Consider the following 57,671-nt stretch of genomic DNA (forward strand, 5'->3'; position numbering starts at 1 on the left):
CCAGTTTCATCTGTTTATTTTTTTATTCGCAGTTGCAGCAGGAACCATTATTGGTGGACCGCTTGGTGACAGGATCGGCAGAAAGTATGTTATCTGGATATCTATCCTTGGAGTTGCACCTTTTACATTAGCTCTGCCTTACGCTTCTCTGTACTGGACAAGTATTCTATCAGTGATTATTGGTGTGGTTCTGGCATCTGCATTCTCTGCGATCCTGGTATACGCTCAGGAACTTATTCCAGGTAAAACCGGGATGGTATCCGGCCTGTTTTTCGGGCTGGCTTTTGGTATGGGAGGTATTGGCGCAGCGGTACTTGGTGATATTGCGGACAGAACAAGTATTGAACTGGTTTATCAGATTTGTGCTTTTCTGCCGTTACTTGGCATATTTACCGCTTTATTACCTAATATAGAAGATAAGAACTAGGAAAAGCACCATACAACCCCACATAAAATTTACTTTTTATGTGGGAATAGTGCTTATTTACCTCATAAATATTCAAATAGAGCAACACAAATACCTGTTACGGGTAATTTAATCCTTTCAATCCATATTTTTTGATGTTTTATTCATTTTTTTAGCGAATTTACCTCGAATTATCTATAAAATACAGTTACACCTACCTCTTCACTATGCTATTTACTAGCCTCAGCAAGAAGGAGTCTTAATGGAGCACTCGACACCACTTATCACCACTCTCGTTGGCGGGTTCTTTATCGCTTATCTGCTTGGTATGCTGGCACAACGCCTGAAAATCTCACCGCTGGTTGGTTACCTTACTGCGGGAGTCCTCGCTGGTCCTTTCACTCCTGGTTTTGTCGCTGATGCATCACTGGCCCCCGAACTGGCAGAAATTGGTGTCATCTTATTGATGTTTGGTGTTGGACTGCATTTTTCACTTAAAGATCTGCTAGCCGTAAAATCCATTGCTATCCCCGGCGCTATTGCGCAAATACTGGTCGCGACACTACTCGGAGTAGGGCTATCAGCAATACTGGGTTGGGAATTATTTAGCGGCATCGTCTTTGGTCTCTGTCTATCAACCGCCAGTACCGTTGTTCTGTTACGAGCGCTAGAAGAGCGCCAACTCATCGATAGCCAACGAGGTCAAATAGCTATCGGCTGGCTGATTGTCGAAGATCTGGCGATGGTACTGACTCTGGTATTACTGCCCGCAGCTGCCGGTATTCTTGGTAATAAGGAAGCCAATATCGGGCAGCTAATTATGGAACTTGCCATGACAGTCGGCAAAGTTATCGCTTTTATCTTGCTGATGATTGTTGTTGGCCGCCGTCTAATCCCGTGGGTATTGGCAAAAACCGCGAGTACCGGCTCCAGGGAGCTATTTACCCTTGCCGTACTGGTTATCGCCTTGGGTATCGCTTACGGTGCCGTTGCTCTGTTTGATGCCTCATTCGCACTAGGGGCGTTCTTCGCCGGTATGGTATTAAACGAATCAGAACTAAGCCACCGTGCCGCCCAAGATACGCTGCCACTCAGAGATGCTTTCGCCGTATTGTTCTTCGTTTCTGTTGGTATGCTGTTCGACCCAATGGTCCTCATTCAACAACCACTATCGATACTGGCAACGTTGGCAATCATTATTATTGGTAAGTCCGCGGCTGCAATGTTACTCGTTAAGATGTTCGGCCACTCACGCCGGACCGCATTGACGATTTCAGTCAGTCTGGCACAAATCGGTGAATTTGCCTTTATTCTAGCCGGTCTTGGGGTTGCACTTGGCCTGCTTGATGGAAATGCCCGTAACCTTGTTCTGGCTGGCGCGATTGTTTCTATCATGCTAAACCCAGTTCTATTTAGTCTGTTAGATCGCTATCTGGAAAAAACAGAAACCATTGAGGAGCAGTTACTGGAAGAAACGTTGGAAGAAGAGACGCAGATTCCTGTCGATATCTGCGGCCACACTATTGTTGTCGGCTACGGGCGGGTCGGCAGCTTGCTATGCCAACGCTTGCAGGAAAAAGAGATCCCTCTGGTTGTTATTGAGAACACCCGAGCCAAATTTGAGGAACTCGGTGAACAAGGTATTAGTGCAGTCATGGGTAACGCTGCCAGCAAAGATATTATGTCACTGGCTCGCTTGGATTGCGCCTGCTCCCTCCTACTGACTATTCCTAATGGCTATGAAGCCGGTGAGATTGTCGCCTGTGCAAGAGAAGCACGCCCGGATATTAATATTATCGTCCGAGCCGACTATGACGATGAAGTTACCTATATCACAGAGCGTGGAGCTAGCCACGTCATTATTGGTGAGCATGAAATTGCTAAAACAATGGCAACTGTATTCGCCAACAGTGAGCAAAGCTATTCGATTGAACCCCCTCCAGCATCGCCTTTTTCACCATCACTTTGAGGAAAGCGACTGCTGATGAATCATTCTCTAGTCCCTACCAAGTAAGGATCATGAGCCGTTCTTATCACTTAAGTATCAGTGATAAGAACGGCTCAGAGGGGACAAAATGTTCAGTTGAAGTATCGCTTTACTCAATTCTGTACAACAAAAATCAATCGGATTATCAATTAATCCTTAGCCCATTCAAGACAAGATTCAGCAACCTATTGAGGTAAATATTTTTTTATTAATAGGAAGGGTAAATACCATACATTGAATTTTTAGCGTTACTTAACATGATCATGGTATTTACCCAACTACAACAAGGAAACTCTATACAATCCAAGCTACCTTCAACCACGATTAGCTTAATGAGACTATTAATGAAAAAGCCAATCAGTCGGGAGGGCGCAATATCAAACAATCGATTACGTCAAAGATATAAAACACCTTTCATTGACGTGTAAAACATTGAAACAGAGAAAACACATAACACTAAAGAAGCAAAACGATAAAACAAATCGGGTTTTAAAATTCCTTTTCCCAACTTTCCTACATATAGTATTTTCCCAACCCCCACCCAAATCAGGGAAATGGGTAATAGTGCACAAACAAAAACCGTCATGCATGGAATGTATTCTGACCACAAAGTAAATGCAGTAAGAGGAAATATATATGTAGCAAACACAAAAGCCTTAGGATTCAGCAATGTGGCAAATAATACCGTGATAAAATGGATTTTTGCTACGTTCTTGTCTAATGAGAAATGCCAAACTTTAAAAGCCAGATAAGCAATGTATGTCGAAGCACACATCTTTAAGATGACCAGTGACCATACGAAAACATGAGAGACTGTAGATAAAAATAACCCCCACAAACTAATTGCTGTTATATAACCCAATGCCTCAGCTAATATCAGCCTGAGTGTACTAATAAAACCATGTGAATATCCAGATGATACTAAAAGAGTATTTGTTGGTCCCGGCATAATTAAGACCATACTCACCATACTGGCAATTCTTATATAATCGTAGTAACTATTCATAGTATCCTCAGCGGCTGTTATACATAATAATTAATTATTTGAAATATAATAGGAAATTTTTAATAAAAAATTTCATCATGCTCCTTCCTCTCTTTAAATTAACAATAATAAGTTACGGTCATTAAATACCATTACTTTCACTTAATAGCTATTAGCTTCATCTTTTCTTCAAATGTTAATAATCTCAATAACTCCAATTCAATAATAAAAGATACATAAAACCTGTCCTAATATAGGCCACAAATTGAAATAATTACAGCAAACAAAAACTATTTCGCTAAATGATCCTTCTAAGTTATCAATCATAGCTAAAACTTCGCTATCGGAATTAGCATCAAAAAATACTAATCCACATATCAATACTATACAAAAATATGAAACTCCGTATCAACCCAATGGCTATTTCTAGAATATAGCAGCCCCAATCCATATATAACTAATATCATTTCTATATATAGTCGATATCATTTCAATATATAAAGAATATCATTTCAGTATATTACTAATAAAGGAGTATTCTCTAGCCAATCATCTTGATTATAATTAGTAAAATCAACAATTGAAAAATCAGTTCCAAGATTTTTAAAAATTGTGATTTTAGTCCAAATTCTTCCTTTAGCTAATCCCTATTATAATAAATAGAAAAATTAGGTAAATAATCAAATCAGTATGAATCGGATGGGTGATTTTAGCGGTATCTATACCCGTTATCTTTCAAGTTGCTTCTTTGTTGGCTGCACTCACCCCAGTCACATCGTTATCTATGCTCCCGGGGATTCGTTCCCTTGCCGTCGCGATGCATCTTGAAATCCATAGAGTATAGCTATATTAGAAATGTGCCGATACGCGAAATTTTTATATAAAAAACAACAATATAAGTTAAATACAAAAAATAAATAGAAATTTTTATTTGCATATTATTGCTATCTGAGTGATATAAATATTCTATTCTAGGACATTTTTGAATATTATTTCAATTTATTTAAACAGATATATAAATAAGAATAAAATACTTTTCATTTTATAAATTAGACGAAAAATCATTGCTATTAATAAAATAAACTCTAACTATCATTTACAATCTTAATAAATGATTTTATAGCTAAATTTCGGCACCTTATTAATTTATACGGTGCCGAAATTTTAAAATTACCGTTCCCAGTAAGATTCTTCCAAACTATCTTCTTTTTCGGGTAAACCACGGCTTAATCGTGGGGAATGCTGACTCAATACCTGATAGCTAACTCTGTTGGCATATTTACATACCTGAGCAAGCGATGAATATGTTAGATAAGTACGCATATGTTTACTGGAATTAGGCACATTCATTCTGTGGTGATTGTTGGCCGTTATATCATGCAGCAAAGCAGATAAAGCACCATCACCTGCCCCATTAGTATTCATGATTTTTTCTGGTCCCCCCATATAAGGTTCAATATGGGAATAAACTTTCATCGGAATTTGGCAATCAGATTTACGCATAGCACGGCTAAACTCATAACGGTTAAACTCAGCAATAGCACCCGGTAACAATGGATGGGTTGTCTGACGCATATAATCTTTTTCCGTATAACCTGCCATATATAATCCAGCCGGACCTGCGGTACACAAAACTAAATCGACCCAATCTAGTGCCACATCCGAAGCCAATAGTGGATCACTGAAACCCGTAAGCTCATAAGCTTCATCTTCATTCATTGCCAGAACAGAAATATTCTCAACCAGAAAATCACGCCACCATTGTGGATCATCAGCAATAACATATTTCGTCCCTAGCGTCAGAACCACAGGTACACTATGCTTTTTCGCATATTCGATAGCTTTCATGGTTGCTTCTGGCATTGGTTCTCCCGGTTTACAACGAATCAAGTAAGCAGTTAATACCAAAGCAGAAGCTTCAGCAATAATCTTCTCAGGAATACTTTCCGGTTTAAGTTGATTCATTTGCCCAGGACTAATGGCAAAAGTCCGCTCACCATTTTCCGTTACTAACGTAAAACAGCGACCAATTGCCCCATTCACTCCCTGTAAATAGTTCAGATCAGTACGGCTAGACGTGTTACATAAGTAGCGGTAAGCATAACTGCCAATCTGAATATTACTACACATAGTGCCCAGTAAGACGGAACGATCATCGGCAAGAACTGAGTAATTATGTAAAGTATTACCAATAGTGCCACCAGCAAATTCGTGGCTAATAAGATTATTATCAGTAAGTTCTTTATACAGGGTTTCAGCTACATCATCTTCAATAACTAATGAATGCCCCTGGCTGAGGTTATAGCGCTGGATAAAATCTTCATCTACTTTCGCCTCAATATCCACTAATGTCTGATCGATACCAACGATATAAGCTCGGTTATTCTCACCATCCATCATCTCTTTAATTGGCTGGAGTAAAGGATCACGCAGACTGACGGGAAAATAGTGTTTTGATTTACGTTTACCAGGGAATTTCATTTTTGATTGATGCTATAACGCCAAAAGGTGCAGCATATTAGCACAATAAAAACGGACAGGCAGCAAATGTCACTACGACATTTACTGCCAAGGAAAACTTAAGCCGCTTGCTGACGACTACGTACCATATGACGAATTAGAACAGACACCACAGCCAAGATCAGCCCAAGGAAAGCACTGCCTATTAAGATAAGTAGACGCTTCGGTGAATCTTTCGCTGTCGGCTCATAAGGAGCCTGCATATATCTAAATGGTTGGAAGTTAACTTTATCTACTTTAAGTGCTTTCAGCTCTTTTATATAGAACAAACGGTTACGTAAGTCAGCATCAATCAAAGTGGGATCTTTTATCTCCTCTGTAATCTGCAACTTACGCTGTAATGCATCAGCCCCCAAAGCAATGGAATAATCTGGATCGTCTTTGATCATTGCCCCTTCACTGGAAATAGGCTTTTTAATTCCTGCCGAATTAGCGATAGATAATGCATGTTTCAATCGCTCAACATTAGCTTCCTGTATATTATTCACACGGTTTAAATCAACGCTATACAAACCTTCAGAGTAATTAAGCTTTTGTTTTACCATATCACTTAATTCACTCTTCACCTGTTCATGGACAACAGACGACACATAGTCAATATAGCCATTTAACAGATTATATGCATCTTCTGCGGTTCCAGCACTGAAAGTCAATTTAGTTTCACCATTTTCATCATCTTTTTCCGCTTTTGAAGAAGATGAAATATTATCATTCACAATCTTTTCAATAAGTTTTCTTTTTACAAGTGGTGAATGATCACCTGATTCAGCCACCAGATTTTTAAAATATTCTGTATTAACCAGATATTCTTCACGCAAAACCCGTGAATTAAAATTATTTAAAAAATTATTATACAGTGATGATGAAGTTACTGATGGTTGTAGATTTAAAACCTCTAACTTAGTCAGGATATCTTTAAGTGGTTGTATTTCTTCAAGTTGAGGCTTAACAATAGAAGCCGAACTGCTCCACTTTTGTGGCATCAAAGATGCTGCTACAAAGCCAATAACAGCAAAAAGGATGGTAACAGTAATAATCAATAACTTTGATTGAAATAAAACAGAGAATAACTCAAACAAATCAATTTCATCATCTTGTTTTGAATTGTAATAATTAAAATATTCTTCACTGAAATTAGTGCCTTTAATCGGTTTATTACTCATTATTTATATCCAAATCCAAATATGCTGTTACTAATTGATATACAAAACATCATCCCACTGAGCGAGCCTATAGGTTAATTCCCATTTACTCTGAAACAAGTATGGCAGTTCCACTAGGCTAGCATCCGTGTAGCAATATACCTTAAAAAGCCAATGAACCCTAATGATAGATTAATCCTATCACTATTCATCCCTATTTCTGACAAACCCGTTGACCAACTCTTCAAGTAGTAAAATATGACTAGCATTGTCGTTAAGCGCCGGAATATATTCAAATTTTTCCCCACCAGCATTAAGAAACATCTCTTTATTTAGCTGTTTTATCTCTTCCAGCGTTTCCAGACAATCAGACGAAAAACCAGGGCAAAGTACCTGAATATGTTTTATTCCCTGATTAGGTAGCGTTTTCATCGTTTGATCTACGTATGGTGTCAGCCATTGCTCACGGCCAAAACGTGATTGATAAGCCATCATTACCTGCTCTGTCGGATAATTAATTGCTTGCTTTAGCAATCGTGTTGTTAACTTACACTGCTCAGCATAAATATCACCCGTATCAACAAAACGCTGCGGAATGCCATGATAGGAAAGCAATAATCTGTCTGGTTGACCATGCTTATCGAAACTCTGCTCAATAGTTTCTTTCAGTGCAGAAATATAAGCCGGATGATCAGCATAACTACGAATAAAGTGCATCCCAGGAATAGTGCGGTATTTTTGCAATACCAGACTGACACCATCAAATACAGCCGCAGATGAGGAACCAGAATATTGGGGATAAAGTGGTAAAACAATCAGCTGCTCAACATTCTGCTTAAGTAAGTTGTCAATCGCTTGTTCAAGAGATGGAGAACCGTAATTCATTCCCAGTTCAACAGGGATGCCAGCAAGTCTTTCTGCCAGTAATTTCTGTTGCCGACGGCCATATACTAACAGAGGAGAACCTTCATCAGTCCAAATTTTCTGGTATAACTTTGCTACACGTGAAGAGCGGAAAGGCAAAACAAAACCATATAATATTGGCTTCCAGATAAATCGAGATAAATCTATGACTCTTTTATCGCTAAGAAACTCAGCTAAATAACGTCTTATAGCCGCAGTTGTCGGTTTATCAGGAGTGCCAAGATTAACTAATAAAACACCAAATTTACCGTTGTTCATTATGTCGATCCTTCATTATTTCGCTAGTGAAAACCCTAACATAATAAAATACAGATGAAAATCATGTTTATCTACGAAAACAATGAGGAAAAATCGATTAATTTACCTGATACAGTAAATAAATAATATAGGATAAGGCGACTTATTAGTCGCCTTATAAGAATCACTCAGGCTGATTAATCCAAAATTTTAGATAATTCTTCACTAATCTCAGATACCTTACGAGTACCATCAATTCCAAAATATTTGGTATAATCTGCTTCTGCTTCTTTTTGATAGTAGGATACTAAAGGTGCTGTCTGCTGATGGTATTCAACTAAACGTTTACGCACGATATCTTCGTGATCGTCTTTACGAACTGTCAGCTCTTCACCTGTAACATCATCCTTGTTTTCCACTACCGGTGGATTAAATTTGATGTGATAAACACGGCCGGATGGCGCATGTATACGGCGCCCAATGATACGTTCAATAATCAGTTCATCGGGAACATCGAATTCCAGAACATAATCAACATTAATGCCCGCTTCTTTCATCGCATCAGCTTGGGGAATAGTACGGGGGAACCCATCCAACAAGAAACCATTGCGGCAGTCATCTTGTTTGATGCGCTCTTTGACCAAAGCAATAACCAGTTCATCAGTAACCAGCTTACCATGATCCATCAGCGCTTTTGCTTTTAAACCCAATTCTGTGCCAGCCTTAACCGCAGAACGCAACATATCGCCAGTAGAAATTTGAGGGATCCCATATTTCTCCACGATAAATTGCGCCTGAGTCCCTTTACCGGCGCCCGGAGCGCCCAGCAGAATGATACGCATTGCGTAAATCCCCTTGCTAGTTAGTTTTTATATTTTGAGAAAACGAGTCACCATACCATTTAGCATGGGGTTCGCTCAAGGAAACAGGTAAACGATTTCGTGATATTTTTCTGTAAAAATAAACCACGCCCCATCTCATTATCAGAGGCGTGGTTTCTAATCGTCACCAAAAAATGATTAAATCAAGCTTTCTCAGACAACAATAGCTGATTCATACGGCGAATAAACTGATTTGGGTCTTCCAACGTGCCACGCTCAGCAAACAATGCCTGATCAAGCAACAGTTCAATCCAATCCGCAAATTGAACTTCATCACTGATATCAGCAGCCAGTTTTACCAACTGATGATCAGGATTCAGTTCAAAATTGTACTTAACGTCCGGCACCTGTTGACCAGCCGCAGCAAACAATTTCGCCATCTGCGTGCTCATTTCATCCACATTTGTTGTGACAATTGCTGGAGTATCAGTCAGACGGTGAGTCAATTTAACCTCTTTTACGCGATCACCAAGCAATGTTTTTACACGCTCAACAAACGGCTCTAGCTGCTTTTCAATTTCTTCCTGTTCGGCTTTATTTTCATCTGCCAATTTATCCAGGGATTCATCAGCTTTACTGACTGATTGGAATTTTTTACCATCAAAATCAGTGAGGTATCCCATCATCCATTCATCAATGCGCTCTGACAGTAACAGAACTTCAATACCTTTCTTACGGAACAACTCCAGATGAGGACTGTTTTTCGCCGCAGCATAACTGTCTGCGGTGATGTAGTAAATCTTATCCTGACCTTCCGTCATCCTACTAACATACTCTTCCAGAGAAACGGTTTGTGCCGAGCTGTCATTATGAGTAGAAGCAAAACGTAGCAATTTAGCGATAGCTTCTTTGTTGGTGCTATCCTCTGCCGGACCTTCTTTCATGACCAGACCAAACTGTTGCCAGAATTGCTGGTACTTTTCTGCATCATCTTTCGCCAGTTTATCCAGCATCTGTAATGCACGTTTGGTCAATGCATTACGTAAATTACGGGTAATAGAGTTATCTTGTAAAATTTCACGGGAAACGTTCAGCGGCAAGTCGTTGGAGTCAATCAAGCCACGGACAAAGCGTAAATAGTTCGGCATAAACTGTTCCGCATCATCCATAATAAACACACGCTGGACATACAATTTCAACCCATGCTTATGCTCACGGTTCCACATATCCCACGGAGCCTGAGATGGAATATAGAGCATGCTAGTATATTCCTGCTTACCTTCTACGCGGTTATGGCTCCAGATCAGCGGATCAGTAAAATCATGAGAAATATGTTTATAGAACTCTTTGTACTCTTCATCTGTAATTTCAGATTTACCACGAGTCCACAAAGCTTGGGCTTTATTAATCTTCTCCCAAGTTACTGTATCCTCTTCACCTTCTTCTTCGCTCTTATTTTTGGTTTCAATTTCAACCGGCAAGGCAATATGGTCAGAGTATTTACTGATAACAGAACGCAAACGCCAGTCATTCAGGAATTCATCTTCTCCTTCACGTAAATGAAGGGTGATCTCTGTACCACGGGTTTCTTTTTCAATATCGGCAATCGTGTAATCACCTTCACCAGCAGATTCCCAAAATACGCCCTGATCAATTGAAGCGCCGGCAGCACGAGTACGTACAGTGACTTTATCAGACACAATAAATGCAGAGTAAAACCCAACACCAAACTGACCAATTAACTGGCTGTCTTTAGCCTGATCTGAACCAATAGATTCCAGAAAAGCTTTTGTTCCTGATTTAGCGATTGTTCCAAGATTATCGATGACTTCATCACGAGTCATACCAATGCCATTATCACTAATCGTGATGCATCTCTTCTCTTTATCAAAAGAAAGACGAACGCGTAGTTCACCATCATTTTCATAAAGTTTTGGAACAGATAATGCGCGGAAACGTAATTTGTCAGCAGCATCGGAAGCGTTTGAGATTAGCTCACGAAGGAAAATCTCTTTATTGGAATAGAGTGAATGGATCATTAATTGCAGAAGTTGTTTTACTTCAGATTGAAATCCACGGGTTTCCTGACCTTTCATACTCATTTATTACCTCAATCTAAATCCAGTTCAGACAGACAAAATCAGACGATAATATGCAGATGGGGATAAATAAGTTGAATTTCAAGTTTGATTATCCAAAAGAATGTAAAGTCATTCTTGATCATAGCAGAATGAAGTAACTGCTTCCCTTGCTCCGGTGATGAAAGATATCGCCAGTACCCAAAAAACCACCTTTGCCACCGCTCAGACCGTCTGGTGTTTTCTAAACAATAACTATACCCGTAATCTTTCAAGTTGCCTCGCAGTAACTTTCAATTATCGCCTTTGGACAGCCGGTTATCGTTAATCCACTCATCAACAATATTTTTTATCCGATGGGCCGTAAAACCTCGTTTCTCAGAGTGGAAAGAATATCAGAATTGAAATCATCTCCTCCTTCGTTAGCACGCACACAAAATAATCACTTTTGTTTTTTTTACTGTAGTTATATTTTCATTTGTTTACATTTTCATGCGAAACGTAAATAATATTGATTCTCATATACATTTAGAGAAAAAATAATGGAAAAATTATTCAATATTTACAATCACATAGCAAAACCAAGCTTATATGTAACTTTGATGTCTGTATCTATGCTATCTCACGCAGCTCCAGCAAATACCATCTCTAATGCAAATGATAAGACGATTAAACAAGCAGAAGAGAAAACAGGAGATACTCTTGTTGTGATTGCTAACAACAATGCACAAGATGATGGAAAAATTAGCAGCAATGAAATAAAAGTCAGACAGCCTCAAAGTGTCGGTGAAATATTAAAAAATGTTCCAGGTGTTCAAGCCGGACATCCTAGCGGATTAGGTCAGCGCTTTAAAATTCGTGGTATGGATGACCAATTCATAAACATTACTATCGACGGTGCAAGACAAGAGGGATATCACTTCCACCACGCAGGCAATTACGGAATAGACCCTGAGTTATTAAAACAAGTTGATATCAACATCGGTAGCAACAGTATCACATACGATACAGGTGCAATTGGCGGGGCACTAAAATTTGAGACTATAGACACGGATGACTTATTAACCCCCGGTCAATTATTTGGAGCAAAAAGTAAACTGAGCTATTCAAGTAATGGTTCTGAATTCCAAAAATCACTGGCCGCCTATGGGAAACTAGGTGCTGTTGATTTATTAGGATATGTTAACCATCGTAATATGCACGATTCTGAATCCGGCAGAGATGGACGAGGAAGAGACTCAATTCCTACAGATGGGAAATTACTCAATTATCTATTAAAAACAAAATTCAATCTTACCGATGAACAGTATATTAGCTTATCAAAAGAACATTATAAAAATGATGCAGAAACCAACTTTAGATTAAATTTTGGACATGATATAAATAATGGAAAGAAAGGGAGGTATGAAATAGACCGTGATACCCATAATATCACTTATGGTTACACTCCAACCGATAACGATTTAATTGATCTAAAAATTTCCGCATATCATACTGAACAAACCTTTACCCATATGAAGCCAGTAAGCGGTGATGGGAAAGGCTTCGATACTATTGTAAAAACGCAAGGCATTAAACTTCGCAACACATCCAACTTTGATACACAGAATCTATTCCATTCATTAACCTATGGGTATGAATATTTTGATACCAGAATGGCTTATACCGATGTAGAAGAAAACATAAACAAAAAAGATATAGAAAAAGGAAAAGCATCTTCCTTCTACTTAGAAGATGATGTCCAGCTTGGCAACTTCCATGTAATACCGGGTATCAGATGGGACCACTATAAATATCAAACTGTTAATAAAAAGGAACAACCTTTTGAGAAAAGCTATTCACATATCTCAAAAGCACTCGGTTTAAAATATGAGCTAGGAAAATCAACAACATTATTTACCAACTACACTGAATTATTTAGAGGTCCATTAGGTAAAGAAATTGGTCTGGGATTAACTAATCATAGTAATAATTTAAAAGCAACAACGGGATACAACCTGGAAGCTGGATTGATTGGTTCTTACCCTGCCATTTTTACTGACAACGACACGCTAACTATCTCAGGGAAAGTCTTCCAAACCAATTTCAAAAACCTGTCAACAACTTTAGCCAACAGAGAATTGCATAACATCCCTAAAGCAAGGCTGGAAGGATTTGAGTTATCTACAGGTTATCGTATTAAGGGGCTAGGTTTAAGAGCTAGTTATGCAAAAGTAAATGACAAAATTGTCAAAGGCAACGAGTTATTTAAAGAAGGTCTTGAATTCGAACCATCACTTGGTGATTCAATTACAGTTGGCGGCAGTTATTTGTTTGACAAAACTGATATTGAAGCCGGCTGGAACTCCCGATTTGTATTATCTAAAAACTCCAAAGGCAAAGGTGGTAAAGGTGGTAATAGCGCTGTAGACGTTCATAAATCTGGATATGGTGTAAGTGATATATATATCGCTTGGTCTCCAAAAACAGGAACATTTAAAAATACCGAAATACTGTTGGGCGTAGATAATATCTTTGATAAACGTTACAACGAGCATTCTTACTACCTGAATACTACTCAAGGACAGGAAGAAAAAGGCCGTACGTATAAAGCAACGATTTCTTACAAATTTTAGCAAAATCAAACTAAAATATTCGGAAAATCATTACATTAAAACAACAATATAATTTTCTTAACGGCGGTTAGATAAACCGCCGTCTTCAGATAATACATGTCCAGGATGTCGGTTATGGACAACAAACCAGCCCTATTGGTTGATGACGCCGATCTACTGATAGCTCCTGTGGCACGATAATAATGAGTTCAATTCAGTACTCGATATCTAAGCCTCCTCGGAGCCTCCATTTGGATGCTTTGACGAACACGACTGGCTAGGGTTTACAACATTTTTTGCTATAGCGACACGCGCCACATAAATGTAGCGCCTCAAAGTCTTTACGATTTGATTTACACAGGGTTACAACACCATTCCTTTCCAACCTAAATAAAACCGTAAAACATTAACGTAAAATCAATAAGTAATCTTCTGCCGACCAGCAAGTGAATGGGACAATGTCGTACCATCTACCATCTCAAGTTCACCACCAACCGGCACACCATGAGCAATACGGCTTGCTGTTACACCATACTGAACGCATATCTCTGCGATATAATTGGCAGTGGCCTCTCCCTCCACTGTCGGATTAGTCGCCAGAATCACCTCGGAAATCTCTTCCGTGGCGAGACGATCCTCAAGACGATCTAAACCAATATCCATTGGACCAATGCCATCTAATGGGGATAAATGCCCCATCAATACAAAGTAACGCCCGGCAAACTGCCCGGTTTGTTCAATAGCATGAATATCCGCAGGGCTTTCAACCACACAGATTTGACCATTTTGTTGACGGCGTGGATTAGCACAAATTGTGCACTGTTCTTGTTCGGTAAAAGTCCGGCAATATTTGCAGTGTCCAATTTCTGACATTGCTCTGGTCAATGCCTGTGCCAAACGCATTCCACCACTGCGATTACGCTGTAGCAGATGAAAAGCCATCCGCTGTGCAGACTTAGGGCCAACCCCTGGTAAACAGCGTAATGCTTCCATCAAGGATTCAAGGAGAGGACTGGTTTGCATCAGAATGGCATCTTAAAGCCTGGTGGCAATTGCATACCACTGGAAATGCCTGCCATTTTCTCTTTCTGAGTCTCTTCAATACGACGGGCTGCGTCATTGAATGCGGCAGCAATCAGGTCTTCCAACATCTCTTTGTCATCTTCCATCAGACTTGGATCGATCTCAACACGACGGCAATTATGAGCACCATTGATAGTCACTTTAACCAGACCTGCTCCCGATTCCCCCGTTACTTCCAGACTGGCGATCTCTTCTTGCATTTTCTGCATTTTGTCCTGCATTTGCTGGGCCTGTTTCATCAAATTGCCCAAACCACCTTTACCAAACATAGATTTCTCTCTTCGCTATGGCTACATCGTACAACAAGGTACAGATTGCAGCATGGTTAAACCGGTCGGATACTCTCTTCATCCAATTCAGCATCAAATACCTGCCGCAATGTTTGAATAGTTTTATCCGCAATAATTGATTGGCGAGCTTGTGCCAATTTCTCTTCATAAATGGCTTGTCGCCACTCCAGCGGAGTTTTCTCCGCAGGATTATCATCTTCAATAATACTGAATTCAACCGTTACGCCGTACAACTCACTTAAAGCCCCCGCTAATGACTTTTGTGCGAAAGCAGAATTAAGGTGGCGCTGGCTCGAACGCAAGTGTAAACGGATATTATTTGCGCTAATCTGCTCTTTGAATGCATTTAATGCCAATTGCTGCACCAGTTTAGGAATTTTAAGTTTACCAACTTCTGCGGCCCATGCATCTCTCTGTTTAGATTCTTCCGTTAATTTCTCTGCCAGCTCTGGTGTTTTTTCATGTTCCAAAGCTGTTCTTAAAGCCTTTGGTGTGGCCACATGAGTTTCTGTTTTCTCCTCAATATTCTTGGCACGCCAACGGTAAGCTTCTTTTTTCTCAGGTTTGTTTTCCTGTTTTTTATCTATTGATGACTGAGGTCGCTGTCCTGACACTGCGGCAAGCCGTTCCAATGCTGAAGTTGCTGACTTCATCTTAACAGGCATAGCCGATTCAGGCTTTTTTGTTGGCGTTTGCTCTTGCTGTCGGGATAACACATTCCTTGCTTTCAGCAACTGCGCGGTTGGGCTTGATGCAAGCGCCTGAGGTATCTGGGGTTCCGACTGAGAAGCTCTATCCAATGGTGCCGGTTCATTAATATCATTAGCAGGTGGCACATCTCCCTGAGCACTATGTTTCGGCTGTGCTGTAACTGATGGTATAACCGCAGGATGTACCACCGGTGCCGCAACCTCTTCAATAACTGTTTTCGGATGAAATGCCAAAGCTCTGAACAGAGCCATTTCAACACCCATCCTGCGCTCCGGTGCATACGGCAAGTCCCTACGACCAATCAGCAAAGTTTGATAATAAAGTTGCAAATCTTCCGGTGAAACAGCTTTTGCCACTATCCGCAAACGGCCTTCAATTGATGAAGAATCGCTCTCTGGCTGAGAAGGTAACAATTGGAGCATTGCAATACGATGCAGCAATGCAAGAATTTCTACGAGCAAATCCTCCCAATCAGCCCCCCGTGAAGCGACTTGTTCCACCAATGCCATAACCTGCTGACCGTCAGCTCGAATCAATGCTTCAATGATTGATAATGGCTGTTCATCATCTAACGTTCCTAGCATCAAGCTGACTATTTCAGTTGTCACCAAGCCTTGTCCGATAGCAATAGCCTGATCGGTCAGACTCAAAGCATCACGCATGCTACCATCAGCAGCACGAGCCAATAGTTGACGAGCGCGGTTATCGCTCTCTATATGTTCAGCTTTAAGAATACGCTCAAGCTGATCGCTTATTTGACCTATATCCAGCGATTTGAGATGGAATTGCAAACAACGGGAAAGAATAGTCACTGGCAATTTTTGCGGATCAGTCGTTGCTAGTAGAAATTTCACATGCTCAGGTGGCTCCTCCAACGTTTTCAATAATGCATTGAAACTGTGGCGAGAAAGCATATGTACTTCATCAATCAAGTAGACTTTAAAACGCCCACGAGCCGGAGCATATTGCACGTTATCTAGCAATTCACGCGTATCTTCAACTTTAGTACGGGAAGCCGCATCAATTTCAATTAAATCGACAAATCGCCCCTGTTCAATTTCAAGGCAATTAACACATTTACCACAAGGCTTATCAGTAATACCTGTTTCACAATTTAGCCCCTTAGCAAACAAACGGGCGATCGTTGTTTTCCCGACACCTCTCGTGCCAGAAAATAAATAGGCGTGATGAAGCCGGCCATGGGCAAGACCATTAGCTAACGCGGTCAGGATATATTCCTGACCAATTACATCAGAAAATATTTGTGGGCGCCACTTACGGGCAAGTACCTGATAGCTCATTGATACCGGGAAAATCGAATACAGTTGAGCACCATGCTAACACAGCCTCACTATAGACAGCGAGGCCGATATGTTAGTAATACGAAAATAAGCAGATTAATGATCTGGGAATTCAAGTAGAGTAAAACTACTTACACCTTGTCTTTGCAGACGCTCAACACCACCTAAGCCAAGCAAACCAATAATAAAAGCCGCTTCAGAAACCTCACCACCTAAACGACGGATTAAACGAACAGTGGCTTCAACCGTACCACCCGTTGCCAGCAAATCATCAATAACCAGCACCTTATCGTTTTCTCTTACGCTATCCTTATGCATTTCCAACGTATCAGTGCCATACTCCAGATTGTACGTTTCACTCAATGTTTCCCGAGGTAGTTTGCCCGCTTTACGAACAGGAATAAAACCAACACCAAGGCGTAATGCAACCGGGGCTCCAAACAGAAAACCGCGAGCTTCAGTGCCAACTATTTTTGTGATGCCTTTGCCCTGATATCGCTCTACCAGAAGATCAATTGTTGCCTGGTAGGCAAGAGGGTTATCCAGTAAAGTGGTAATATCACGAAAAAGAACCCCCGGTTTTGGATAATCAGGAATAGTTTCAATACTGTCTTTAATAAATTGCAGTTGCTGCGCATTTGCGGTCATAATCGGTGCCAATGAGTAGAACACGAAGGTGCTAAAATCTATTCAAACTGATAGAAAAAAGCAACTAATGAACACGCACCAGCCTACTTTTTGTCGTCCCAGATTAATTCCGCTTCGCAAGGCATAACCATTTTAAGGTATAAATGAATACGCAGCCGTTATTAAATTTACTCGAAAAACAGGTCGATATACTGGCGGAAGAGATAGCACCATTAGCAGACACACCATTCTCTACTGCCCGGTTTGATCAGGCTTTATTTAACCGACACAGCGATAAACTCCGTGGTTATCTACAAGAAGTCAGGCACAACATGGAACAACTCAAAGAGTGTGTGCAAGATCACCGAACCGAACAGGTCGCATTTCTGACTGAACGCTTAGTTGCCCAAATAGAAGCATTAAGGCGTGAATTGTCTACCCAGTCATTGAGAAAAAAAGAGAGCCGATTTGAGCATAAACAACAAGCTACTGACCTGTATCACAAACTGGCTGAACATCAGGATTATGAACGCCGCCTGCTCGCAATGATCAATGATAGAGAGCTAAAATTGAATCAACAAACTACACTTAGTCATCAACAAAAAATACAGAAAGAAATCGCGGCATTAGCCGGAAGACTAGCACGTTGCCGTCAATCTCTGATGCGTATTGAAAAATCAATCGAATACAAAGAGAACATGGACTAACGATTCAGATGAGGAATGTTTTATGTCCGTCGAACATGCACCACCCGAAGTTCAACTTGCTGTTGATCTGATCTATTTACTGGAATGCAATGAAATCACTCCTGAAATCGCACTCGCCGCACTGGAAATAGTCAAACACGATTATCAAGCAAAATTAGCGAAGCAATCACCATCGGCAAAGGAGTATTGAGCGATTTACTTCAACACCTTAATAGATATCTTGATCGATACTATAAAAGATTCTTATTTGTCTTAAGTATGTGATCATACATTCATATCAATATCAGCCTTTGCTAAATTTCAAACGGCTTTATATCGTCATTCACTCTTTCCACTATTTCGTTTAAGAAGCGTTGAAGAATAATCATCCGCAGCAATTCGAGTGCAAAGCGATTCCCATTCACAGCCTATACAAGCAGATCTTATGATCCCACGATTGAAAGCCCATCGCGCCTGTTTTAAATAGGTCTCATCAAGCCTCAACGTATGACCTATATCAATTGATCGGCCCATAAGAGAACCAACAGCGTCCAAAGCTCGACTATCCCGGACAATGACACTCTCGCCAAAGCAATGAGGTTTGTCTTCTCCAAGCAAAGGAATACATATGTCATCCGGCCCTGCCACAATCAAGATATCCTCGTCCCGAATTCGAGGAATAATCCTATTGTAATTTTCAACAAAACCAGTGGAATATCCGTTGCCAGCGTAGGTAAAAATACACAAAAGGTGATGACCTCTCAGAGATATTGTCATTGTTGCGTTCCTAAATGTGATCAAATGTTGCATTTTTATACAACCAATGCTATATGATGAATACTGACCATCAACAGATCAATTTTTCTAATATAAAGAAAATCGGCTAGGAGTCGACTATTATGTCGTCACGGTGGGTATCAAACGAGCTTGTCAAATTATCATCAGAAAGCTTGCAGGCAATCATAGACAACAAGATTCCAGCTGCGATGATAGATGATTTTGCAACGACAGAAGAAACAGAACAACTTTCGTCTGCAATCCTGAGCATAAAGGCAAAACCCTATGAATTCGGAAGGCCGGGGTTTTATTTGGGAAATACACTCGCTCATTATCGTGATCGACCAAAAGAGCAATATTTTTCTCAAGTTAGCGTAGCTGAACAAGATCGCATCCAAATTATCAATCAAGCTTTTGATCCAGTTGATCGGTTCATGCGATACACCAATCACGATACAAATTTCAGCATTTCAGTCGCAGAAGAGCCGGGGTTCGGTCCCTATTTTGCCGGTATCGTCCGAATTATCTCCGGTGGCTCAGATCTACATGTAGATTACGCACCCACTTTTGCGAAAGGGAATTTAATCATCGGAGATATATCGACTCAACTTGCTTGGAACCTCTATATTTTATCTCCCTCTCAGGGAGGAGAAACCGTGATCTATAATCAACCATTCAAGAGTACTGTGGTTGATAAAACATACAAGCCGTATGACAGTTCTCTATTAGTTGATTGCGAATCTTTCACTTTTCGACCTCAAGTTGGTTCAGTCGTTATTTTCAACACAACTAACCCTCATATTGTCCTGCCTGCAAGTGGCAATCGCATTGCAACAGGCTCCTTCATCGGTGTATTAAATGAGAAGAAGCTGATTTTATGGTCGTAATACATCTCAGCGAAACATTTGGGACCTGAATATTAAGATTGCTTTTTCTTACTCTACCATCATTGTATTTATTGTAACAATTATCTCAGGAGAAGCGTCACAATAGGCACAATGACGCTTAAGAACGCGGTTCAAGAGTGGGGTAAGCCCGACGAACCGTTTTCGCAATCAAAATAACCAGTACGATTTTGATAATATCTCCCGGTATGAACCCAATTGAACCTACGGCTGCTTGCCAAGTGCTGATATTAGCAAATACGGCAATCCACGGGATACCGATTACATAAACAACCATAATTCCGCCAAAGACAAGAAATACAGCTTCTTTAAAGGTATTCAGTTTTGCAAGATTTTTCTCATACAAATAACCGATAACAAAAGCGGCAATCGGCCATGCCAAAATAAAACCACCACTTGGACTGAGAAATACACTCAATCCTCCCCGCCCTCCAGACATTACCGGTAATCCAACGGAAACAAACACACAAAAGAGCAACAATGCCAATCCACCCCGTTTCGCACCAATAATGGCACCAGCAAGCATTGCTCCCATTGACTGCGCTGTTATCGGAACGCCCACAACGGGAAGTGTCAGTGGCGGAAATAAACCCAGTGCTACGGTTAAAGAGGCAAATAGTGCTATATAAACAATATCTTTGGTAGACATTTAATCCCCCTCTCTTTTCAATAAAACCACAGCCTCTGTTTTACTTGCTGCTTGATTTACTTTTGTCAAATTCTGGATCATAAGACCTCGCTTCAATCGCGGCAGAAATATCGTCTGCCATTTTGAGCATCCGCACAATAACAGGAACTGCAATTGCAATGACACTCTTATCAAGACCTCTTGCTTTCTGCGCCTCCCGTACTTCTTCTGTAATTGACGCCAGAACAGGGATAAACCGCAAAGCAAGCGATAAAGCCAAGCTCACCTTTCCAGGATTGATACCAAAATAATACAGCCACCCAAGCCCCTTTTCCAACGCGTCGATCATATCAGAAGAACGAGTAGTGAGAGTGACCAGCGAGGCCAACAATAAAAGAGAGATAAGACGAACTATTACAAGTACACCTGCGGTCCAGTGGTGTAGAAACAATTGGACTATAAAAATAAGCACGAAGATCCATAACGCCGGCCGTAATTGCATCCAAGCCGTTTTTAATGAGATTTTGGCTAACAAGTATAAAAGTACGATGCCCGCCAATGCCGCAGCAGAAAGATCGATACGCGGAACAACGAAAAGCAATGTTCCCAGAATGAGCAAAGAAATAATTTTAAACCCAGGACTCACTCGATGCACAAATGATGAACCAGGATTATATCCAGACAGGCTCATAACATCATCCTTACGTATTCAGGAATAGCAATAGAGGGTATGTCATCAACAACAACACGACCATCATCAAAAACCAGAACACGATCAAATCCCGCCAAAAAATCAAGGTCATGAGACACTACAATTACAGTTTGAGATAAGTTATCGATTGCTGCGGCAACACGGCGCTTGTTTCGTAAATCCAGCAAGGTTGTAGGCTCATCGAAAATAATGTAATCGGGCTCCATCACCAGAACACCGGAAATCGCAAGGAGTTGTTTCTGACCACCACTTAAAAGATGGGCTGGATGCTCCCTAAATTGAAGTAAATCATAGCGTGAAAGCGCCTCTTGAGTTCTTTGTCGAATCGTGTCCTTGGAAAAACCAAGATTTTTCATTCCAAAGGCCAAATCTTCTTCAACAACAGGAAACACGATCTGATTGTCAGGATTCTGAAATACGAAACCAACCTTACGCCGGATCGCTTTACCCTCCGTTCTGGTGTTCAAACCATCCACCAAAACATCACCATTTTTCGGCACCAATAATCCATTAAGAAGACGTGCAAATGTACTTTTACCACAACCGTTGCTACCTATGATGGCAATGCGTTTTTCCTTTAGCTGCAAATTTAATTCTTGCAATATCACTCGCTCGCCATAGGCGTACGTTACATTTCGTATTTCCAGCATAGATGGTTATCCCTTAACAATTGTGGCCCGCAACTTAACACTGCCCCCATTTAGCACGGTGTCTACCTGCAAAATCCGTAGGGAAAATTCAATCAATACACTGATTTCAGCGTTATCAATCAGTTCCAACTTACTGATATTACAAGCCCTTACTCCACACTTGCCGAATTTAATCAGTACATTTTACACAACCAGAATCTTCAACATTTACCTTAGGGTATAGCCTTTCTTTGATCTCTTCTCTAACAAAACCGGCAGCAGTATCTGATATTAGAAATAATTTCAGCTTAGTTTCTCAGTCTAATCCCTTATATAACAGCAGATAAGCAAAGAGCATAAGATAATGACTTTTGGCCATTAACCACATTGTTAGCAATTACCAAAATAGAATTCACCTCTATTATTCTAGTTCTTCATTTTTCAGCAATTTTCATATGCTCACTATATTTAAGCATATCGATAAAACTATCCACTAACGACTCCGCTTCTTTCTGAATATCAAAACTATCTGGTGCAAATAACCAATTTTCCAACAAGCCCGTTATCAATCCTCTTAACATGATAGCCGCTCGCCGCAGATGAAGATTATAAGGAAGCTGGCCTGATGCAATACAACCAGAAAGAGACTCTTCAATACGAACATAGTCTGCAACACACAGTTCCTGACGCACTTCCACCAAGGCAGACATTTCACCAACAAACTCACATTTGTGGAAAAAAATCTCCATTAATAGCCGGTTTTTCGGATCATCAACGACCGACGTCAGGATATGGATGATTAAAGTTCTTAAAATCAGGAGTGGATTATTAGGATATTTTGCTTGATACTCTTTTTCTAATTCGTCAATCTTAGAATCTGTTATTCTACAGGCTTCGGAAAACAGGTCTACTTTATTTTTAAAATGCCAGTAAATTGCCCCACGGGTTACCCCAGCCGTTGTGGCAATATCTGTCAGTGAAGTAGCCGAGACACCGCGCTCAGAAAACTCTTTTATAGCTGCGTCTATAATCTGTTGCCGGGTCTCCTCAGCCTGTTGTTTAGTTTTTCGTGCCATACACTCTATTTTTAACCTAAAATGGATTTACATACATTCACGTATGTTTGTATTATAGCATGCTGTTATTAATGGAGTAATGGTTTTACGGATTGAAGGGTCAACATCTAAAAATATTGAGGTTTACTTATGCGAATAAACAGGGGAGTTTTGCCTCTGGCTACAGTACTGGTACTCTCAGGCAGCTTAGCTCTTTCAGGATGTAACGACAAAGACTCTCAGCAAGTTGCTGGGAACCAACAGGCTCCTGAAGTCGGTATCGTGACGCTGAAAACTGAACCTCTGATGGTCACGACGGAACTTCCAGGCCGAACATCAGCCTTCCGCATTGCAGAAGTTCGTCCACAAGTAAGTGGTATAATTCTGAAACGAAATTATAAAGAAGGTAGCGATGTAAAAGCAGGCGCTTCTTTATATCAGATAGATCCAGCAACTTACCAGGCTGCCTATGACAGTGCTAAAGCTGATTTGGCAAAAGCTCAGGCTCATGCAGAGATCACACGCTTGACAGCGAACCGATATAAATCACTGTTAGGTACAAACTATGTTAGTCAACAGGAATTTGATAAAGCCAGCGCCGACTACGCACAAGCGGATGCTATAGTACAGGCAGCAAAAGCGGTCGTAGAGACCAACCGTATCAATTTGGCATATACCAAAGTTACAGCGCCGATTAGTGGTCGTTCCGGCAAATCTACGATAACTGAAGGTGCTCTGGTTTCTGTTGGTCAACCAACAGCACTGACAACTGTTCAACAACTGGATCCAATTTATGTGGATGTCACTCAGTCAAGTGATGATTATCTGCGTCTTAAAAATGAAATCGCTAAAGGTATTGTGCAGAAAGAGGACAATAAGGCTAAAGTTCACCTAATCATGGAAAATGGTAAAAACTACAGTGAAACAGGTTACTTAGAATTCTCTGATATTACTGTAGATGAAACAACAGGCTCTATCACTATCCGTGCAATATTCCCTAACCCAAATGAAGAGCTACTTCCAGGCATGTTTGTTCGTGCAAAATTGGAAGAAGGTATTCGCCAGGATTCAATACTGGTTCCTCAGCAAGGAGTTACCCGTACACCTCGTGGTGAAGCTACTGTCATGGTGGTTGGTGCAGACGAAAAAGTCGAACCGCGCGTTATCACTACCAACCAAGCTATTGGTGATAAATGGCTAGTAGCTTCCGGTCTGAAAGCAGGTGATCGGGTCATCGTTACTGGTTTGCAAAAAATTAAACCCGGCATCCCGGTTAAAGCAGAAGAAGTGGACTTAAATGCAAAACCTGCTGCGAACCAAGCTGAACCTGCGAAAAAGTCTTAATTTAGGATTCATAGGAGTCAGTGATTCATGCCTAAATTTTTTATAGATCGGCCAATCTTTGCATGGGTAATCGCAATTATCACCATGCTGGCTGGGCTGTTGGCAATTATGAAATTACCCGTAGCGCAATATCCTACTATTGCACCACCGGCGATTTCTATCTCTGCAACTTATCCCGGCGCAGATGCCACCACTGTGCAAAACACAGTGACTCAGGTTATCGAACAGAACATGAATGGTATCGATAACCTAGTTTATATGTCTTCCGACAGTGATTCTGCTGGAAACATGAATATCACACTAACCTTTGAGGCCGGTACTGATCCCGATATTGCACAGGTACAAGTGCAAAACAAGCTACAACTCGCTATGCCTCTGTTACCACAAGAAGTGCAACAGCAAGGTATACGTGTAGATAAGTCCACGACCTCTTTCTTGATGGTTGCCGGATTCATCTCTGAAGATGGTTCAATGTCACAGGACGATATCTCTGACTACGTTGGTGCAACTGTCAAGGACCCTTTAAGTCGCGTAACCGGTGTAGGTGATACAATGCTTTTCGGTAACCAGTATGCCATGCGTATCTGGTTAAATCCTGACAAGCTCGTTAACTACAAGATGACGACTTTGGATGTAATAAATGCAATCAAAGCGCAAAATAACCAAATAGCCGCCGGTCAATTAGGGGGAACCCCTCCGGTTCCAGGTCAACGCCTGAATGCGTCGATCATTGCTCAAACACGTCTAACTTCACCGGAAGAGTTCAGTAATATTCTCTTGCGCGTCAATACTGACGGTTCTCAGGTCCGTCTGAAAGATGTAGCAAAGGTGGAACTAGGTGCACAAAGCTACAACATCATTGCCCGCTATAACGGTAAACCTGCTGCGGGTATCGGTGTCAAACTAGCGACAGGCGCTAACGCTTTGGATACATCCAAAGCAGTAAAAGAAGCGCTAAACAATATGGAACCTTTCTTCCCTCACGGGCTGAAAATCGTCTATCCATATGACACCACACCATTCGTTAAAATCTCTATTAACGAAGTGGTAAAAACACTGGTTGAAGCAATTATGCTGGTGTTCGTGGTAATGTACCTATTTCTCCAAAATTTCCGCGCAACACTCATTCCAACCATTGCAGTTCCAGTCGTACTCTTAGGAACATTTGCAATACTCGCTACATTTGGCTATTCAATAAATACATTAACCATGTTTGCTATGGTTCTTGCCATTGGCTTACTGGTAGACGATGCCATTGTTGTTGTAGAAAATGTTGAACGTGTTATGCAGGAAGAAGGTCTATCGCCAAAAGAAGCAACCAGGAAATCAATGGGACAAATCCAAAGCGCCTTAGTTGGTATTGCAATGGTGCTGTCTGCTGTATTTATCCCAATGGCCTTCTTCGGCGGTTCAACCGGTGCAATTTATCGTCAATTCTCGATCACTATCGTATCTGCAATGGTATTGTCTGTGCTGGTAGCATTAATCCTGACACCAGCTCTATGTGCTACCATGTTGAAACCCATTGCCAAAGGTAGCCATGGTAAGCAGACCGGCGTCTTTGGCTGGTTCAACCGCATATTTGACAAAAGTACCCACCACTATACTGACAGCATTGGTCGCATTCTACGTAATACAGGCCGTTATCTGGTAATTTATGTATTCCTGGTGGCAGGTATGGCCGTCATGTTCACACGTTTACCATCCTCTTTTCTTCCTGAAGAAGATCAGGGAGTATTGCTGACAATGGTTCAATTACCTGCGGGGGCGACACAGGAACAAACAGAAAAAGTTCTAGATAAAGTAAGCGATTACTTCAATACAGAAGAAAAAGATCGTGTGGTTTCTGTATTTACTGTCAGTGGCTTTGGTTTTAGTGGGCAAGGTCAAAACACTGGGTTGGGATTTATAAGCCTGAAAGACTGGGGTGAACGTCCGGGGGCTGAAAACAAAGTACCTGCTATTGTTGCCAGGGCTAGTGCTCACTTCCAGACAATCAAAGAAGGTATGGTTTTTGCGTTTAACATCCCGGCAATTGTAGAGTTAGGTTCAGCAACTGGCTTTGATTTTGAATTAATTGATAAAGCAAACCTTGGACATGACAAACTGACAGCAGCCCGTAATCAATTACTTGGCATGATACAACAGCATCCAGATATGTTAGTAGGTGTTCGTCCTAATGGTCAGGAAGATACCCCTCAATATCGGCTCAGAATTGATCAGGAAAAAGCTGAAGCTCTCGGTGTTTCCATCGCTGATATTAACTCAACACTCAGCACGATGTTTGGTAGTAACTATGTGAACGACTTTATTGATCGCGGTCGTGTCAAAAAAGTTTACGTTCAGTCGGAAGCACCTTATCGTATGTTGCCAAGTGACATCTACAAGCTGTATGTCCGTAACAAACAGGGTGAAATGGTTCCATTCTCTGCCTTTACAGACACGTCCAAAGAACCCTGGACCTACGGTTCACCACGTCTGGAACGTTACAACGGCTTACCATCAATGGAAATTCTGGGTGAAGCCGCTCCGGGTAAAAGTACCGGTGATGCAATGGCCCTAATGGAAGAGCTGGCATCTAAGCTACCAAATGGAATCGGTTTCGACTGGACAGGTATGTCCTATCAGGAACGTTTGTCTGGTAATCAAGCCCCAGCTCTATATGCATTATCATTGATAGTGGTATTCCTCTGTCTGGCTGCACTGTATGAAAGCTGGTCAATTCCATTCTCAGTTATGCTAGTAGTACCATTAGGTATCGTTGGAGCCTTGTTAGCAACAACATTCCGCGGCTTGGATAACGATGTTTACTTTAAAGTTGGCTTGTTGACCACTATCGGTTTGTCAGCTAAGAACGCGATACTCATCGTTGAATTCGCCAAGGACCTGATGGAAAAAGAGGGCAAGGGGTTGATAGAAGCTACGCTAGATGCGGTAAGAATGCGTCTTCGCCCAATCCTAATGACATCACTAGCATTTATGTTAGGTGTTATCCCCCTAGTACTGAGTAATGGTGCAGGATCCGGCTCTCAAAACGCAGTGGGTACTGGGGTATTAGGCGGAATGATTGCAGCAACCTCGCTAGCCATCTTTTTCGTGCCGGTATTCTTTGTGGTTATAAGACGACGTTTCAGTAAGAAAGCTGAGGAGATTGAACCCGCATCAGAATCTCACTAAATGCTACCAACAATAACCAGAAGGCCGTCAAATCGGCCTTCTTAAATATAATCGTTGCTTCCATCTGATAAGATTCTGATCATTAATCTATCCGCTTAATATTTAAGTAATTTCGTTTAAATTTAATTATAATCACCACTTATGAGTATAAAATAGCTTTAAAAATCCAAGCATTAGTGACTTTAATAAAATTAATATAAAATTTGTCGGACAAAAATTACTTTATCTTTTTTTACACTAAATGACAAAAAACAATACCAGCACATAGTGACTTATGTAATAATGATGTTATATTCATTGATTATTGTAGCCATCAGGCTATAATCTGCCGTTACTGGTATCTGAGGGTAATACTGTTTTATATAAATCTACATATTCACTCACACATACTAGCCGCTATTTATAGTTTATTGAGTTAAGGTATGAATTTTTGTTAAGAGCTGATTCTGGTTTACTAGAAGCGAATCAGAGCCATCTGTAGAAAAGATAAATAATCCCAAAGAACGATTATAGATACATAATAATAATCTCTTGAAAAAAATTTTATTTTACGTGTATATGCTTAGTGTTTAACTCAAAAAAATTAAGTAATGGCATACACAGCAAGATCAACATAGCATGGATGAATATTCACTCAAGATGACATAACATTGATGAATTAGAATGCTTATGTGAAAATCTAAGGCGAGAAGTACTTCTAGTGTAGAGTACACAGAGATGAGACTGGTTGTAAAAATGGCTTCTACATCTCAGGATAATTTAAAGCTAAACAAATAGATTGAATACATATCAACTTTCGTTTGGTACTTTAAAATAAAATATTCTGATGATTTCAGCCTTCTCACTTGAATTGATAAATGTATTGATAATACATATAGTTATACTTTGTTTAGAAACAAATTAAGATTAGCGTTTCTAAACTTATGGAATGGTAAAAAAACTAATGAACGCTTAACCAGCGTCCTGTTACAGGATTTAAATTGCTCCTTGAGCAAAATTTGATTGAATATTTCCCTCAATAATTTTTTATATATGTTAAATAAGAAAGGCGATTATGACTAAAACTGATTATCTGATGCGTTTAAGAAAATGCACCACGATTGATACACTGGAACGTGTGATTGAAAAGAACAAATATGAACTTTCAGGAGATGAACTTGAACTATTCTACTCTGCTGCGGATCATCGCCTAGCTGAGCTGACCATGAATAAACTGTATGATAGAATTCCACCTTCAGTATGGAAATATGTTCGCTAAAATAGTCTTTATCAGATAGAAAGTGATCCGAGCCGGTAAAGTGCTATCGGCTTATTAGGTTACCAATGAAATTGGCGAGGGCTCTGCCAGCGACATCCCGGCACACACATCCCCTGCTATGGCTGCTTCCTTCCGGACCTGACCAAGTTAACAAGTTAGCGTTGCGGGAGAACCAACAGAGCCCCCATTGTGACGTGTTGCTTTAACTCTAAAGCGTCGCCATTATCATTCATACCTACTTAAATAGCAAGACAAGCAGGCCCGAATGCTGGTTTATTGCACATTGCAAATCAATACAATAAGGAAATGTATTATCTAACGGCTTTCAACGTAATTTCGACATCTTTAGTCTTCCCATTATTAATCACTTCATATGCTGTATCTGTAACAAACATCAAGCGGCTATGCAGCGAAACAGAAGCTCTGACAACAATGCGTGCATTCGGCTTAATTTTGTTTGGCTGATAAGGCAAAACAAAATGGAAAGGTGATTGTTTCCCACCTAAACGCTCTACCTTCTGAGACAGAGTAACTGAAGGCGCATCAGCCAAAGACACATCAGATAACGCCACTGTCAGAACAGCATCTGCTGGCAATGCTATACGCTGTAGTATATTAATATTACCTTCAACAAAAGACCGTTTCATTAGATTTTCAATCTGCTCCACCTGAGTATCTGCTACCTCAGCACCTTTGACATTACACCCAACCAAAGCAACCGCTAGTAATACGCCAGCGGGTAACTGCCATAATTTCATACACATTCCTCCATTATTAACTAATCTATATAAATATTAAAATAAATTGAAATATCAAATCATTAAATCTAAATCATTTGAATTATAGATTAAAAATTTGAACATAAAACGCCAATAAATCTCACATTCTTTATTGCACCGCTGTTAGGACTTAAAACATTTACAATTTAGTTATTTATTAATCATCTATTAATGAGACAATAATCATCCCTTGTACTCTCGATAACCTAATAGAAAACAAAGGCATATTATGAGCAAGTCATTACAGAATCTGATAAATTTGATGAAATTGGAAAAAATTGAGGAAGGTATTTACCGAGGGCAAAGCGAAGATCTCGGTTTTCCTCAGGTTTTCGGAGGACAAGTGATTGGTCAGGCACTGTATGCTGCCAAACAAACCGTTGTCGATGACCGAATGGGCAACTCTTTCCATAGCTATTTCTTACGCCCCGGTGACAGTCACAAGCCTATCGTCTATGATGTTGAGATTTTGCGGGATGGAGGAAGTTTTAGTGCCCGGCGAGTTAGTGCAATACAGAATGGTAAACCTATCTTTTATATGACTGCCTCATTTCAAAGTCACGAAGAAAGTTTTGAACACCAAAATATAATGCCGGATGTACCCTATCCAGAAGAACTTATCCCTCAGGATGAAATTGTGAAAAAAATGTCGCATCTGCTGCCACAGAAGATGCAGAATACGCTTCTTTTTCCCTGCCCGTTAGAAATGAGACCCGTAAAATATCACAGTCCATTCAATTGTCCACCAGAAGAACCTATACGCTATGTTTGGTTCCGCAGTAACGGCAATATGCCTGATAATCCTTTTATTCATCAATATCTGCTTGGCTATGCCTCCGATTTTAACTTTCTGCCAACAGCATTACAGCCACATGGTGTCGGGTTCCTTGAGAAAAATATTCAGATAGCAACAATTGACCATTCTATGTGGTTCCACCGCCCGTTTAGACTAGATGACTGGCTGCTATATGCTGTAGATAGTCCCTCAGCTTCCGGTGCCCGTGGTTTTGTTCGGGGACAGATTTATAATCGTGAAGGGATACTTGTTGCTTCCACTGTACAGGAAGGTCTGATTAGGAAACGCAATAGATAAATGAGTAAGGCAGCAAACTAAGAAACCAACATTACATTTTATGGCCTTATTGCTGCCCTTTTATATTACAACTTAATTATAAGCACTCTCTCCGTGAGAATTAATGTCCAACCCTTCCCTTTCAATTTCAACCGTAACCCGCAGCCCTACCAACAGATCTGCTATTTTAAAAGCAATAAAGGCAACAACGACTGACCAAATCACACAAACCAGTATACTAAAAGCCTGAATACCAACTTGTCCCAACATGGTTATACCCTCTGCATAACCGATCCCTCCCAAAGATTTAGCCGTAAAAACCCCTGTTAGAAGGCAACCTACGATCCCACATACGCCGTGTATGCCGAATACATCACACACATCGTCAACACGTAACCACCGTTTTAAGGCCACCACCCCCCAAAGTCCGGTAAAACCCGCAATCAGGCCAATGATTAATGCACCACCAACACCAACCATTCCTGCCGCAGGTGTAATACCAACCAGCCCAGCAATACAGCCTGAACATGCCCCTAAAAGAGACGGTTTATTACGGAAAAGCCACTCTGCAAAAACCCATGACAGGATAGCGGCGGCAGTCGCCACAATGGTATTTAAAAATGCCAAAGCAGCTATCTCATTAGCAGCACTAGCAGAACCAGCATTAAAACCAAACCAACCAATATAGAGCACAGTAGTGCCCGTGAAGACCATCGGCAAGTTATGCGGTTTAAATGCTTCTTTCCCAAAGCCAGTACGTTTTCCCAGTAAGTAAGCACCAACCAATCCAGCTACAGCAGCATTAATATGAACAACCGTACCACCAGCAAAATCCAATGCTCCATCTTGTGAAAGCACACCTCCCCCCCAAACCATGTGCGCCATAGGCAAGTAAGAAAATGTCAGCCACAACACAGTAAAAACTAACAAAGCCGGAAAGCGAATACGCTCCCCTAACGCGCCAATAATCAAAGCAACAGTGATACAAGCGAAAGAGCCCTGAAATGCCACATGAATTAGCTGATAAAAATTGCCACTTAAGTCAGTGAATGCCAAATTCTTTAGCATCACTTGACTAAAACCACCGAAAAAACCATTCCCTGGCTCAAAAGCCAGGCTATAACCATAAATCACCCACAACACACATACTAAAGCAAAGCTCACCATGACCTGAGCCATTAGCGATAAAACGTTTTTACTCCGTAGCAATCCACCATAAAACAGAGCAATTCCCGGAATGGTCATAAACAGAACAAGCACTGTACAAATCATCATAAAAGCATTATCCGCTTTATCAACAACGCCTTCCGCAGCCTGAGATAATGATGGTACACAACTGGCCACAACACTGGCAGCCACTGAGAATTGCCTTTTCATATCTATCTTCTCTATCAGTGAGTTACAGTGCCGCATCGTTAGTTTCTCCTGTTCTAATACGAATAGCCTGTTGTAATTCAATGACAAAGATTTTACCGTCGCCAACTTTTCCAGTAAAAGCTGATTGCTGAATAGCATGAATGACCTCCTCAACCAATTCATCTGCTACAGCAATATCTATCTTTATTTTAGGTAAAAAATTGACACTATATTCAGCTCCACGATACAGCTCCGCATGTCCTCTCTGACGCCCAAATCCTTTTACCTCTGTTATGGTCAACCCCTGAACACCAAGACCAGAAAGAACTTCCCGAATATCCTCCAATTTGAATGGTTTTATAATTGTCGTAATGAGCTTCATATATCCCCCTTCCATCCTGCTATTATGTTTTCAATAAGGAAATAGCAAAGGGTGTGCCAGAAATTAAAAACATATAAAAATCAAAGAATAATGAAGAGAGTAAAAATTATGGAGAATTAAGAAGGGAGGAGAGCAGCGAATATACTCTCCCGTGAGTGCACCGAATTAGTGCAAGCTTGATTAAATTAACACCTCTTTCTCAGAGATTGTGCCACATTCATTTAATGTCTCACCTACTTGTTGCAACTGATACATCTGATAATAACGTCCACGACTCACAAATAATTGTTGATGGCATCCCTGTTCAACAACTGCACCACGATGCAGCACCAGAATAGTATCAGCCTCCACAATGGTAGACAGACGATGAGCAATCACGATCAATGTTGTTTGTTGACGAATCAATCTCAAAGCCTGTTGTACCGCCTGTTCCGTACCAGAATCAATATTTGCAGTCGCTTCATCAAGGATCAAAATTTGTGGCGTTTGCACTAACACTCTCGCCATAGCAAGCAATTGTTTTTGACCGGCTGACAACGTATTACCCTGCTCTCCCAAGATAGTATGAAGTCCATCAGGCAATGTACGTACTAACTCAGCTAATTGAACCGTTTCCAGTACTTGCCAAACCTTCTCTTCTGAAATATTCCGACCAAGCGTAATATTGTCAAAGAAAGAGTCCGCAAGAACAACCGGGTCCTGCTGAACTATTGCCACACCATTGCGTAATACCGAATGAGACAGAGATGATACAGGCCTGCCATCGAGATAAATTTCCCCTTTCTGCCACGGGTAATATCCCATCAGCAAATTTGCCAGCGTACTTTTACCACTACCAGTATGACCAACCAAAGCAACAAAACCATGAGCCGGAACCTGTAAGTTAATATCTTGCAAAACTATTTTTCCATGCCGGTAGGAAAAACTGACATTTTCTATATCAATTCGACCACTGGATAGTGGCTGACCATCCATACCATAACCTTGTTGAGGGCTATCCATTAATTCAAATATTCTCTCGCCAGAAACGACAGCTTGTTGCAAAATCGATTGCTGAGATGTCAGCTCAATAAGAGGTTCATTCAACCGCCCCAAATAATTAATAAAAGCATACAATACCCCGATACCAATCGCCCCTGGCCCACTAATTCCAAACAACACGATAAGACCGCACAGTACCATAGCAGATAGCAAACTCAATAATGGGCGTAACAAAAGCCCATCTAATCTCAACGCTTGCATTCTCGCCTGATAATGGGCCCGATTGGTTAACAACATACGTTCACCAAAACGCGCCTGCTGCCGGAACTGCTGAATAACACTCATTCCATTAATGACTTCATTAAACTCATCATTAATATCAGCCAAATAACTACGTACCCGGCGGACAATGGGTGTACTAAAATGCTGATATATTGCCATAACAATCAATACGACAGGAAAAATAAGAATTGCAATCAATGCCATACGCCATTCCAACATAAACATAGCAATCAGCATCGTACCAATCAATGCCATGCTGCGAAATACCGATGGAACTACATTAACATAAAGATCTTTAATGACTTCGGTGTCATTCGTTACACGGGAAATCAACTGCCCTACCGGTTGATTATCAAAAGCACTCAGAGGCTGGCGCAATGCTGCATTCATCACATCAGTACGAAGCTGCTGAACCACATCAACTGACACTTGATTGAACAATAAAGCCTGAAAATAGTGTAACGCCGCCGTAATCAGTTGCAGAACAATAAAAGTTATAGCTAGCCCGATAACCACTCTAGTAGGCATATTACCCGTTGCAACCATATTATCGATAAAATAACTAATGAGAACCGGACCACTGACTTCCGCAATTGCAGCCCCCCATAACATGAGTACAGCCAGCCCCAACGGCTTACGATAATTTTTTCCATAAACCAACAGACGCTTCAGAGACGGCCACAATTGACGAACTTTAGTCATCTTTATCCCCTTCTGCTGTTTCCTCGCCATCCAATTCTGCTTCAAGTTGCTGATAATAATACATATCACGATACCATCCCGGCTGCTCTGCCAGTTGCGGATGCCGTCCCTGATGTATAACAGAACCTTGCTGCATCACCAGGATATTATCCGCTTCAGTTAATGCAGACAGACGGTGGGCACTAATGATAACCGTCCGTTGTTGCCTCCACTGACTGAGGTTTTGTAGGATATTGTATTCAGTTTGCCCATCAACCGCAGATAAAGCGTCATCCAGAATCAAAATCTCGGCATCTAAAAGTAATGCCCTCGCAATGGAAATACGCTGCTTTTGCCCACCAGAAAGCATTACCCCACGCTCGCCTACTTCTGTCTGATACCCCTCAGGTAAACGAAGAATATCTTCATGAACATTGGCAAGACGGGCAACTTCTTCAATCTGTTCCTGTGTTGCATCAGGACGTCCCAAAGCGATATTCCTGGCAACAGTATCTGAAAATAAAAAGGGGGTTTGATTGACAACAGCAAATCGTGCTCGCCATTCATCTAACCTGATATCTGCAATTTTGAGCGATTGGAAAAGAATTTCTCCATCAGTCACATCAAACTGTCTCTGTATCAGCGCAAGTAATGTGCTCTTACCTGAACCAGTTGAACCACAGATCCCTAATAACTGTCCAGGTAATAACTGGAAATTAATTTGACTAAGAACAGTTTTGTTACTTTGCGGATAATTAAACGCTTTGATATTCACATCCAGAATACCGCGCTCAGGCAATAAATTGCCAATACCATCCTTAATGACCGGAGGCTCCTGCAACAAGCTACGGATACGACTATAAGCGGCACTTCCCCGTTCAACGATATTAAACATCCATGCCAATGCCAACATTGGCCAAATCATCAAGCCAAGGTACATCACAAAACTAGTGAGCTCACCGAGTGTTAAAACACCATTTAACACCATCCAACCACCACCACCGATAGCCAGTAAATTTGACATACCGATAGCAATAAAAATTGTCGGATCAAATCGCGCATCCACCCTAGCAACATACATATTCTTACGACCAGCTTCCACGGCAACTTGTTCAAACTGATTTGATTGCAGATCTTCAAGGCCAAACGCCTTAATCATACGAATACTGGTCAGACTTTCTTGAGCCTGGTTATTCAGAGCAGAAAATGCGCCTTGTGCAGATTTGAAGCGACGATGAAGTTGATCACCATATCGTTTAATAATGATTGCCATAATCGGCATAGGTAACAAAGACAGTAAAGTTAATTGCCAACTAATTTGTATGCTCATCATAATTAGCACTGCACAGCCCATAACTAGCGAATCAACTAACGTAAGCACACCTTCACCCGCAGCAAACACTACACGATCCACATCATTAGTAGCGCGAGCCATTAAATCCCCTGTGCGGTGACGCAAATAAAATTCAGGGCTTTGTCGGCTAAGTTGCTGGTAAAAATTATTCCGCAATTTAACGGCTAATTGATATGACGCCCCAAACAACCATAAACGCCATATATAACGCAAGATATAGACAATCAATGCGATAACCAGTATAACTCCCGCCCACACCATCAATTGGTAAAATGACATAGACGCAGTGCTGATCCCATCAACGATTACACCCACCAGATATGGAGGAATGAGTAGTAGAATAGAGATAATAATAAGCAGAGTTACTGCCCCAAGATAGCGACGCCACTCGCTACGGAAGTACCAACTTAATTGAGAAAACAATCTCACACGTGTATATCCCGAAATGAAATAGATAGTAGAAATGTTGAACGACACTCAGAATAATTGAATTAACGCAATAGATTAATAATTGGTTAATCTGGTATCGGCAATGCTGTAGTGTATTTGATTTTTTCCATTGCAAAACTCGATGTCACATCAATCAACCCCGGAACACCATTAACCATACGCTTGTAGAAAAGATCATAACTTTTCATATCCACAACTTCTACGTGCATTAAATAATCACATTCACCAGCCATACGATAAAAAGCTAGGACTTCTGGCATTTGCTTTATAAATGCAACAAATTGCTCATACCAATCACTGCTATGCTGCTGAGTTCTGATCATAACAATCACTGTCAGCCCTAATCCTAATTTTTCGCTATCAAGCAAAGCAACTTTACCAACGATATAGCCTTCATCTTCAAGTCGTTTTAACCGTTTCCAACAAGGAGTAGAGGTAAGATTAACAGCTTCCGCCAATGCATTCAGAGACAGACTACAATCTTTCTGTAGTAACTTAAGCAACTTGCGGTCTGTTTTATCCAACATAGCTACCTCTTATAGAAAAATTTTCCATAAAGAAACCACATATTAAGAAAAATAACAATCTATTTCTCCCAGTATCAAGTTAATCTACCCGCTGCCAATTATTTTTAAATTATAGAGTTAATAATTAATGTCACACAGTTGGACCACCAAGGCAATCAGAGAGATTCAAGCAGACCATCAACGCAGCTCTGATACTCATCTTATCCGCCTTAATTTGCCAGTTTTTCCAGGTATCCATTTATATCTAAAAGATGAAAGCACCCATCCAACCGGCAGTTTGAAACATAGGCTTGCTCGTTCTTTATTCCTTTACGCGCTGAGTAATAGTTGGATAAAGGAAGGTACCCCGGTTATTGAATCCTCATCGGGTAGCACTGCTGTATCCGAAGCCTATTTTGCCCGCCTGCTTGGGCTACCTTTTATTGCTGTTATGCCCTCATACACTGCGAAACGTAAAATTCAGGAAATTGAATTTTATGGTGGTAAATGCCATTTTGTTAACCATTCAGCACAAATATATGACGAATCAGAACGACTAGCGAAAGAACTAAATGGTCATTATATGGATCAATTTACTTACGCCGAACGAGCAACAGACTGGCGAGGTAACAACAATATTGCTGAAAGTATTTTTCGCCAGATGCAAATGGAACCATTTCCTGAACCAGATTATATCGTTATGAGCGCTGGTACTGGGGGAACCTCTGCAACTTTAGGACGCTATATCCGTTACCAAGGGCATAACACTAAACTAATTGTTGTCGATCCAGAAAACTCTATATTTTATGACTATTACCGTCAAAATTGCTGTGATATTCGTGGCAATTATAGCAGCAAGATTGAGGGTATTGGCCGCCCTCGAGCAGAGCCTTCTTTTATTCCCTCAGTCATTGATGACATGATCCAAATACCCGATTGCGCCAGCATTGCAACAATTTACTGGTTGGAAAAATTACTAGGCAGAAAAGTTGGCGCATCTACGGGGACTAATGTCTGGGGAGCGCTTCTGCTTGCTAACCAAATGCATGAGCGTGGAGAGCAAGGTGCAATAGTAACTTTACTGTGCGACAGTGGTGAACGTTATCTCGATACTTATTACAATCCAGATTGGGTAAAAAATAACATCGGCGATATCTCTCCTTATCTCAAACAACTACCCAATTTCCGTAGTTATAAGTAACATAACCATTTTATTCCAATGAGGATGTTACAATGAGACGAGCTGTTGTTGTATTCAGTGGGGGACAAGATTCCACTACCTGCCTGATTCAGGCAATTAATCAATATGACGAAGTACATTGTGTCACTTTTGATTATGGCCAGCGCCATCGTGCCGAAATTGATGTTGCACGTAATGTCAGCCATTTTCTTGGTGTTGTTGCACATAAAGTACTGGATGTCACATTACTTAATGAACTGGCTCTCAGCAGTCTGACTCGTGATAACATCCCTGTCCCCGACCACAGTGAAAGCGAAAAAAGTGCCATACCCAGTACATTTGTCCCTGGCCGCAATATTTTGTTCCTGACACTGGCTGCTATATATGCTTATCAAGTTGAAGCCGAAGCAGTTATTACTGGCGTATGCGAAACTGATTTCTCCGGTTACCCTGATTGCCGTGATGAATTTGTCAAGGCATTGAACAAAGCTGTAAGCCTTGGCATTGCCCGTGATATCCGTTTTGAAACTCCATTGATGTGGCTCAACAAAGCGGAAACTTGGGCATTGTCCGACTACTACCAGCACTTAGACTTTGTTCGTAGTCAGACACTAACTTGCTACAACGGCATTCAAGGTAATGGATGTGGTACATGTGCAGCTTGTCATCTCAGAGCTAACGGATTAGAACAATATCTGAATGCTCCGGAGAAAATAATGACTGAAATGAAAGCAAAAACACATCTAGTTTAATCCAAATGGCAATGAGAGCCTTTCCCTCTCATTGCCCTGTTTTCACCAAAGCCCCCATTATTTCACGTAATTCACCTTCAATAGATAATGCTCTTTGTGTCTTTCTATCAATCCAGACAAACGTAGTCTTAGCATCTGCAATGAGTTGATTATTCCTTCTACGTATGATTTCCTGAGAAAATACACCACTTCTGTTCCTCAGTTCCGTCAATCGGCAATCCACTTCCAATTCATCGCCAAGAACTGCTGAACTACGATAATTAATATTAATGTTGACCACTGCAAACCCAACATTGTTTCTCTGTATCCATTCCACTACAGAATGCTTATGCAACCATTCCCACCGAGCACTTTCCAGAAATTCTAAATAGCGAGCATTGTTCACATGTTGAAACAAATCTATATGATAACCATGAACTTTTATAATTGAACTCATAATATTGCCTTATGTTAAAGTCACTCGTCTGACTAGGTTGATTTCACAATAGCAAAACAAAAAATTCACACTAATTAAAGTGATTTATTTGCAACCTTGATCACAACATCCCCATTCACAAAAAAATCATGAATGAGGATGATAGATAATATACTAGTAACTCAACTTACTTCTATTTCGTTCAATAAAAACTGGCCCGATTCCCTGAACCTCCTGCAATTGTTCCACCGCAGTAAACGCACCATGTTTTTCTCGATATTCAACAATTCCTTGTGCTTTTTTTACCCCAATACCATTTAATGCTCTTGCTAACTCTTCAGCACTTGCAGTATTAATATTCACCTTTCCCTTTTCTTCTACTTTCAAAGCGTCCTGTTGCTGTAATTGCTTTTCTGGTGAAGAATGGCTGGTAGTACTGGCTGCTTTAGCGACTTTATCTTTTACTTGCTCGGCGGCAATCGCGAATTGCCCTCCACACGCATAAAGCAAGCCAGCGAGCAAAACAGATAAAATTCCCGATTTTTTCATATTAATTCCTCCATGTTTTATGAACGGAAAAAAGATTGCCACAGATAAATTTGAGCACAATGGACAAAGATCAGATATGCGAAAGGCCGCGAAAGCGGCCTTTGTTGACAAGATAATTACAAAGATATTTGCGATATTCTCCGCAAATTTTTATTCGGTATGCCCTAACTTAATTTTGGCTTTTTCACGCAAACTAATCAGTAAAGACTCCAGCATAGCGTTACCCATTTCACTCTGATAGCCATCAGTCATGCTTTTAATTTGTTCTTCGGATACAACACCTGGAGTAACTTTATCCAGTTGGATCAACACAACGTCATCCAAACTATTTTTCGTCAAACCATATTCTGCCTTACCTTCTTTTGGCAGTGGTAAAGCGAATACTGCACCAACTAACACATTATCCTGAGATGTACGCTGAATAACCTGAGATTCACCAAATTGAATACCTGCATCTTTCAAGGCTTGCTCACCTTTACCTTCTTTTAAGGCGGTCAGTAATTTCTCACTTTCGACTTGAAGCTGTTTTTCAGCTTTCTGGCGTTTAACCAGTTCAGTAACCTGATCTTTAACTTTCTCGAAAGGCTGTACTGTTTCTGGCTTATAATTATCTACACGCAGAACAAATGCACGATCACCTTCAACGGAGATAACATCAGAATTAGTTCCTGTTGGCCCCTGTCCATCAACAAGATTACCTTCAAAAATGGCATGAATAACGGCACCAAAATTAATCTCTGCTGGCACACTATTGCGATCAAACCAATCAGTCGTCACAACCTTAATACCTGAAACTTCCTCAGCCGCAGCTAAAGATTCATTATCGCTGGTAGCAGCATCACTGACTTTCTGTTGCAGAGCATAGAAAGCATCTACCGCTTTTTCCTGCTTAACCATTTTCTCAATTTCAGAACGAACTTCAGATAAGGGCTTAATTATTTGGGGTTTAACATCATCCAAATGGAAAATAGCGAAGCCATTAGGAACCTTAATCACAGAAGAAATTTGGCCTTTTTCTTTCAAATTAGCTTGTTTCAATTCTTCAGGAAGAGCATCTTCTTCCATCCAGCCGATCTCACCATGATTTTTCGCTGAAAACTTATCCGTAGATTTTTTAGTCGCTAATTTACCAAAATCAGCACCCTTATTTAACTCATCAAACACGGTTCTGGCTTCAGATTCAGTTGCAAGCTGAATCAGACTGTATTTTTTCTGCTCTGGTTGTGTATAACGCTTCAAATTATGCTCATAATAAGCATCAACATCAGCGGATGTAGCTGAAACTTTATTCATTTCATCTACAGCATCCATCTTGATATAGCTGATTTTCACTTCTTCAGAAGCAATAAAGCTGCTCTTATTCAGATTATAGTAATCTTGCAAATCTTTATCTGTTACTTCCTGCTGCGCCTGAATTTTCTTCAGCTCCAGTGTAGCTATACGAGCAGTTCTCTGTTGCAGAAGCAATTCAGCATTGAGTTTCACCTCACCAGGCAATGCTATTTCACTGCCAGAAAAGGCCATAATTAATTGTTGGTTAACTAAATTCTGGCGTGTTTGTTCCGCAAAAATATCCGGACTCATATTGAAACGGTTGAGCAACTCCAGATATTTGTTGTTATCAAATTTACCGTCTGTCTGAAAGTAAGAAGTATTTCGGATAGAATCCTTAACTTGCTCATCACTAGCAGATAAACCCAATTCACGGGAATATTGATCAATCAATGCATTATTAATTAGACGATCCAAAGCCTGATTACGAATCTGCTTCATGCTTTGTTCGTCACTTGCTAACACCGAGAATTTATCTCCTAATTGCTCTTGCAATGCATTTCTCTCTTGCTGAAACGCCTGCTCCAATTGAGCACGACTGATAGCCTGGCCATTCACTTCGGCAGCATAACTACCAGCTCCACTTGTCAGGTAGCCCCCAACCCCCGTCAAAACAAAAGACAGGATAATGAGAGCCAGCACGATTTTAAGCACAGGACTGTTTGCCGCCGTGCGTAGGTTGTCCATCATAAAGAGGCAAAACTCCGCTTTGGTGAAATTGAAAACGCCATATTACGCTAATTCAAGCGCTAAGAGAAAAAAAGCGCACCAATCAATTGATGCGCTTCTATTTTAACTTACCAAATCTGTCTCGTCAGTCTATGTTTACCAATATATACCCGTTATCTTTCAAGTTGCTTCTTTGTTGGCTGCTCTCGGTCACATCGTTATCTATGCTCCCGGGGATTCACTCCCTTGCCGTCGCGATGCATCTTGAAATCCATAGGGTATAACAAGGATTGACAAACAATATTTAGTTCGTGTCACCCATTAACAGCGTCTTTCAAACCTTTACCTGGACGGAAAGCAGGTACTTTAGCCGCAGCAATTTTGAGCTCTTTTCCTGTTTGAGGGTTACGGCCTGTACGTGCAGAACGTTCACGAACAGCAAAAGTACCGAATCCCACCAGAGCAACATCATCACCATCCTTCAATGCACCCGTTACAGAAGAAATGAATGCATCTACTACACGCCCCGCAGCTGCTTTAGAAATATTAGAGTCAGCAGCAATTTTGTCGATCAGTTGTGATTTATTCACTCTTATCATCCCCATATAGTTTTTACTACCGCATCAGAATCCCAACGGATAACCCGATAGCAGTGCCGTTATATCAATCCTTTCCGATATTGGCAAGAAATCATAAGACAACAAAATATTTATTAAGCAGTTTATCCAAGTTAATAATATAAAAAGGCTGGTAAGCCTGAATTCACTTACCAGCCTATATTTCATTCATACTTATTGAAAAAATTCACTATTTTTGTACTATTTGACTGACACTAATTCTGCGCCAAACACAGGGTCCTGCAATGTAATAGCCAAAACATCTTCAATACGTTTAACTGGATGGATCTGTAGATCTGCAACAATGTTCTGGGGAATTTCTTCCAGATCACGTTTATTCTCTTCCGGAATTAAGACTGTTTTAATTCCACCTCGATGGGCAGCTAATAGTTTCTCTTTCAAGCCACCGATTGGCAGAACTAAACCACGCAACGTGATTTCGCCCGTCATAGCAACATCCGCCCGAACTGGATTACCGGTCAGGCAGGAGACCAATGCTGTACACATGGCGATACCCGCACTTGGGCCATCTTTTGGCGTCGCACCTTCCGGAACGTGGACATGAATATCCCGTTTCTCATAGAAATCAGAGTTGATACCCAACTTATCAGCACGAGCACGAACAACTGTTAATGCTGCCTGAATGGATTCCTGCATAACCTCACCGAGTGAGCCGGTATAGGTTAGTTTACCTTTCCCCGGAACACACGCGGTTTCAATGGTCAGTAAATCACCACCAACCTCAGTCCATGCAAGCCCTGTGACCTGACCAATACGGTTTTCTGTATCTGCACGACCATAATCCACACGTTGAACACCCAGATAATCTTTCAAGTTATCTGAATTGATTTCAATATGTTTTAAATTTTTATCCATTAACAATGTCTTCACCGTCTTACGGCACAGCTTAGAAATTTCTCGCTCTAAACTACGCACTCCGGCTTCACGAGTGTAGTAACGGATAATGCCAATAATAGCACTGTCATCAACAGTTAATTCATTTTTTTTCAGAGCATTACGTTCAATCTGCTTAGGCAGCAAATGACGCTTGGCAATATTTAACTTTTCATCTTCGGTATAACCGGAAAGACGAATAATCTCCATGCGATCCAACAATGGTGCCGGAATCTTCATAGAGTTGGATGTTGCAACAAACATGACATCTGACAGATCATAATCGACCTCCAGATAATGGTCGTTAAATGCCACGTTCTGTTCTGGGTCCAAAACTTCCAATAAGGCAGAAGCTGGATCACCACGCATATCGGACGACATCTTATCAATCTCGTCCAGTAGGAATAGGGGATTTTTCACTCCAACCTTGGACATTTTTTGAATCAATTTGCCCGGCATAGAGCCAATATAAGTACGGCGATGACCACGAATTTCCGCTTCATCACGGACCCCACCCAATGCCATACGCACATATTTCCGCCCGGTCGCTCGTGCAATAGACTGACCTAAAGAGGTTTTACCCACCCCAGGAGGACCAACCAGACATAAAATCGGTCCTTTAATTTTGCTAATTCGGCTTTGTACCGCTAGATACTCAAGGATACGCTCTTTCACACGCTCTAAACCATAATGGTCGGTATCCAGAGTTTCCTGAGCTTTAACCAAATCTTTTTTAACTTTACTGCGAGCAACCCACGGAACCTGCACCATCCAATCGATATAGCTACGGACAACTGTCGCTTCCGCCGACATAGGAGACATCATTTTCAGTTTTTGCAATTCAGCTTCGGCTTTTTCACGAGCTTCTTTGGGCATTTTTGCCGCTTCAATTTTGCGCTTCAGAGTTTCATACTCATCAGGCGCATCATCCATTTCACCCAGTTCTTTTTGAATTGCTTTCATCTGCTCATTCAGGTAGTACTCGCGCTGACTTTTTTCCATTTGTTTTTTCACGCGGTTACGGATGCGCTTTTCTACCTGTAACAAATCAATTTCTGATTCCATCATTGCCATCAGATATTCAAGACGCTCAACGACATCAGACATTTCCAAAACAGTCTGTTTATCACTGAGTTTCAATGGCATATGCGCAGCAATTGTATCAGCTAATTTAGCTGCATCTTCAACACTGTGTAGCGAAGTCAAAACCTCTGGCGGGATTTTTTTATTTAGCTTAATGTAGCCTTCAAACTGATTAATAGCTGTCCTGATCATCACTTCCTGCTCACGTTCATCAACGATCGGTGAGTCAAGATACTCAGCATGAGCAGAAAAATGTTCGCCATTGTCAGTCAGAGTTGTAATGCGGGCACGTTTCAACCCTTCGACAAGCACTTTTACGGTGCCGTCAGGCAATTTTAACATCTGTAAAATAGAAGCTACTGTACCAACGGAGAAAAGGTCATTAACCCCTGGCTCATCAGTTGAAGCTTCTTTTTGCGCAACCAACATGATCTGTTTGTCATGATCCATTGCTGCTTCTAGGCAGTGAATAGACTTCTCACGCCCTACAAACAATGGGATCACCATATGCGGGTAAACCACCACATCGCGCAGAGGCAATACAGGGATTTCTATGCGTTCGGAACGCTCAAGATTCATAGAGCTCTCTCTTCGTTTAGCTTTCGCCAGTTTTTAGGGAATCTCGTGAAACGCGGTTCTCACGAGTTTCACTCCATAGAATATAAAATATATGGGGACAGGAATTTGACATTCAATAGTATGATACTTTAATAAAAATAAAATGAGGGTAGTCCCCTCATTTTATTTAATAATATCTCGTTTAGCGAATTCCCTATCCTAGACTCAATTATTCACCAGAAACTTGGGCATCCGGTTTGCTGTAAATTAGTAAAGGCGCAGATTGACCATTGACAACCGATTCATCTACAACAACTTTCCCAACGTTTTCCATTGATGGCAGATCATACATAGTGTCCAGCAATGCGCCTTCAACGATAGAACGCAGGCCGCGGGCACCTGTCTTACGAACCATTGCTTTCTTAGCAATAGCCGTCAGGGCTTCACTTCTGAATTCCAGATCAACACCTTCAAGGTTAAACAGTGCTTGATACTGCTTAGTCAACGCATTTTTAGGCTCTTTCAAAATCTGGATCAACGCTTCCTCACTCAATTCACTGAGCGTGGCAACAACAGGTAACCGCCCAATAAATTCAGGGATAAGACCAAATTTGATGAGATCTTCTGGCTCAGCCTGTGCAAGCAATTCGCCTTCAGTCGCTTTTTCTGACTCACCTTTGACTTTCGCACTAAATCCAATACCTGTACTGGTATTTAGACGCTGACCAATCACTTTATCCAAACCTGCAAACGCACCACCACAAATAAACAGGATCTTAGAGGTATCTACCTGTAAAAACTCCTGTTGTGGATGTTTACGCCCCCCCTGAGGAGGAACCGCAGCAATTGTACCTTCAATCAGTTTCAGCAGCGCTTGCTGTACACCCTCACCTGAAACATCCCGAGTAATTGACGGGTTATCAGATTTACGTGAAATCTTGTCAATTTCATCAATGTAAACAATACCGCGCTGAGCTTTTTGCACATCGTAGTCACATTTTTGCAGTAATTTCTGAATAATGTTTTCTACGTCTTCTCCCACATATCCCGCTTCAGTCAGCGTAGTCGCATCTGCCATAGTAAAAGGAACATCAAGATAACGGGCCAATGTTTCAGCCAATAGTGTTTTACCACTCCCTGTCGGCCCAATCAGCAGGATATTACTTTTACCTAATTCAACACCGTTACTGGTATCGCCATTACGTAACCGCTTGTAATGGTTATAAACAGCAACCGCCAACACTTTTTTCGCCGTTTCCTGGCCGATCACATAATCATCCAAATGCTGACGAATTTCATGAGGCGTTGGTAATGCATTACGCTCACGATGTGGTACAAGCTCTTTAATTTCTTCGCGAATGATGTCGTTACATAAATCCACACATTCATCGCAGATATACACTGACGGGCCAGCAATCAATTTTCGCACTTCATGTTGGCTTTTCCCGCAGAAAGAGCAATACAGCAGCTTTCCTGAACCGTCTTTGCGCTTATCTGTCATCAGTACAACCTCACTTTATCAACTGCTCACCCAGATTCGTCTGGCAAAGCAGGAAACTTCTGCTATTACCCCGAACGTCATAGCTTTACCAAGTGGTAAGCCGAATGTTTATATTATAGCTTCCGGGAATAATAAATTAATCGCGATGGGTGAAAATCTTATCAACCAATCCATACTCTACGGCTTCGTCTGCTGACAAGAAACGATCACGTTCTGTATCTTTCGCGATCTCTTCAATCGGTCTTCCCGTATGTTTTGCCATCAACTCATTCATACGCGATTTTACTTTCAGTATTTCCTGAGCGTGAATTTCAATATCTGTAGCTTGCCCCTGGAAACCGCCTAATGGCTGATGAATCATAACCCGGGAATTTGGCAAGCAGATACGTTTTCCCTTTGCCCCAGCAGTCAACAAGAATGCTCCCATTGAACATGCCTGCCCCATACAAATAGTACTGACATCCGGTTTAATAAACTGCATCGTATCATAGATGGACATTCCCGCAGTAATCACACCACCTGGTGAATTGATATATAAGAAAATATCTTTTTCCGGATTCTCTGCTTCAAGAAACAACATCTGAGCTGCAACCAGATTTGCCATGTGATCTTCAACCTGACCGGTCAGGAAAATAATACGCTCTTTTAATAAGCGAGAATAGATATCGTATGAACGTTCTCCACGAGTAGTCTGTTCAACTACCATCGGCACCAAAGCCATGTGAGGCGCATATTGATCCCGCTTGTCGCTATATGACATTTTCGTCTCCTAATAGAATTCATGTTGGTGCCATTCATAACCAATTCTACTTGAGATAAGCGATGATGACCATGATTCAAAGTTAGCCAGTCAAGGGGGAATTCCCCCTGAAAAATTTGGCAATCATATACATAATATTAAAAAGGATCTGAGGGTAAACCCACTTTTTTCAAGAAAAATCTTGCCTCTTAATTTATAAAAAAACCCGCAGGTTAATCTGCGGGTTCATTTCACTGAGATGATAAATTCATTATCTCATGACAAAACTAAAACTTATGCCATTTGATTCTGATTCATTAACTCATTGAAAGTTGTTTCTTTTTCAGAAACTTTTGCTTTACCCAAAAGAACTTCAACAGCTTGTTCTTCTAAAGCAACATTACGAACATTATTCATCAATTCTTGGTTTTTACCATAGAATTCGATCACTTCTTGAGGAGCTTCATAGGCAGAAGCCATTTCCTCAATTAATGCTTTAACACGTTCTTCATCAGCTTTCAGCTCATTACTACTGATAACTTCGCCTAATAACAAACCAACAACAACGCGACGCTTAGCTTGTTCTTCAAACAGTTCACGAGGCAGTTCCAAAGCTTGTTTTTCATTGCCACCGAAACGCTGAGCAGATTGACGGCGCAGAACATCAATTTCGCTATCAACAATAGCAGCAGGAACGTCGATTTCGTTAACCTTAACTAATCCATCGATAACCTGAGACTTAATACGGTTACGAACTGCATTTTTCAGTTCACGCTCCATATTTTTACGTACTTCTGCACGCAGGCCATCAACAGTGCCATCAGCAATACCGAAACGTTTGATGAATTCTTCATTAAACTCTGGCAGCTCACGCTGTTCCACTTTTTTCAACGTGATTGCAAACTTAGCCGCTTTACCTTTCAGATTTTCAGCGTGATAATCTTCTGGGAAATTGACATCAATGGTAAATTCTTCCCCTGCTTTATGACCAACAATGCCCTCTTCAAAACCTGGGATCATACGGCCCTGGCCCATAGCCAGCACAAAATCGGAAGCCTTACCACCTTCGAACTCTTCACCATCAACAGAACCATTGAAGTCAACAGTCACACGATCTTCTGCACCAACAGCTTCTTCGGTTTCTTTCCAATTAGCCTGCTGCTTACGCAATGTTTCCAGCATTGCATCAACATCTTCGTCTTTTACTTCAACAACGGGCTTTTCAACTTCAATAGATTCCAGATCTTTCAATTCAATTTCTGGATAAACTTCAAACTCTACAGAGTAAGTGAAATCTTCACCATTTTTGAATTGTTCTGGTGCATAACTTGGCGCACCTGCTGGATTAATTTTTTGTTCGATGATTGCATTAATAAAGTTACGTTGCATCAGATCACTCAGAACGTCCTGAATGACAGAAGCACCGTAACGTTGTTTAACAACGTTCATAGGCACTTTGCCTTTACGGAAACCATCGATACGAACTTTTTTTGCTACATTGACCAACTCACTACTAACTGCTTTCTCAACATCGGCAGCAGGAACGGTGATTGTCACACGACGCCCAAGGCCTTGAGTGGTTTCAACAGAAACTTGCATCTTTTTACCTCAAAAAAATCATAGTGCTCGGTCAACTCCAGAGACCATACAACCAGCACATATTTTATGCACCAATCGCAACACTCTCTAAGAACCGGGGCGGTCGCATTTAAAAACCGAGAATCCCTGATGTCAGAAGCGTCCCGAAACCATTCTAAAAATTAGACGCGACATTATAGCGATGCAGACGGTGTGAGTCGAGAATTGCTGAAAAAAGCCCGAACTATTCATCAACTTCACAGGATAACGATTATTCAGCGGCTAAATTTGCATCCAAAATGTATCATATATAAAACGTAAAAACGGCCCGAAGACCGTTCACTGAATTTATTCTATTGTGTAAGAAAACGCCCCAAATTAAGTATCAATCAGCGGATTTCAGACAACAATATTACCCCCACGACATGCCGGTGACGCTAAAACAGTATCCTGTAATTCATTCCACTCTTTTTCTGTGTAGGTATGCAACGCCAAAGCATGAACACCTGCGGCCAACTCTGCCGATAATACGCTGTAAACGGAACGATGGCGGTTCAGCATACGTTCACCAGCAAATTTATTACTGATGATGACGACTTTAAAATGGCTTTCAGAACCTATGGGTACATTGTGACGATAACTTTCATCAATGACCTCAAGATATGAGGGATTAAATGCAACCTGTAATTTCTCTTCTATATCCTGATACACCATATCATTCCCCTTAACCGCACAGTAGTCATACTGCCAACCATACTAATAATTTTAGTCTATTCTCCATGAGTTATAGCATCAACGCATTAAAATATCTTTCAATCGAATCCCACATCATAAGGTTTTTATATGCGTTTACCCCATCAGAGATATGCCATGATCAAAAGGCAGTGCTATTATTGACGTAATTTATGCTATTGATAAGTATTACTGGATATCCTTATCACTGATGAGAAAATTAACATGTTGAAAAGAATCTTATTCCCATTCATTACGCTTTTTCTTCTTGCTGGTTGTGCCGCTCCCAGCAATATCCTGACTATCGAACCTAAAATTACATTGCCAACAGCAGATCCAACAATGGGCGCGATTACCATCAGTATCAGCGGTGCCGACAATCGTCAGTCTCAGACACTTGCTCAAGTTAACCGCAATGCAAAGCTGGAAATACTGAAACCCTCCCGTGATCTGCGTTTTCTACTCCAAGAAATCCTGGAAAAACAGATGGCCGCCCGTGGTTATATGATTGGCTCTCCAGCCAATGCCAATCTGCAAATTATTGTGAACAATCTATATGCAGACGTTAAAGAAGGTAGCCTGCGCCATAATATTTCAACAAAAGCCGATATTTCCATCATTAGTACAGCGCAAAATGGCAGTAAACAAGTTAAGAATTACCGCACTAGTTACAATGTACAAGGTCCTTTAGGCGCAACTAATGAGAAAATTGCTGATGCAGTCAATACTGTATTATCAGAAGTCATAGCAGATATGGCTCAAGATCCTTCCGTCAGTAATTTCATCAAACAAAATGCTCGCTAATTAAAGGATTAATTATTTACTCTGCCCGCAAAGGGCAGGGTTTTGGGAGGCACATGTCTTATCGTTATCTCACCGTTTTTACCCAACATAATTCACGAATTCTGCTTTTACTCGGCTTTGTTTCTGGTTTACCGCTCGCATTGACCGCCAGCACCCTGCAAGCATGGATGACCGTTGAAGACGTTGATCTGAAAACAATTGGCTTTTTTTCTCTTGTCGGCCAAGCGTATGTTTTCAAATTTCTTTGGTCCCCTTTTATGGACCGCTTTATCCCCCCTTTTCTTGGACGTCGCCGTGGTTGGCTACTTGTTACACAGTTATTACTTATAGCCAGTATCGCGGCAATGGGCTTTCTCCAGCCATCTCAACATTTATGGTGGCTAGCCACACTGGCAGTAACCGTCGCTTTCTGTTCTGCATCACAGGATATCGTCTTTGATGCTTATAAAACCGATTTATTGAGTAGCGAAGAGCGGGGTGTAGGTGCTGCCGTTTCGGTATTTGGTTATCGATTAGCCATGTTAGTTTCAGGCGGGTTAGCATTATGGATCGCAGACCGCTATATTGGCTGGCAACACACCTACTGGTTGATGGCTGGACTGATGCTGATTGGCGTCTACGCAACGTTAAAAGCTAGAGAGCCTGAAATTGACGCTCCGTCACCAAAAACACTCCAGCAAGCCGCAATAGAGCCATTAGTCGATTTTTTTAATCGCAATAATGCATGGCTGATACTACTGTTAATTGTCATGTATAAAATGGGAGATGCCTTTGCTGCCAGCCTAAGTACCCCATTTCTTATCCGAGGTATTGGCTTTGATGCTGGTGAAGTTGGAATGATCAACAAAACGCTGGGATTAGCAGCAACTATCGTTGGTGCATTATATGGTGGTTATTTAATGCAACGATGGAGTTTATTCCGCTCACTCATGATCTTTGGCATCCTGCAAGCGATTTCCAATATTGGATACTGGCTGTTATCCATTACTGACAAAAATATCTACACTATGGGCAGCGCCGTTTTTCTGGAAAATATCTGTGGCGGAATGGGAACCGCTGCATTTGTTGCCCTAATTATGGCGTTATGTCATAAATCGTTCTCTGCAACACAATTTGCTTTATTATCTGCTTTATCTGCTGTTGGACGAGTCTATGTCGGCCCAATTGCGGGTTGGTTCGTTGAATTACATGGCTGGCCAAACTTCTATCTATTCTCTATAGCGGCTTCTGTTCCAGGCTTATTACTGTTATTTATCTGCCGCCAGACTCTGGTTTATACCCAGCGAACTAACGATTTTATGCCACGTACTGAATTCAAAAATTCCTATCGTCTAGCGCTTGGCTTACTATCATTAGCAAGCATCTTGCTCACATTCTGGTTATTTACCATCACCACCAATGCTCTTAACTGGACTCATGCACCTTATCTGGCCGAAACATTGCTATTATGGGCAGCACAAATTGGTATCACAGGCATCATTCTCGGTAGCTTTCTAGATTATCTCGCATTAAGAAGGAACAAATTGGCTTAAAAGGCGAAAACATTAAGTTAATTTATTAAAGGTTGACGACGGTCAGCCTTTGATATCTCTGCCCTCTTTTTAAATATTTAAGTGATAGCGATCACACTTCAAATAGTCATTTGCCCAAAAGTGCTATTTTCGAGTAATTATTTGATTGTTCAATATTCATATCCGCGTAGAATCAGACTACCATTTTAAGGGTTATTTAATATAGCTTTGAAACCCAAAACCTCTTTTCATGGATGCGTTAGAGAAATTTATGAGAACAACCATTCTGGCTACTGCTTTATTCACCACCGTCTCAGTTCCAGCTTATGCTGAATATCAAGGGGGCTTTGCTAATATCAGCATGAACTACCTCGACTGGACTAGCCATACCACACACAAGTCAGGGCAAACCTCTCATAAAGACGACTTTGCCTACTTAGAACTGGAAGGCGGAGCCGGATTTAACTGGGGTGAACTATACGGGTTCTTTGATCTGGAAAATGCTTTCAACAATCAGCATGCTGAACCAGGGGATAACCAAAGATACACTTTTAAAACAACCGGTCGCTTTTATCTGGCTGATACAGGTTTCAATCTCTATGGTCATGTTTATGGTACTTATTCGCTCCCAGGTACAGCACATGGCGGGAACTTCCATGAGGTAAATACCCTCTATGGTATTGGCTACAACACTGATTTCGCTGGTGTCTGGTTCAAACCGTTTGTGGCGCTGCACTATGTTGACCAAACTTTCTACTCCGGTAATAACGGCTATGTCGTTGGTTGGGTTGCGGGTTACGACTTTCAACTCTGGGAAGAAAAATTCAGCATAACTAACTGGAATGAAATAGAACTTAATCGAAATGAACGCTACGGCAACGGTGGACGGAATGGTACCAATGGTGCAATAGCGTTATGGTGGACACCTCACCAATCCTTCACAACTGGCATTCAATATCGATATGCCGATCATAAATTGGGTGAAGACTTCTGGCAGGATGGGATTGTTTACACTATCAAATATAATTTCTAATTATTGATTTTAATTGTGAGCTATCAAAAGTGGCTCACAATTAATTTAATTCTTAAATAAAATGGCCGCAGTGGAAATTTTTAAAGCAAATTTTTATATTTTTTTCCTCTTCGCTAAAAAATATAAAATAACTTTAGTATAAATTCGTATTTCCGCCCTATTTCGTTACAATTAAATAACCTTTTCAAGCTAACTTCTGATTAATCCTCCACTTGCATGTGATCCCATCGACATAAAGGGTAACAACCCCTCAACTAACTATTACAAATGTTTACACTCCAGTAGCCTTACCGTAGAATGCCCGCACTGATGAAACGACAATAGAGCTTTTGTTATTTGGAGTCGTTAGATGAGACTTATGAAATACAATAAAGGTATTGGGATATTATCAATACTCGCAGCTACTCTTGTGCTGAGTGGCTGCGATATGGTATTGATGAATCCTAAAGGCGCCATCGGCGCTGAACAAAAAACGCTGATACTCACGGCTATCGGCCTGATGCTGATCATCGTTATTCCGGTAATCATCATGGCATTCACCTTTGCCCTGCGTTACCGCGAAGCCAACAGAAGTGCTACCTATCGCCCTAACTGGGCACACTCAAATAAAATTGAGCTGGTAGTATGGACCGTTCCTATCATTATCATTATTATTTTAGCAACCATTACTTGGAAAACAACCCACGAGCTTGACCCATATAAGCCACTGGTCAGTGATGAAAAACCAGTGACTATTGAAGTTATCTCTCTTGATTGGAAATGGCTATTCGTTTACCCGGAGCAAGGTATCGCTACAGTTAACGAAATTGCTTTCCCTTCCGGGGTTCCTATTAACTTCAAAATCACCTCTGATTCTGTGATGAACTCATTCTTCATCCCACAGTTAGGTGGTCAAATCTATGCAATGGCTGGTATGCAGACTAAACTTCACTTAATTGCCGATGAACCTGGCACTTATAAAGGTTTGTCCAGCAGCTATAGTGGCCACGGCTTCTCCGGCATGAAATTTACTGCTACCGCTACCGCAGATCGTGAAGGTTTTGAACAATGGGTTCAAAAAGTGAAAGCCTCTCCCAAGACCTTGGATACCATGCAGGCATTTAACGAGTTAGCTAAACAAAGCCAGAACCATCCGGTTGAATACTTCTCAAGCGTTAAGCCTAACCTGTATCAAGACATTATTGCCAAATTTATGGGCAACATGAATATGCATGGCGGCCACGGTACAACGACAGGTCATAACATGAATATGAGCGAAACTGCTCATGCCGGAGTTGAGGAATAAAGTAATGTTGGGAAAATTAACACTTGATGCAATCCCATTGCATGAGCCCATTGTCATGGTCACTCTTGCTGGGATTCTCTTCGCAGGGCTCGCGATTGTCGGAGCCCTGACCTATTTCCGTAAATGGAAATGGCTGTGGAGCGAGTGGTTAACCAGCGTTGACCACAAGAAAATCGGTATTATGTACATTATCGTGGCGCTGGTCATGATGCTCCGTGGTTTTGCCGATGCCATCATGATGCGTGGTCAGCAGGCTGTCGCCTCTGCGGGTGAAGCAGGTTTCCTGCCACCGCATCACTATGACCAGATCTTTACCGCCCACGGCGTCATCATGATTTTCTTCATGGCGACACCTTTTGTTGTCGGCCTGATGAACATCGTGGTTCCACTACAGATCGGCGCTCGTGACGTGGCATTCCCATTCCTGAACTCACTGAGCTTCTGGTTTTTCGTCGTTGGCGTTGCACTGATTAACATCTCTCTGGGTATAGGTGAATTCGCTCAAACTGGCTGGTTAGCTTATCCTCCACTCTCAGGTATAGAATATAGCCCAAGCGTTGGGGTCGATTATTGGATATGGAGTCTTCAGATATCCGGTATCGGTACCTTGCTGACTGGCGTTAACTTCTTTGCGACGATCCTGCGTATGCGTGCTCCTGGCATGTCCATGATGAAAATGCCTGTATTCTCTTGGGCAGCGCTCTGTACTAACGTACTAATCATCGCCGCATTCCCGATTCTGACAGTTACCATTGCCCTGCTAACTTTTGACCGTTACATGGGTACCCATTTCTTCACCAATGATATGGGCGGTAACATGATGATGTATATCAACCTGATATGGGCTTGGGGTCACCCTGAAGTTTATATTCTGGTGTTGCCAGTCTTTGGTGTTTTCTCTGAAGTGACTGCAACGTTCTCGAAAAAACGGCTGTTTGGCTATACATCTCTGGTATGGGCAACCATTGCCATCACCGTACTATCGTTTATCGTATGGCTGCATCACTTCTTTACGATGGGCTCCGGGGCGAACGTTAACGCCTTCTTCGGCATAGCCACCATGATTATCTCAATTCCGACAGGCGTTAAGATCTTCAACTGGCTGTTCACGATGTATCGAGGCCGTATTGAGTATAAAACACCGATGTTGTGGACCGTTGGCTTCATCGTCACCTTCTCTATCGGTGGTATGACTGGCGTTCTGCTGGCAGTTCCAGGTGCAAACTTCGTTCTGCATAACAGCTTATTCCTGATCGCACACTTCCATAACGTGATCATCGGTGGTGTTGTCTTCGGTTGTTTCGCTGGTACTGCTTACTGGTTCCCGAAAGCTTTTGGTTTCACACTGAATGAAAAATGGGGTATCCGCGCATTCTGGTTCTGGATCACCGGCTTCTTTATCGCCTTTATGCCAGTTTACGCGCTCGGATTTATGGGGATGACCCGTCGTATTAGCCAAGATATCAACCCTGAATTCCATAATCTGCTGGTCGTCTCCGCGATTGGTGTTGCACTGATTGCCGTTGGTATCCTGTGTCAGGTCATCCAATTCTACGTTAGTATCCGTGACCGTGACCAAAACCGTGACCTGACCGGTGACCCGTGGGGCGGACGTACTCTGGAGTGGGCAACATCTTCTCCACCACCGTTTTATAACTTTGCTGACGTTCCACATGTTCAAACCCGTGATGCATGGTGGGATATGAAAGAAAAAGGCACTGCTTATAAACGTCCTGCTAAGTATGAAGAAATTCATATGCCTAAAAATGCCGGTGCGGGTGTAATTATTGCTGGCTTTACCTTGCTGTTTGGTTTCGCCATGATTTGGCATATCTGGTGGCTGGCTATCGCAAGCTTCGCAGGCATGATTATCACTTGGATTGCAAAAAGCTTTGATGAAGATGTTGATTACTACGTACCCGTTGCTGAAGTTGAGCAAATTGAGAATCAGCACCATGAACAAATTAGCAAGGCAGGTCTGAACCATGTCAACTGAAACTATGACTAACCACAATCATGCCCACGAGCATCACGGGCACCACGATGCGGGAGCCACTAAAGTATTCGGTTTCTGGATCTACTTGATGAGTGACTGTATTTTGTTCGCATGTCTGTTTGCGACTTATGCAGTACTCGTTAACGGAACCGCGGGCGGTCCATCTGGCAAAGAGATTTTCGGCCTCTCTTTTGTATTGGTTGAAACTTTCCTACTGTTATTCAGTAGTATCACTTATGGCTTTGCCATGTTAGGAATGAACAAAGGAAAAATCGGCCAGGTTAACGCCTGGCTCGGTATGACTTTCCTGTTCGGCCTTGGCTTCGTAGCGATGGAATTGTACGAATTCCATCACCTGATTGTTGACGGCCACGGCCCTGACCGCAGTGCGTTCTTGTCCGGATTCTTCGCATTGGTTGCTACTCACGGTATCCACGTTACCTGTGGTCTGGTCTGGATTATTATCATGATAATCCAAGTAACCCGCCGCGGTTTAACTGATGTCAATAAAACCCGTCTGAACTGCCTGAGCTTGTTCTGGCACTTCTTGGATGTGGTATGGATCTGTGTATTTACCGTTGTTTATCTGTTAGGAGCTATGTAATGAGTCATTCTGATACCGCTCATACTGGAGCTAGCCACGGTAGCCTGAAGTCTTATCTGATAGGCTTCGTTCTTTCGGTGATACTGACAGTGATTCCGTTCTGGATGGTAATGGATGGTTCTGCCTCCCATACGACTATCCTGACAACAGTAGTTGCTCTGGCTGTGGTGCAGATTATTGTTCATTTTATCTACTTCCTGCACATGAACACTTCGTCAGAAGAGCGCTGGAACTTAGTAGCATTGCTGTTCACCATTTTAATTATCGGTATTGTTGTTGTTGGCTCACTATGGATTATGTACAACCTCAACATTAATATGATGGTTGATTAAAGAGCTGCATATATGATTAAGCAATACCTGCAAGTAACTAAACCAGGAATTATTTTCGGCAATTTAATTTCTGTGATCGGTGGTTTTCTACTCGCCTCGAAAGGGGTGATTGATTACCCTTTGTTCATCTCGACTCTGCTCGGCGTTTCATTAGTCGTGGCTTCTGGTTGTGTATTTAACAACTACATTGACCGTGACATCGATCGGATCATGGAAAGAACAAAAAACCGTGTCCTTGTAAAAGGACTTATTGATCCGAAAATCAGCCTGATTTACGCATCAATACTGGGTATTGCTGGCATAGTGCTGCTCTATGCAGCAGCCAATGCTTTAGCAATGCAATTAGCGATTATCGGTTTTGTCGTCTATGTAGGGGTTTACAGCCTCTATATGAAAAGGAAATCTGTTTATGGCACGTTGATCGGCAGTTTGTCCGGTGCTGCACCTCCGGTTATCGGTTATTGTGCAGTAACTGGTCAGTTTGATACGGGCGCGTTGATCCTGTTACTGATTTTCAGCCTGTGGCAAATGCCGCACTCCTATGCCATTGCTATTTTTCGTTTCAAAGATTACCAGGCAGCCAATATTCCTGTACTGCCCGTCATTAAAGGCATATCTGTGGCGAAGAACCACATTATCCTTTATATCCTGGCATTTATGATTGCAACCCTTATGTTAGCCATCAGCGGTTACGCCGGTTACAAATATTTGGTTGTTGCAGCAGCAGTGAGCGTCTGGTGGCTAGGAATGGCATTATCCGGTTACAAAACTGATAATGACCGCATTT

At 41.3% G+C, this 57,671-nt stretch carries 50 protein-coding genes and 1 other RNA gene (2 of these 51 running past the window's edge); 20 read left to right on the plus strand and 31 right to left on the minus strand.

Annotated features, from left to right (window positions below):
• Together PluTT01m_RS19705 and ybaL are read left to right on the plus strand one after the other, a co-directional pair.
• Positions 1–427: the final stretch of an MFS transporter gene (locus PluTT01m_RS19705; protein ID WP_011147968.1), read on the plus strand. The gene continues 791 nt to the left of window position 1, outside the view; the window shows 427 of its 1,218 coding nt (coding positions 792–1,218); its start codon lies beyond the left edge, outside the window; the stop codon is at positions 425–427.
• A 241-nt stretch (positions 428–668) separates the two neighbouring features.
• Positions 669–2,375 (plus strand): YbaL family putative K(+) efflux transporter, encoded by a 1,707-nt coding sequence (gene ybaL / locus PluTT01m_RS19710; RefSeq protein WP_011147969.1) that lies wholly within the window; start codon positions 669–671, stop codon positions 2,373–2,375.
• 412 nt (positions 2,376–2,787) lie between these two features.
• Here ybaL and PluTT01m_RS19715 read toward each other — a convergent pair whose 3' ends face one another.
• The 6 genes from PluTT01m_RS19715 to htpG all read right to left on the minus strand — a co-directional run bounded on the left by PluTT01m_RS19715 (position 2,788) and on the right by htpG (position 11,118).
• On the minus strand, positions 2,788–3,399 hold the full coding sequence (locus tag PluTT01m_RS19715) for a LysE family translocator (RefSeq protein ID WP_011147971.1): 612 nt from the start codon (positions 3,397–3,399) through the stop codon (positions 2,788–2,790).
• A gap of 1,149 nt (positions 3,400–4,548) precedes the next feature.
• The gene (locus PluTT01m_RS19720; protein WP_011147972.1) at positions 4,549–5,859 is read right to left on the minus strand and encodes an inosine/guanosine kinase; all 1,311 of its coding nucleotides are present in this window, start codon (positions 5,857–5,859) and stop codon (positions 4,549–4,551) included.
• Between the two features lie 98 nt (positions 5,860–5,957).
• Complete coding sequence (wzz(fepE), locus tag PluTT01m_RS19725) at positions 5,958–7,061, minus strand: LPS O-antigen length regulator Wzz(fepE) (protein WP_011147973.1); 1,104 nt, start codon at positions 7,059–7,061, stop codon at positions 5,958–5,960.
• A 183-nt stretch (positions 7,062–7,244) separates the two neighbouring features.
• Positions 7,245–8,222 carry a ferrochelatase gene (gene hemH / locus PluTT01m_RS19730; protein WP_011147974.1) on the minus strand — a complete coding sequence of 326 codons (978 nt, stop codon included), beginning with the start codon at positions 8,220–8,222 and terminating at the stop codon, positions 7,245–7,247.
• A 176-nt stretch (positions 8,223–8,398) separates the two neighbouring features.
• Positions 8,399–9,043 carry an adenylate kinase gene (gene adk, locus PluTT01m_RS19735; RefSeq protein ID WP_011147975.1) on the minus strand — a complete coding sequence of 215 codons (645 nt, stop codon included), beginning with the start codon at positions 9,041–9,043 and terminating at the stop codon, positions 8,399–8,401.
• A gap of 182 nt (positions 9,044–9,225) precedes the next feature.
• On the minus strand, positions 9,226–11,118 hold the full coding sequence (gene htpG / locus PluTT01m_RS19740) for a molecular chaperone HtpG (RefSeq protein ID WP_011147976.1): 1,893 nt from the start codon (positions 11,116–11,118) through the stop codon (positions 9,226–9,228).
• Positions 11,119–11,642: 524 nt separating this feature from the next.
• Between htpG and PluTT01m_RS19745 the strand changes: the two genes are divergently transcribed.
• Positions 11,643–13,715 (plus strand): TonB-dependent receptor domain-containing protein, encoded by a 2,073-nt coding sequence (locus PluTT01m_RS19745; RefSeq protein ID WP_011147977.1) that lies wholly within the window; start codon positions 11,643–11,645, stop codon positions 13,713–13,715.
• A 396-nt stretch (positions 13,716–14,111) separates the two neighbouring features.
• Here the strand turns inward: PluTT01m_RS19745 and recR are convergent, their stop codons facing one another.
• The 4 genes from recR to apt form a co-directional block, all read right to left on the minus strand.
• Positions 14,112–14,717 (minus strand): recombination mediator RecR, encoded by a 606-nt coding sequence (recR, locus tag PluTT01m_RS19750; protein WP_011147978.1) that lies wholly within the window; start codon positions 14,715–14,717, stop codon positions 14,112–14,114.
• Entirely contained in the window at positions 14,717–15,046 is a 330-nt protein-coding gene (locus tag PluTT01m_RS19755) for a YbaB/EbfC family nucleoid-associated protein (protein WP_011147979.1), read from the minus strand. The genes recR and PluTT01m_RS19755 overlap by 1 nt, the downstream gene beginning before the upstream one ends.
• A 56-nt stretch (positions 15,047–15,102) precedes the next feature.
• Positions 15,103–17,079 carry a DNA polymerase III subunit gamma/tau gene (gene dnaX / locus PluTT01m_RS19760; protein ID WP_011147980.1) on the minus strand — a complete coding sequence of 659 codons (1,977 nt, stop codon included), beginning with the start codon at positions 17,077–17,079 and terminating at the stop codon, positions 15,103–15,105.
• A gap of 96 nt (positions 17,080–17,175) precedes the next feature.
• Complete coding sequence (apt, locus tag PluTT01m_RS19765) at positions 17,176–17,727, minus strand: adenine phosphoribosyltransferase (protein WP_011147981.1); 552 nt, start codon at positions 17,725–17,727, stop codon at positions 17,176–17,178.
• A gap of 143 nt (positions 17,728–17,870) precedes the next feature.
• On the opposite strand from apt, the gene priC reads away from it, so the two are divergent.
• Both priC and rsmS read left to right on the plus strand, forming a co-directional pair.
• Entirely contained in the window at positions 17,871–18,413 is a 543-nt protein-coding gene (priC, locus tag PluTT01m_RS19770; protein WP_011147982.1) for a primosomal replication protein PriC, read from the plus strand.
• 22 nt (positions 18,414–18,435) lie between these two features.
• Positions 18,436–18,603: a pleiotropic regulatory protein RsmS gene (rsmS, locus tag PluTT01m_RS19775; protein WP_011147983.1), complete on the plus strand. Its 168-nt coding sequence runs from the start codon at positions 18,436–18,438 to the stop codon at positions 18,601–18,603.
• Positions 18,604–18,731: 128 nt separating this feature from the next.
• On the opposite strand, the gene PluTT01m_RS19780 is transcribed toward rsmS, so the two are convergent.
• Positions 18,732–19,169: a DUF1284 domain-containing protein gene (locus PluTT01m_RS19780; protein WP_011147984.1), complete on the minus strand. Its 438-nt coding sequence runs from the start codon at positions 19,167–19,169 to the stop codon at positions 18,732–18,734.
• Positions 19,170–19,291: 122 nt separating this feature from the next.
• Here PluTT01m_RS19780 and PluTT01m_RS19785 point away from each other — a divergent pair, with 122 nt between their 5' ends.
• A complete protein-coding gene (locus PluTT01m_RS19785; RefSeq protein ID WP_011147985.1) occupies positions 19,292–20,056 on the plus strand; it encodes a 2OG-Fe(II)-dependent halogenase WelO5 family protein in 765 nt (254 codons plus the stop codon).
• Between the two features lie 118 nt (positions 20,057–20,174).
• Here PluTT01m_RS19785 and PluTT01m_RS19790 read toward each other — a convergent pair whose 3' ends face one another.
• The 4 genes from PluTT01m_RS19790 to acrR form a co-directional block, all read right to left on the minus strand.
• Positions 20,175–20,723 (minus strand): biotin transporter BioY, encoded by a 549-nt coding sequence (locus PluTT01m_RS19790; RefSeq protein WP_011147986.1) that lies wholly within the window; start codon positions 20,721–20,723, stop codon positions 20,175–20,177.
• Positions 20,724–20,763: 40 nt separating this feature from the next.
• A complete protein-coding gene (locus PluTT01m_RS19795) occupies positions 20,764–21,393 on the minus strand; it encodes an energy-coupling factor transporter transmembrane component T family protein (protein WP_011147987.1) in 630 nt (209 codons plus the stop codon).
• Positions 21,390–22,064 carry an energy-coupling factor ABC transporter ATP-binding protein gene (locus PluTT01m_RS19800; RefSeq protein WP_011147988.1) on the minus strand — a complete coding sequence of 225 codons (675 nt, stop codon included), beginning with the start codon at positions 22,062–22,064 and terminating at the stop codon, positions 21,390–21,392. The genes PluTT01m_RS19795 and PluTT01m_RS19800 overlap by 4 nt, the downstream gene beginning before the upstream one ends.
• Positions 22,065–22,477: 413 nt before the next feature.
• Complete coding sequence (gene acrR / locus PluTT01m_RS19805) at positions 22,478–23,119, minus strand: multidrug efflux transporter transcriptional repressor AcrR (protein WP_011147989.1); 642 nt, start codon at positions 23,117–23,119, stop codon at positions 22,478–22,480.
• A gap of 129 nt (positions 23,120–23,248) precedes the next feature.
• Here acrR and PluTT01m_RS19810 point away from each other — a divergent pair, with 129 nt between their 5' ends.
• The 3 genes from PluTT01m_RS19810 (at position 23,249) to PluTT01m_RS19820 (ending at position 28,877) form a co-directional block, all read left to right on the plus strand.
• The gene (locus tag PluTT01m_RS19810) at positions 23,249–24,442 is read left to right on the plus strand and encodes an efflux RND transporter periplasmic adaptor subunit (RefSeq protein ID WP_011147990.1); all 1,194 of its coding nucleotides are present in this window, start codon (positions 23,249–23,251) and stop codon (positions 24,440–24,442) included.
• Between the two features lie 27 nt (positions 24,443–24,469).
• Positions 24,470–27,619, plus strand: a complete 3,150-nt coding sequence (locus PluTT01m_RS19815; protein ID WP_011147991.1) for an efflux RND transporter permease subunit — start codon at positions 24,470–24,472, stop codon at positions 27,617–27,619.
• A 1,054-nt stretch (positions 27,620–28,673) separates the two neighbouring features.
• Complete coding sequence (locus PluTT01m_RS19820; protein ID WP_011147992.1) at positions 28,674–28,877, plus strand: HHA domain-containing protein; 204 nt, start codon at positions 28,674–28,676, stop codon at positions 28,875–28,877.
• 81 nt (positions 28,878–28,958) lie between these two features.
• On the opposite strand, the gene ffs is transcribed toward PluTT01m_RS19820, so the two are convergent.
• Together ffs and PluTT01m_RS19830 are read right to left on the minus strand one after the other, a co-directional pair.
• Positions 28,959–29,055, minus strand: an RNA gene (ffs, locus tag PluTT01m_RS19825) — signal recognition particle sRNA small type.
• 133 nt (positions 29,056–29,188) lie between these two features.
• Complete coding sequence (locus PluTT01m_RS19830) at positions 29,189–29,635, minus strand: YbaY family lipoprotein (protein ID WP_011147993.1); 447 nt, start codon at positions 29,633–29,635, stop codon at positions 29,189–29,191.
• Positions 29,636–29,885: 250 nt separating this feature from the next.
• Between PluTT01m_RS19830 and tesB the strand changes: the two genes are divergently transcribed.
• Positions 29,886–30,749, plus strand: a complete 864-nt coding sequence (gene tesB / locus PluTT01m_RS19835) for an acyl-CoA thioesterase II (RefSeq protein WP_011147994.1) — start codon at positions 29,886–29,888, stop codon at positions 30,747–30,749.
• Between the two features lie 72 nt (positions 30,750–30,821).
• On the opposite strand, the gene amtB is transcribed toward tesB, so the two are convergent.
• From amtB to PluTT01m_RS19860, 5 genes are all read right to left on the minus strand, one after another.
• Positions 30,822–32,105, minus strand: coding sequence for an ammonium transporter AmtB (amtB, locus tag PluTT01m_RS19840; protein ID WP_041381107.1), 1,284 nt, complete (start codon positions 32,103–32,105; stop codon positions 30,822–30,824).
• A 22-nt stretch (positions 32,106–32,127) separates the two neighbouring features.
• Positions 32,128–32,466, minus strand: coding sequence for a P-II family nitrogen regulator (gene glnK, locus PluTT01m_RS19845; protein ID WP_011147996.1), 339 nt, complete (start codon positions 32,464–32,466; stop codon positions 32,128–32,130).
• Between the two features lie 180 nt (positions 32,467–32,646).
• Positions 32,647–34,431 carry a SmdB family multidrug efflux ABC transporter permease/ATP-binding protein gene (locus tag PluTT01m_RS19850; RefSeq protein ID WP_011147997.1) on the minus strand — a complete coding sequence of 595 codons (1,785 nt, stop codon included), beginning with the start codon at positions 34,429–34,431 and terminating at the stop codon, positions 32,647–32,649.
• The gene (locus PluTT01m_RS19855; protein ID WP_011147998.1) at positions 34,424–36,193 is read right to left on the minus strand and encodes a SmdA family multidrug ABC transporter permease/ATP-binding protein; all 1,770 of its coding nucleotides are present in this window, start codon (positions 36,191–36,193) and stop codon (positions 34,424–34,426) included. Before PluTT01m_RS19855 ends, PluTT01m_RS19850 begins: the two co-directional genes overlap by 8 nt.
• Positions 36,194–36,279: 86 nt before the next feature.
• Positions 36,280–36,741 (minus strand): Lrp/AsnC family transcriptional regulator, encoded by a 462-nt coding sequence (locus PluTT01m_RS19860; protein WP_011147999.1) that lies wholly within the window; start codon positions 36,739–36,741, stop codon positions 36,280–36,282.
• Between the two features lie 127 nt (positions 36,742–36,868).
• On the opposite strand from PluTT01m_RS19860, the gene PluTT01m_RS19865 reads away from it, so the two are divergent.
• Together PluTT01m_RS19865 and queC are read left to right on the plus strand one after the other, a co-directional pair.
• Positions 36,869–37,921 (plus strand): PLP-dependent cysteine synthase family protein, encoded by a 1,053-nt coding sequence (locus PluTT01m_RS19865; RefSeq protein WP_011148000.1) that lies wholly within the window; start codon positions 36,869–36,871, stop codon positions 37,919–37,921.
• Between the two features lie 32 nt (positions 37,922–37,953).
• A complete protein-coding gene (queC, locus tag PluTT01m_RS19870) occupies positions 37,954–38,652 on the plus strand; it encodes a 7-cyano-7-deazaguanine synthase QueC (protein ID WP_011148001.1) in 699 nt (232 codons plus the stop codon).
• Between the two features lie 28 nt (positions 38,653–38,680).
• Here the strand turns inward: queC and PluTT01m_RS19875 are convergent, their stop codons facing one another.
• The 9 genes from PluTT01m_RS19875 to bolA all read right to left on the minus strand — a co-directional run bounded on the left by PluTT01m_RS19875 (position 38,681) and on the right by bolA (position 49,301).
• Positions 38,681–39,088 (minus strand): acyl-CoA thioesterase, encoded by a 408-nt coding sequence (locus tag PluTT01m_RS19875; protein ID WP_011148002.1) that lies wholly within the window; start codon positions 39,086–39,088, stop codon positions 38,681–38,683.
• Between the two features lie 153 nt (positions 39,089–39,241).
• Complete coding sequence (locus PluTT01m_RS19880) at positions 39,242–39,616, minus strand: ComEA family DNA-binding protein (protein WP_011148003.1); 375 nt, start codon at positions 39,614–39,616, stop codon at positions 39,242–39,244.
• A 150-nt stretch (positions 39,617–39,766) separates the two neighbouring features.
• Positions 39,767–41,638: a peptidylprolyl isomerase gene (ppiD, locus tag PluTT01m_RS19885; RefSeq protein WP_011148004.1), complete on the minus strand. Its 1,872-nt coding sequence runs from the start codon at positions 41,636–41,638 to the stop codon at positions 39,767–39,769.
• A gap of 293 nt (positions 41,639–41,931) precedes the next feature.
• Positions 41,932–42,207, minus strand: coding sequence for a nucleoid-associated protein HU-beta (gene hupB, locus PluTT01m_RS19890; RefSeq protein WP_011148005.1), 276 nt, complete (start codon positions 42,205–42,207; stop codon positions 41,932–41,934).
• 228 nt (positions 42,208–42,435) lie between these two features.
• Positions 42,436–44,790: an endopeptidase La gene (gene lon, locus PluTT01m_RS19895; protein ID WP_011148006.1), complete on the minus strand. Its 2,355-nt coding sequence runs from the start codon at positions 44,788–44,790 to the stop codon at positions 42,436–42,438.
• 208 nt (positions 44,791–44,998) lie between these two features.
• Complete coding sequence (gene clpX / locus PluTT01m_RS19900; RefSeq protein WP_011148007.1) at positions 44,999–46,270, minus strand: ATP-dependent protease ATP-binding subunit ClpX; 1,272 nt, start codon at positions 46,268–46,270, stop codon at positions 44,999–45,001.
• 136 nt (positions 46,271–46,406) lie between these two features.
• Positions 46,407–47,030: an ATP-dependent Clp endopeptidase proteolytic subunit ClpP gene (gene clpP, locus PluTT01m_RS19905; RefSeq protein ID WP_011148008.1), complete on the minus strand. Its 624-nt coding sequence runs from the start codon at positions 47,028–47,030 to the stop codon at positions 46,407–46,409.
• Positions 47,031–47,303: 273 nt separating this feature from the next.
• Positions 47,304–48,608 (minus strand): trigger factor, encoded by a 1,305-nt coding sequence (gene tig, locus PluTT01m_RS19910; protein ID WP_011148009.1) that lies wholly within the window; start codon positions 48,606–48,608, stop codon positions 47,304–47,306.
• Positions 48,609–48,986: 378 nt separating this feature from the next.
• Positions 48,987–49,301 (minus strand): transcriptional regulator BolA, encoded by a 315-nt coding sequence (bolA, locus tag PluTT01m_RS19920; protein WP_011148010.1) that lies wholly within the window; start codon positions 49,299–49,301, stop codon positions 48,987–48,989.
• A gap of 243 nt (positions 49,302–49,544) precedes the next feature.
• On the opposite strand from bolA, the gene PluTT01m_RS19925 reads away from it, so the two are divergent.
• From PluTT01m_RS19925 to cyoE, 8 genes are all read left to right on the plus strand, one after another.
• The gene (locus PluTT01m_RS19925) at positions 49,545–50,123 is read left to right on the plus strand and encodes a lipoprotein (RefSeq protein ID WP_011148011.1); all 579 of its coding nucleotides are present in this window, start codon (positions 49,545–49,547) and stop codon (positions 50,121–50,123) included.
• A 53-nt stretch (positions 50,124–50,176) separates the two neighbouring features.
• Entirely contained in the window at positions 50,177–51,655 is a 1,479-nt protein-coding gene (gene ampG / locus PluTT01m_RS19930) for a muropeptide MFS transporter AmpG (RefSeq protein WP_011148012.1), read from the plus strand.
• 250 nt (positions 51,656–51,905) lie between these two features.
• Positions 51,906–52,667, plus strand: a complete 762-nt coding sequence (locus PluTT01m_RS19935; RefSeq protein WP_011148013.1) for a nucleoside-specific channel-forming Tsx family protein — start codon at positions 51,906–51,908, stop codon at positions 52,665–52,667.
• 349 nt (positions 52,668–53,016) lie between these two features.
• Positions 53,017–53,952, plus strand: coding sequence for a cytochrome o ubiquinol oxidase subunit II (cyoA, locus tag PluTT01m_RS19940; RefSeq protein WP_011148014.1), 936 nt, complete (start codon positions 53,017–53,019; stop codon positions 53,950–53,952).
• 4 nt (positions 53,953–53,956) lie between these two features.
• Entirely contained in the window at positions 53,957–55,948 is a 1,992-nt protein-coding gene (gene cyoB / locus PluTT01m_RS19945) for a cytochrome o ubiquinol oxidase subunit I (protein WP_011148015.1), read from the plus strand.
• The gene (locus PluTT01m_RS19950; RefSeq protein ID WP_011148016.1) at positions 55,938–56,552 is read left to right on the plus strand and encodes a cytochrome o ubiquinol oxidase subunit III; all 615 of its coding nucleotides are present in this window, start codon (positions 55,938–55,940) and stop codon (positions 56,550–56,552) included. Before cyoB ends, PluTT01m_RS19950 begins: the two co-directional genes overlap by 11 nt.
• Positions 56,552–56,884 (plus strand): cytochrome o ubiquinol oxidase subunit IV, encoded by a 333-nt coding sequence (locus PluTT01m_RS19955; protein WP_011148017.1) that lies wholly within the window; start codon positions 56,552–56,554, stop codon positions 56,882–56,884. Before PluTT01m_RS19950 ends, PluTT01m_RS19955 begins: the two co-directional genes overlap by 1 nt.
• A gap of 12 nt (positions 56,885–56,896) precedes the next feature.
• On the plus strand, positions 56,897–57,671 hold the 5' portion of the coding sequence (cyoE, locus tag PluTT01m_RS19960) for a heme o synthase (protein ID WP_011148018.1). The gene runs 110 nt beyond the window's last position; only the first 775 of its 885 coding nucleotides appear in the window; its start codon is at positions 56,897–56,899; its stop codon lies beyond the right edge, outside the window.

The organism is Photorhabdus laumondii subsp. laumondii, assembly GCF_003343245.1.
Lineage (GTDB): Bacteria > Pseudomonadota > Gammaproteobacteria > Enterobacterales > Enterobacteriaceae > Photorhabdus > Photorhabdus laumondii.

What these genes read in the sequence shown, in the direction of transcription:
- ybaL (WP_011147969.1), top strand. Translation starts at nt 669, where the DNA reads ATGGAGCACTCGACACCACTTATCACCACTCTCGTTGGCGGGTTCTTT.
- PluTT01m_RS19715 (WP_011147971.1), bottom strand. Translation starts at nt 3,399, where the DNA reads ATGAATAGTTACTACGATTATATAAGAATTGCCAGTATGGTGAGTATG.
- PluTT01m_RS19720 (WP_011147972.1), bottom strand. Translation starts at nt 5,859, where the DNA reads ATGAAATTCCCTGGTAAACGTAAATCAAAACACTATTTTCCCGTCAGT.
- hemH (WP_011147974.1), bottom strand. Translation starts at nt 8,222, where the DNA reads ATGAACAACGGTAAATTTGGTGTTTTATTAGTTAATCTTGGCACTCCT.
- adk (WP_011147975.1), bottom strand. Translation starts at nt 9,043, where the DNA reads ATGCGTATCATTCTGCTGGGCGCTCCGGGCGCCGGTAAAGGGACTCAG.
- htpG (WP_011147976.1), bottom strand. Translation starts at nt 11,118, where the DNA reads ATGAAAGGTCAGGAAACCCGTGGATTTCAATCTGAAGTAAAACAACTT.
- PluTT01m_RS19745 (WP_011147977.1), top strand. Translation starts at nt 11,643, where the DNA reads ATGGAAAAATTATTCAATATTTACAATCACATAGCAAAACCAAGCTTA.
- recR (WP_011147978.1), bottom strand. Translation starts at nt 14,717, where the DNA reads ATGCAAACCAGTCCTCTCCTTGAATCCTTGATGGAAGCATTACGCTGT.
- PluTT01m_RS19755 (WP_011147979.1), bottom strand. Translation starts at nt 15,046, where the DNA reads ATGTTTGGTAAAGGTGGTTTGGGCAATTTGATGAAACAGGCCCAGCAA.
- dnaX (WP_011147980.1), bottom strand. Translation starts at nt 17,079, where the DNA reads ATGAGCTATCAGGTACTTGCCCGTAAGTGGCGCCCACAAATATTTTCT.
- apt (WP_011147981.1), bottom strand. Translation starts at nt 17,727, where the DNA reads ATGACCGCAAATGCGCAGCAACTGCAATTTATTAAAGACAGTATTGAA.
- priC (WP_011147982.1), top strand. Translation starts at nt 17,871, where the DNA reads ATGAATACGCAGCCGTTATTAAATTTACTCGAAAAACAGGTCGATATA.
- rsmS (WP_011147983.1), top strand. Translation starts at nt 18,436, where the DNA reads ATGTCCGTCGAACATGCACCACCCGAAGTTCAACTTGCTGTTGATCTG.
- PluTT01m_RS19780 (WP_011147984.1), bottom strand. Translation starts at nt 19,169, where the DNA reads ATGACAATATCTCTGAGAGGTCATCACCTTTTGTGTATTTTTACCTAC.
- PluTT01m_RS19785 (WP_011147985.1), top strand. Translation starts at nt 19,292, where the DNA reads ATGTCGTCACGGTGGGTATCAAACGAGCTTGTCAAATTATCATCAGAA.
- PluTT01m_RS19790 (WP_011147986.1), bottom strand. Translation starts at nt 20,723, where the DNA reads ATGTCTACCAAAGATATTGTTTATATAGCACTATTTGCCTCTTTAACC.
- PluTT01m_RS19795 (WP_011147987.1), bottom strand. Translation starts at nt 21,393, where the DNA reads ATGAGCCTGTCTGGATATAATCCTGGTTCATCATTTGTGCATCGAGTG.
- PluTT01m_RS19800 (WP_011147988.1), bottom strand. Translation starts at nt 22,064, where the DNA reads ATGCTGGAAATACGAAATGTAACGTACGCCTATGGCGAGCGAGTGATA.
- acrR (WP_011147989.1), bottom strand. Translation starts at nt 23,119, where the DNA reads ATGGCACGAAAAACTAAACAACAGGCTGAGGAGACCCGGCAACAGATT.
- PluTT01m_RS19810 (WP_011147990.1), top strand. Translation starts at nt 23,249, where the DNA reads ATGCGAATAAACAGGGGAGTTTTGCCTCTGGCTACAGTACTGGTACTC.
- PluTT01m_RS19815 (WP_011147991.1), top strand. Translation starts at nt 24,470, where the DNA reads ATGCCTAAATTTTTTATAGATCGGCCAATCTTTGCATGGGTAATCGCA.
- PluTT01m_RS19820 (WP_011147992.1), top strand. Translation starts at nt 28,674, where the DNA reads ATGACTAAAACTGATTATCTGATGCGTTTAAGAAAATGCACCACGATT.
- PluTT01m_RS19830 (WP_011147993.1), bottom strand. Translation starts at nt 29,635, where the DNA reads ATGAAATTATGGCAGTTACCCGCTGGCGTATTACTAGCGGTTGCTTTG.
- tesB (WP_011147994.1), top strand. Translation starts at nt 29,886, where the DNA reads ATGAGCAAGTCATTACAGAATCTGATAAATTTGATGAAATTGGAAAAA.
- amtB (WP_041381107.1), bottom strand. Translation starts at nt 32,105, where the DNA reads ATGAAAAGGCAATTCTCAGTGGCTGCCAGTGTTGTGGCCAGTTGTGTA.
- glnK (WP_011147996.1), bottom strand. Translation starts at nt 32,466, where the DNA reads ATGAAGCTCATTACGACAATTATAAAACCATTCAAATTGGAGGATATT.
- PluTT01m_RS19850 (WP_011147997.1), bottom strand. Translation starts at nt 34,431, where the DNA reads ATGACTAAAGTTCGTCAATTGTGGCCGTCTCTGAAGCGTCTGTTGGTT.
- PluTT01m_RS19860 (WP_011147999.1), bottom strand. Translation starts at nt 36,741, where the DNA reads ATGTTGGATAAAACAGACCGCAAGTTGCTTAAGTTACTACAGAAAGAT.
- PluTT01m_RS19865 (WP_011148000.1), top strand. Translation starts at nt 36,869, where the DNA reads ATGTCACACAGTTGGACCACCAAGGCAATCAGAGAGATTCAAGCAGAC.
- queC (WP_011148001.1), top strand. Translation starts at nt 37,954, where the DNA reads ATGAGACGAGCTGTTGTTGTATTCAGTGGGGGACAAGATTCCACTACC.
- PluTT01m_RS19875 (WP_011148002.1), bottom strand. Translation starts at nt 39,088, where the DNA reads ATGAGTTCAATTATAAAAGTTCATGGTTATCATATAGATTTGTTTCAA.
- PluTT01m_RS19880 (WP_011148003.1), bottom strand. Translation starts at nt 39,616, where the DNA reads ATGAAAAAATCGGGAATTTTATCTGTTTTGCTCGCTGGCTTGCTTTAT.
- ppiD (WP_011148004.1), bottom strand. Translation starts at nt 41,638, where the DNA reads ATGATGGACAACCTACGCACGGCGGCAAACAGTCCTGTGCTTAAAATC.
- lon (WP_011148006.1), bottom strand. Translation starts at nt 44,790, where the DNA reads ATGAATCTTGAGCGTTCCGAACGCATAGAAATCCCTGTATTGCCTCTG.
- clpX (WP_011148007.1), bottom strand. Translation starts at nt 46,270, where the DNA reads ATGACAGATAAGCGCAAAGACGGTTCAGGAAAGCTGCTGTATTGCTCT.
- clpP (WP_011148008.1), bottom strand. Translation starts at nt 47,030, where the DNA reads ATGTCATATAGCGACAAGCGGGATCAATATGCGCCTCACATGGCTTTG.
- tig (WP_011148009.1), bottom strand. Translation starts at nt 48,608, where the DNA reads ATGCAAGTTTCTGTTGAAACCACTCAAGGCCTTGGGCGTCGTGTGACA.
- bolA (WP_011148010.1), bottom strand. Translation starts at nt 49,301, where the DNA reads ATGGTGTATCAGGATATAGAAGAGAAATTACAGGTTGCATTTAATCCC.
- PluTT01m_RS19925 (WP_011148011.1), top strand. Translation starts at nt 49,545, where the DNA reads ATGTTGAAAAGAATCTTATTCCCATTCATTACGCTTTTTCTTCTTGCT.
- ampG (WP_011148012.1), top strand. Translation starts at nt 50,177, where the DNA reads ATGTCTTATCGTTATCTCACCGTTTTTACCCAACATAATTCACGAATT.
- PluTT01m_RS19935 (WP_011148013.1), top strand. Translation starts at nt 51,906, where the DNA reads ATGAGAACAACCATTCTGGCTACTGCTTTATTCACCACCGTCTCAGTT.
- cyoA (WP_011148014.1), top strand. Translation starts at nt 53,017, where the DNA reads ATGAGACTTATGAAATACAATAAAGGTATTGGGATATTATCAATACTC.
- cyoB (WP_011148015.1), top strand. Translation starts at nt 53,957, where the DNA reads ATGTTGGGAAAATTAACACTTGATGCAATCCCATTGCATGAGCCCATT.
- PluTT01m_RS19950 (WP_011148016.1), top strand. Translation starts at nt 55,938, where the DNA reads ATGTCAACTGAAACTATGACTAACCACAATCATGCCCACGAGCATCAC.
- PluTT01m_RS19955 (WP_011148017.1), top strand. Translation starts at nt 56,552, where the DNA reads ATGAGTCATTCTGATACCGCTCATACTGGAGCTAGCCACGGTAGCCTG.